The 57,671-nt window shown below is 25.8% G+C and carries 56 protein-coding genes (2 of these 56 running past the window's edge); 48 read left to right on the forward strand and 8 right to left on the reverse strand.

From position 1 onward, the window contains the following. The 28 genes from AC4FQ1_RS00890 to AC4FQ1_RS01025 form a co-directional block, all read left to right on the forward strand. Positions 1 to 335, forward strand: partial view of a phosphatidate cytidylyltransferase gene (locus AC4FQ1_RS00890; RefSeq protein WP_491168654.1) — the end only. Its footprint begins 460 nt before the window's first position; only the last 335 of its 795 coding nucleotides appear in the window; its start codon lies beyond the left edge, outside the window; it ends in the stop codon at positions 333 to 335. Between the two features lie 87 nt (positions 336 to 422). Further along, a complete protein-coding gene (locus AC4FQ1_RS00895; RefSeq protein WP_491168655.1) occupies positions 423 to 1,385 on the forward strand; it encodes an AI-2E family transporter in 963 nt (320 codons plus the stop codon). A gap of 21 nt (positions 1,386 to 1,406) precedes the next feature. Continuing rightward, the gene (gene dxr / locus AC4FQ1_RS00900) at positions 1,407 to 2,564 is read left to right on the forward strand and encodes a 1-deoxy-D-xylulose-5-phosphate reductoisomerase (protein ID WP_491168656.1); all 1,158 of its coding nucleotides are present in this window, start codon (positions 1,407 to 1,409) and stop codon (positions 2,562 to 2,564) included. Between the two features lie 11 nt (positions 2,565 to 2,575). Beyond that, a complete protein-coding gene (rseP, locus tag AC4FQ1_RS00905; RefSeq protein WP_303127097.1) occupies positions 2,576 to 3,589 on the forward strand; it encodes an RIP metalloprotease RseP in 1,014 nt (337 codons plus the stop codon). 11 nt (positions 3,590 to 3,600) lie between these two features. Continuing rightward, positions 3,601 to 4,650 (forward strand): flavodoxin-dependent (E)-4-hydroxy-3-methylbut-2-enyl-diphosphate synthase, encoded by a 1,050-nt coding sequence (gene ispG / locus AC4FQ1_RS00910; protein ID WP_491168657.1) that lies wholly within the window; start codon positions 3,601 to 3,603, stop codon positions 4,648 to 4,650. Between the two features lie 87 nt (positions 4,651 to 4,737). Then, the gene (locus tag AC4FQ1_RS00915; RefSeq protein ID WP_491168658.1) at positions 4,738 to 9,075 is read left to right on the forward strand and encodes a PolC-type DNA polymerase III; all 4,338 of its coding nucleotides are present in this window, start codon (positions 4,738 to 4,740) and stop codon (positions 9,073 to 9,075) included. 236 nt (positions 9,076 to 9,311) lie between these two features. After that, complete coding sequence (gene rimP / locus AC4FQ1_RS00920) at positions 9,312 to 9,770, forward strand: ribosome maturation factor RimP (RefSeq protein WP_303127103.1); 459 nt, start codon at positions 9,312 to 9,314, stop codon at positions 9,768 to 9,770. A gap of 15 nt (positions 9,771 to 9,785) precedes the next feature. Beyond that, entirely contained in the window at positions 9,786 to 10,892 is a 1,107-nt protein-coding gene (gene nusA, locus AC4FQ1_RS00925; RefSeq protein ID WP_303127105.1) for a transcription termination factor NusA, read from the forward strand. Between the two features lie 14 nt (positions 10,893 to 10,906). After that, positions 10,907 to 11,173: an RNase P modulator RnpM gene (gene rnpM, locus AC4FQ1_RS00930; RefSeq protein WP_303127107.1), complete on the forward strand. Its 267-nt coding sequence runs from the start codon at positions 10,907 to 10,909 to the stop codon at positions 11,171 to 11,173. Next, positions 11,166 to 11,483 carry a ribosomal L7Ae/L30e/S12e/Gadd45 family protein gene (locus AC4FQ1_RS00935; protein WP_303127109.1) on the forward strand — a complete coding sequence of 106 codons (318 nt, stop codon included), beginning with the start codon at positions 11,166 to 11,168 and terminating at the stop codon, positions 11,481 to 11,483. Before rnpM ends, AC4FQ1_RS00935 begins: the two co-directional genes overlap by 8 nt. 14 nt (positions 11,484 to 11,497) lie before the next feature. Further along, the gene (infB, locus tag AC4FQ1_RS00940; protein WP_303127111.1) at positions 11,498 to 13,540 is read left to right on the forward strand and encodes a translation initiation factor IF-2; all 2,043 of its coding nucleotides are present in this window, start codon (positions 11,498 to 11,500) and stop codon (positions 13,538 to 13,540) included. Positions 13,541 to 13,557: 17 nt separating this feature from the next. Beyond that, positions 13,558 to 13,908: a 30S ribosome-binding factor RbfA gene (rbfA, locus tag AC4FQ1_RS00945; protein ID WP_303127113.1), complete on the forward strand. Its 351-nt coding sequence runs from the start codon at positions 13,558 to 13,560 to the stop codon at positions 13,906 to 13,908. 3 nt (positions 13,909 to 13,911) lie between these two features. Further along, a complete protein-coding gene (locus AC4FQ1_RS00950) occupies positions 13,912 to 14,898 on the forward strand; it encodes a DHH family phosphoesterase (RefSeq protein WP_303127115.1) in 987 nt (328 codons plus the stop codon). After that, the gene (truB, locus tag AC4FQ1_RS00955; protein WP_491168659.1) at positions 14,886 to 15,761 is read left to right on the forward strand and encodes a tRNA pseudouridine(55) synthase TruB; all 876 of its coding nucleotides are present in this window, start codon (positions 14,886 to 14,888) and stop codon (positions 15,759 to 15,761) included. Before AC4FQ1_RS00950 ends, truB begins: the two co-directional genes overlap by 13 nt. Before the next feature lie 24 nt (positions 15,762 to 15,785). After that, positions 15,786 to 16,700, forward strand: a complete 915-nt coding sequence (locus AC4FQ1_RS00960; RefSeq protein WP_491168660.1) for a bifunctional riboflavin kinase/FAD synthetase — start codon at positions 15,786 to 15,788, stop codon at positions 16,698 to 16,700. Between the two features lie 116 nt (positions 16,701 to 16,816). After that, positions 16,817 to 17,080 carry a 30S ribosomal protein S15 gene (gene rpsO / locus AC4FQ1_RS00965; protein WP_491147163.1) on the forward strand — a complete coding sequence of 88 codons (264 nt, stop codon included), beginning with the start codon at positions 16,817 to 16,819 and terminating at the stop codon, positions 17,078 to 17,080. A gap of 81 nt (positions 17,081 to 17,161) precedes the next feature. Continuing rightward, positions 17,162 to 19,270 carry a polyribonucleotide nucleotidyltransferase gene (locus tag AC4FQ1_RS00970; RefSeq protein ID WP_303127123.1) on the forward strand — a complete coding sequence of 703 codons (2,109 nt, stop codon included), beginning with the start codon at positions 17,162 to 17,164 and terminating at the stop codon, positions 19,268 to 19,270. A gap of 45 nt (positions 19,271 to 19,315) precedes the next feature. Further along, positions 19,316 to 20,620 carry a M16 family metallopeptidase gene (locus AC4FQ1_RS00975; protein ID WP_491168661.1) on the forward strand — a complete coding sequence of 435 codons (1,305 nt, stop codon included), beginning with the start codon at positions 19,316 to 19,318 and terminating at the stop codon, positions 20,618 to 20,620. Between the two features lie 58 nt (positions 20,621 to 20,678). Further along, a complete protein-coding gene (locus AC4FQ1_RS00980; protein WP_303127127.1) occupies positions 20,679 to 20,969 on the forward strand; it encodes a YlmC/YmxH family sporulation protein in 291 nt (96 codons plus the stop codon). 18 nt (positions 20,970 to 20,987) lie between these two features. After that, positions 20,988 to 22,187 carry an aspartate kinase gene (gene dapG, locus AC4FQ1_RS00985; RefSeq protein WP_303127129.1) on the forward strand — a complete coding sequence of 400 codons (1,200 nt, stop codon included), beginning with the start codon at positions 20,988 to 20,990 and terminating at the stop codon, positions 22,185 to 22,187. 57 nt (positions 22,188 to 22,244) lie between these two features. Next, positions 22,245 to 22,937 (forward strand): ClpP family protease, encoded by a 693-nt coding sequence (locus AC4FQ1_RS00990; protein WP_491168662.1) that lies wholly within the window; start codon positions 22,245 to 22,247, stop codon positions 22,935 to 22,937. Between the two features lie 101 nt (positions 22,938 to 23,038). Then, entirely contained in the window at positions 23,039 to 25,420 is a 2,382-nt protein-coding gene (locus AC4FQ1_RS00995; RefSeq protein ID WP_491168663.1) for an FtsK/SpoIIIE family DNA translocase, read from the forward strand. Positions 25,421 to 25,518: 98 nt separating this feature from the next. Then, positions 25,519 to 26,865 carry a 30S ribosomal protein S12 methylthiotransferase RimO gene (gene rimO / locus AC4FQ1_RS01000; RefSeq protein ID WP_491168664.1) on the forward strand — a complete coding sequence of 449 codons (1,347 nt, stop codon included), beginning with the start codon at positions 25,519 to 25,521 and terminating at the stop codon, positions 26,863 to 26,865. After that, positions 26,849 to 27,439 (forward strand): CDP-diacylglycerol--glycerol-3-phosphate 3-phosphatidyltransferase, encoded by a 591-nt coding sequence (gene pgsA, locus AC4FQ1_RS01005; protein WP_491147154.1) that lies wholly within the window; start codon positions 26,849 to 26,851, stop codon positions 27,437 to 27,439. Before rimO ends, pgsA begins: the two co-directional genes overlap by 17 nt. Before the next feature lie 152 nt (positions 27,440 to 27,591). Continuing rightward, positions 27,592 to 28,638: a recombinase RecA gene (gene recA, locus AC4FQ1_RS01010; RefSeq protein ID WP_491168665.1), complete on the forward strand. Its 1,047-nt coding sequence runs from the start codon at positions 27,592 to 27,594 to the stop codon at positions 28,636 to 28,638. A gap of 295 nt (positions 28,639 to 28,933) precedes the next feature. Further along, on the forward strand, positions 28,934 to 30,478 hold the full coding sequence (rny, locus tag AC4FQ1_RS01015) for a ribonuclease Y (protein ID WP_303127141.1): 1,545 nt from the start codon (positions 28,934 to 28,936) through the stop codon (positions 30,476 to 30,478). 185 nt (positions 30,479 to 30,663) lie between these two features. Further along, positions 30,664 to 30,924, forward strand: coding sequence for a stage V sporulation protein S (locus tag AC4FQ1_RS01020; RefSeq protein ID WP_024614742.1), 261 nt, complete (start codon positions 30,664 to 30,666; stop codon positions 30,922 to 30,924). A 159-nt stretch (positions 30,925 to 31,083) separates the two neighbouring features. Further along, positions 31,084 to 31,344: an HPr family phosphocarrier protein gene (locus AC4FQ1_RS01025; RefSeq protein WP_024614743.1), complete on the forward strand. Its 261-nt coding sequence runs from the start codon at positions 31,084 to 31,086 to the stop codon at positions 31,342 to 31,344. Between the two features lie 70 nt (positions 31,345 to 31,414). Here AC4FQ1_RS01025 and AC4FQ1_RS01030 read toward each other — a convergent pair whose 3' ends face one another. Next, positions 31,415 to 31,627 carry a DUF378 domain-containing protein gene (locus tag AC4FQ1_RS01030; RefSeq protein WP_303127146.1) on the reverse strand — a complete coding sequence of 71 codons (213 nt, stop codon included), beginning with the start codon at positions 31,625 to 31,627 and terminating at the stop codon, positions 31,415 to 31,417. Positions 31,628 to 31,805: 178 nt separating this feature from the next. Here AC4FQ1_RS01030 and purB point away from each other — a divergent pair, with 178 nt between their 5' ends. The 9 genes from purB to AC4FQ1_RS01075 all read left to right on the forward strand — a co-directional run bounded on the left by purB (position 31,806) and on the right by AC4FQ1_RS01075 (position 40,285). Next, complete coding sequence (purB, locus tag AC4FQ1_RS01035; protein WP_491168666.1) at positions 31,806 to 33,236, forward strand: adenylosuccinate lyase; 1,431 nt, start codon at positions 31,806 to 31,808, stop codon at positions 33,234 to 33,236. 103 nt (positions 33,237 to 33,339) lie between these two features. Further along, positions 33,340 to 34,494, forward strand: coding sequence for an MFS transporter (locus AC4FQ1_RS01040; protein WP_303127150.1), 1,155 nt, complete (start codon positions 33,340 to 33,342; stop codon positions 34,492 to 34,494). Between the two features lie 58 nt (positions 34,495 to 34,552). Then, the gene (cobT, locus tag AC4FQ1_RS01045) at positions 34,553 to 35,653 is read left to right on the forward strand and encodes a nicotinate-nucleotide--dimethylbenzimidazole phosphoribosyltransferase (protein ID WP_303127152.1); all 1,101 of its coding nucleotides are present in this window, start codon (positions 34,553 to 34,555) and stop codon (positions 35,651 to 35,653) included. A gap of 23 nt (positions 35,654 to 35,676) precedes the next feature. Next, positions 35,677 to 36,237, forward strand: a complete 561-nt coding sequence (locus tag AC4FQ1_RS01050) for a bifunctional adenosylcobinamide kinase/adenosylcobinamide-phosphate guanylyltransferase (protein WP_491147145.1) — start codon at positions 35,677 to 35,679, stop codon at positions 36,235 to 36,237. A gap of 10 nt (positions 36,238 to 36,247) precedes the next feature. Then, entirely contained in the window at positions 36,248 to 36,976 is a 729-nt protein-coding gene (locus tag AC4FQ1_RS01055; RefSeq protein ID WP_491168667.1) for an adenosylcobinamide-GDP ribazoletransferase, read from the forward strand. Positions 36,977 to 36,987: 11 nt separating this feature from the next. After that, the gene (locus AC4FQ1_RS01060; RefSeq protein WP_303127158.1) at positions 36,988 to 37,365 is read left to right on the forward strand and encodes a bifunctional adenosylcobinamide kinase/adenosylcobinamide-phosphate guanylyltransferase; all 378 of its coding nucleotides are present in this window, start codon (positions 36,988 to 36,990) and stop codon (positions 37,363 to 37,365) included. Beyond that, on the forward strand, positions 37,358 to 37,972 hold the full coding sequence (locus AC4FQ1_RS01065) for a histidine phosphatase family protein (protein WP_491168668.1): 615 nt from the start codon (positions 37,358 to 37,360) through the stop codon (positions 37,970 to 37,972). Before AC4FQ1_RS01060 ends, AC4FQ1_RS01065 begins: the two co-directional genes overlap by 8 nt. A 104-nt stretch (positions 37,973 to 38,076) precedes the next feature. Continuing rightward, entirely contained in the window at positions 38,077 to 38,721 is a 645-nt protein-coding gene (locus tag AC4FQ1_RS01070) for a Dph6-related ATP pyrophosphatase (RefSeq protein WP_303127162.1), read from the forward strand. A 22-nt stretch (positions 38,722 to 38,743) separates the two neighbouring features. Further along, a complete protein-coding gene (locus tag AC4FQ1_RS01075) occupies positions 38,744 to 40,285 on the forward strand; it encodes a cobyric acid synthase (protein ID WP_491168669.1) in 1,542 nt (513 codons plus the stop codon). A 457-nt stretch (positions 40,286 to 40,742) separates the two neighbouring features. Here AC4FQ1_RS01075 and AC4FQ1_RS01080 read toward each other — a convergent pair whose 3' ends face one another. Both AC4FQ1_RS01080 and AC4FQ1_RS01085 read right to left on the reverse strand, forming a co-directional pair. Then, positions 40,743 to 41,768: a branched-chain amino acid aminotransferase gene (locus tag AC4FQ1_RS01080; protein WP_491168670.1), complete on the reverse strand. Its 1,026-nt coding sequence runs from the start codon at positions 41,766 to 41,768 to the stop codon at positions 40,743 to 40,745. A 182-nt stretch (positions 41,769 to 41,950) separates the two neighbouring features. Then, the gene (locus AC4FQ1_RS01085) at positions 41,951 to 42,760 is read right to left on the reverse strand and encodes a mechanosensitive ion channel family protein (RefSeq protein ID WP_303127169.1); all 810 of its coding nucleotides are present in this window, start codon (positions 42,758 to 42,760) and stop codon (positions 41,951 to 41,953) included. A gap of 656 nt (positions 42,761 to 43,416) precedes the next feature. On the opposite strand from AC4FQ1_RS01085, the gene AC4FQ1_RS01090 reads away from it, so the two are divergent. Together AC4FQ1_RS01090 and AC4FQ1_RS01095 are read left to right on the forward strand one after the other, a co-directional pair. Further along, a complete protein-coding gene (locus AC4FQ1_RS01090; RefSeq protein WP_491168671.1) occupies positions 43,417 to 44,118 on the forward strand; it encodes a radical SAM protein in 702 nt (233 codons plus the stop codon). After that, positions 44,111 to 44,593, forward strand: coding sequence for a QueT transporter family protein (locus AC4FQ1_RS01095; RefSeq protein WP_491168672.1), 483 nt, complete (start codon positions 44,111 to 44,113; stop codon positions 44,591 to 44,593). The genes AC4FQ1_RS01090 and AC4FQ1_RS01095 overlap by 8 nt, the downstream gene beginning before the upstream one ends. A 28-nt stretch (positions 44,594 to 44,621) precedes the next feature. Here the strand turns inward: AC4FQ1_RS01095 and AC4FQ1_RS01100 are convergent, their stop codons facing one another. Continuing rightward, on the reverse strand, positions 44,622 to 44,924 hold the full coding sequence (locus AC4FQ1_RS01100) for a rhodanese-like domain-containing protein (RefSeq protein WP_303127174.1): 303 nt from the start codon (positions 44,922 to 44,924) through the stop codon (positions 44,622 to 44,624). 345 nt (positions 44,925 to 45,269) lie between these two features. Here AC4FQ1_RS01100 and AC4FQ1_RS01105 point away from each other — a divergent pair, with 345 nt between their 5' ends. Both AC4FQ1_RS01105 and AC4FQ1_RS01110 read left to right on the forward strand, forming a co-directional pair. Then, positions 45,270 to 45,758, forward strand: a complete 489-nt coding sequence (locus AC4FQ1_RS01105; protein WP_303127176.1) for a QueT transporter family protein — start codon at positions 45,270 to 45,272, stop codon at positions 45,756 to 45,758. 294 nt (positions 45,759 to 46,052) lie between these two features. After that, positions 46,053 to 46,808: an exodeoxyribonuclease III gene (locus AC4FQ1_RS01110; RefSeq protein WP_303127178.1), complete on the forward strand. Its 756-nt coding sequence runs from the start codon at positions 46,053 to 46,055 to the stop codon at positions 46,806 to 46,808. 308 nt (positions 46,809 to 47,116) lie between these two features. Here the strand turns inward: AC4FQ1_RS01110 and AC4FQ1_RS01115 are convergent, their stop codons facing one another. Further along, entirely contained in the window at positions 47,117 to 47,401 is a 285-nt protein-coding gene (locus tag AC4FQ1_RS01115; RefSeq protein WP_303127180.1) for a hypothetical protein, read from the reverse strand. A gap of 145 nt (positions 47,402 to 47,546) precedes the next feature. Here AC4FQ1_RS01115 and AC4FQ1_RS01120 point away from each other — a divergent pair, with 145 nt between their 5' ends. From AC4FQ1_RS01120 to AC4FQ1_RS01130, 3 genes are all read left to right on the forward strand, one after another. Continuing rightward, the gene (locus AC4FQ1_RS01120) at positions 47,547 to 47,933 is read left to right on the forward strand and encodes an NUDIX domain-containing protein (protein ID WP_491147121.1); all 387 of its coding nucleotides are present in this window, start codon (positions 47,547 to 47,549) and stop codon (positions 47,931 to 47,933) included. Between the two features lie 62 nt (positions 47,934 to 47,995). Then, on the forward strand, positions 47,996 to 48,400 hold the full coding sequence (locus tag AC4FQ1_RS01125) for a hypothetical protein (RefSeq protein ID WP_491168673.1): 405 nt from the start codon (positions 47,996 to 47,998) through the stop codon (positions 48,398 to 48,400). A 17-nt stretch (positions 48,401 to 48,417) separates the two neighbouring features. Continuing rightward, positions 48,418 to 49,071: a cysteine hydrolase family protein gene (locus AC4FQ1_RS01130; RefSeq protein WP_491168674.1), complete on the forward strand. Its 654-nt coding sequence runs from the start codon at positions 48,418 to 48,420 to the stop codon at positions 49,069 to 49,071. A gap of 7 nt (positions 49,072 to 49,078) precedes the next feature. Here AC4FQ1_RS01130 and AC4FQ1_RS01135 read toward each other — a convergent pair whose 3' ends face one another. Continuing rightward, on the reverse strand, positions 49,079 to 49,933 hold the full coding sequence (locus AC4FQ1_RS01135; RefSeq protein WP_491168675.1) for an LD-carboxypeptidase: 855 nt from the start codon (positions 49,931 to 49,933) through the stop codon (positions 49,079 to 49,081). 102 nt (positions 49,934 to 50,035) lie between these two features. Here AC4FQ1_RS01135 and AC4FQ1_RS01140 point away from each other — a divergent pair, with 102 nt between their 5' ends. From AC4FQ1_RS01140 to AC4FQ1_RS01150, 3 genes are all read left to right on the forward strand, one after another. After that, on the forward strand, positions 50,036 to 51,958 hold the full coding sequence (locus AC4FQ1_RS01140; protein ID WP_491168676.1) for an ABC transporter ATP-binding protein: 1,923 nt from the start codon (positions 50,036 to 50,038) through the stop codon (positions 51,956 to 51,958). A 17-nt stretch (positions 51,959 to 51,975) separates the two neighbouring features. Then, positions 51,976 to 52,158 carry a hypothetical protein gene (locus tag AC4FQ1_RS01145; RefSeq protein WP_491168677.1) on the forward strand — a complete coding sequence of 61 codons (183 nt, stop codon included), beginning with the start codon at positions 51,976 to 51,978 and terminating at the stop codon, positions 52,156 to 52,158. A 476-nt stretch (positions 52,159 to 52,634) separates the two neighbouring features. Continuing rightward, complete coding sequence (locus AC4FQ1_RS01150) at positions 52,635 to 53,906, forward strand: RNA-guided endonuclease TnpB family protein (RefSeq protein ID WP_491168678.1); 1,272 nt, start codon at positions 52,635 to 52,637, stop codon at positions 53,904 to 53,906. A 948-nt stretch (positions 53,907 to 54,854) separates the two neighbouring features. Here the strand turns inward: AC4FQ1_RS01150 and AC4FQ1_RS01155 are convergent. Beyond that, the gene (locus AC4FQ1_RS01155) at positions 54,855 to 55,295 is read right to left on the reverse strand and encodes an MFS transporter (protein WP_491168679.1); all 441 of its coding nucleotides are present in this window, start codon (positions 55,293 to 55,295) and stop codon (positions 54,855 to 54,857) included. Between the two features lie 1,152 nt (positions 55,296 to 56,447). Here AC4FQ1_RS01155 and AC4FQ1_RS01160 point away from each other — a divergent pair. Continuing rightward, positions 56,448 to 57,440, forward strand: a complete 993-nt coding sequence (locus AC4FQ1_RS01160; RefSeq protein ID WP_491168680.1) for a tyrosine recombinase XerC — start codon at positions 56,448 to 56,450, stop codon at positions 57,438 to 57,440. Positions 57,441 to 57,500: 60 nt separating this feature from the next. Here the strand turns inward: AC4FQ1_RS01160 and AC4FQ1_RS01165 are convergent, their stop codons facing one another. Continuing rightward, positions 57,501 to 57,671 carry the final stretch of a hypothetical protein gene (locus AC4FQ1_RS01165; RefSeq protein WP_491147104.1) on the reverse strand. 387 nt of this gene lie beyond the right edge of the window, so the window shows 171 of its 558 coding nt (coding positions 388–558); its start codon lies beyond the right edge, outside the window; its stop codon occupies positions 57,501 to 57,503.

Genomic DNA, 57,671 nt, shown 5'->3' on the forward strand with positions numbered 1-57,671 from the left:
AACATAAATTATGTCCTAAAGTTAGCCCTAAAAAAACAATAGAAGGATCTATTGGAGGGATAATAGGAGCAACATTATTTTGTGGTTTATTTGGAATAGTTGTATCAAAATATATTTATATAATGCCAATTTATAATTATTTTATAATAGGTATTTTATGTGGAGTATTTAGTCAATTTGGAGATTTAGTTGCATCTTCAATAAAAAGATATGTTGGAATAAAAGATTATAGTAATTTAATACCAGGACATGGAGGTATATTAGATAGATTTGATAGCATATTATTTTCAGGACTTGTAGTATTTTATTATTTAACATTTATAGTATGTATATAAAGAGAGCTCTAATTTAAATTAGAGCTCTCTTTTTTAAATTCTAAGAGTTTTTTTTTTGCATATAAATAAAAACAAAGGGGGAGGGTTATGGAATTAAAAAGAGAACATAAGAAGGTTATAGAAGCTATTTTATTATTATTTTTCATTGTTTTTTTTGTGTTTTTTATAAAAATGTATTTTACTCCTTTTTTATGGATATGCATAACATTGTTACTGTCAAATCCCATATATAATTTATTGTTAAAGTTTAAAATTAGTAATAAATTATCAGCTCTTTTAAGTTTGCTTTTATTAAATTTAACATTAGCATTAACTTTATATTACTTAGGTAGAAATATATTTGAATTATTAATGGATATTTATAGAGAAAACATAAATATAATGAATTATTTAATATTAGAATTTAATGATTTTTTGGAAAATGTATTTGGAAATGTAAATATAAGCAATGAAGCGTTAAAACTAATTAGTCCTGATTTTATAACAAAAGGTGCTATAAATACAGGTGAAGGGATAGTTAGTTATTTTATAGGAAATATTTGTACTTTTTTTATACTTGTAGACAAAAAAAAGATAATAAATTATATATTTAAAGCTGTTCCAAATAATACTTTAGAAAGAATTGATAATAGCAGAAAAAATATAAAAAAAATAATAGTTATTCAATCTGTTCTTGTAATTACATCTAGTATTATAACTATAATAGGATTTAAAATATTAGGAATTAAGGAGTCTATAATTCTTGGAATAATATGCGGTATATTAGATTTACTTCCATATGTGGGAACAATAATTGTATTTATACCAATAATAATATACAATATTATTATAAAAAATTACCTAATATCTTTTGGATTAATATGCCTTTATATATTAATACAAATTTTAAGAGAACTTTTAGAAATGAAATTATTAAGTAATAAATTAAATATGCATCCTTTAATAATGTTTATTTCTGTTTATATAGGAATAAAAGTATTTGGTATAATAGGTATAATAATAGGTCCTATATATAGTATTATGGTAAAAGATATATTTTGTAATAGCTAAATTAAATATGGAGGAAAAGATATGAAAAACATTTCGATATTAGGAGCAACAGGTTCAATAGGAACACAAACTTTAGATGTAATTAGAAAATCTAATAATATAAATTTAATTGGAATTACAGCAAATACTTCAGTAGATAAGGTAAAAGATATAATTGATGAATTTAATCCCAAATATGTAGGAATGATGGATAAAAAATCAAAAGATGAAATAGAAAAGTATGTTAAAGAAAAAAAGTTAGCTATAAACGTATTTGAAGGTATAGAAGGATTAAATAAAATAGCATCCTTAGATGAAATAGATACAGTTGTAACATCAGTAGTTGGAATGATAGGCTTAGAACCAACTATTAATGCTATTAGAAGTAAAAAAGATATAGCTCTTGCTAATAAAGAAACTTTAGTTGTAGCAGGTGAGCTTGTTATGAAAGAAGCTAAAAAGTATGGTGTTAAAATTTTACCAGTAGACTCAGAACATAGTGCAATATTTCAAAGTCTTAGAGGAAATTCTATTAAAGAATTAAAAAAAATAATTCTTACTGCATCAGGAGGTCCATTTAGAGGTGAAAAGATTGAGGACTTAAAAAATATATCATTAGAAGAGGCCTTAAATCACCCTAATTGGAGTATGGGCAGAAAAATAACAATAGACTCATCAACTCTAATGAATAAAGGACTTGAAGTTATTGAAGCACATTGGTTATTTAATTGTGAATATGATAATATACAAGTTTTAGTACATCCACAAAGCATAATACATTCAATGGTGGAATATAAAGACAATAGTATAATAGCACAATTAGGATCAGCAGATATGAGGCTTCCTATTCAGTATGCGCTTAATTATCCAAGTAGAGAAAAATCTATTGCAAATGGAATAAATTTTTATGAAATATCAAATCTTACATTTGAAAAGCCTGATATAGAGACATTTAAATGTTTAAAATTAGCTTTTCAAGCTGGAAAGCATGGAAAATTAATGCCTACAATATTAAATGGAGCAAATGAAGAGGCAGTAGACTTGTATTTGAATAAAAAAATAAAATATCTTCAAATAGGAGATATAATAGAACACTGTATGGAGTATTTTAAGAAAGAAGGGGAAGGAGAAGTAACTTTAGAAAATGTTATTTCTCTAGATAAAAAAGTAAAGGAATATGTAAGGAAAAAATATAGCTAGGAGGAAATTAAATGTATATACTATATGCTATAATAGCATTTGGATTACTTATAATAGTTCATGAGTTTGGTCATTTTATCCTTGCCAAAATAAATGGGGTTAAGGTTGAAGAATTTTCAATAGGTATGGGACCTAAGATTTTTTCTGTAAATGGAAAAGAAACTAAGTATTCTTTAGGGTTATTACCTATAGGCGGTTATGTAAAAATGCTAGGGGAAGAAGAAGAAGTTAAAGATGAAAGAAGTTTTTCATCAAAATCTCCTTTAAGAAGAATTACTATTATATTAGCAGGAGCTATAATGAATTTAATACTGGCTATTGTTATATTTACTACAATTATTAGTAACTTTGGATATGCTTCTACAAAAGTTTACAAAGTTGCAGAAAATAGTCCAGCAGCAAAGGCTGGTATACAGTCAGGAGATAAATTTATAAAAGTTGATGGAGATAAAGTTCATTATTCAGATGATGTAACTTTTGCTATAGCTTTATCTAAAGGTAAGCCTTTAGATTTAGAGATTGAAAGAAATGGAGAACTTTTAAATTTAAAAGTTAAACCAGAATATAATAAGGAAGAAAAAAGAGATATGTTAGGATTTTACTTTGAAAAAATAAAAAATCCTACTATAATAGAAAGCATAAAAGCTGGTTTATATAAAACAGTGTCTGTTGTAGATCAAACTTTTAATGGACTTAAGATGATATTTACTGGGGAAGCTAATCTTAAGACTGATGTTGGTGGCCCTGTTACTATCATAAAATTATCAGGTGCAGCGGCAAAGGCTGGTATATGGAATTTATTAAACTTAACTGCATTTATCAGTGTAAATCTTGCAGTATTTAATTTATTACCACTTCCTGCGCTAGATGGTGGATGGACAGTAATTCTTTTAATTGAATTAATAACAAAAAGAAAGGTTCCAGATAAAGTTGTTGGAGCGTTAAATTTTGTTGGATTTGCATTTCTTATGGGGTTAATGCTTTTAGTAACTGTAAAAGATATACTGTTCCCAATAAATTTATAGGAGAATAAAAAATGAAAAGAAAATTAACTAGAGTAGTAAATATAAAAGATTTGAAAATAGGTGGGAATAATCCTGTTATAATACAATCAATGACTAATACTGATACAAGAGATGTAAAAAGTACACTAGAACAAATAAATAAATTAGCAAGTGCTGGATGTCAAATGGTAAGATGTGCTGTTCCTGACATGGAAGCTTGTGAAGCACTTAAAGAAATTACAGAAAAATCACCAGTTCCAATAGTAGCAGATATTCATTTTGATTATAGATTAGCACTTAAAGCAATTGAGAATGGAGTTTCAAAACTTAGAATAAATCCAGGAAATATAGGTGATTACGAGAGAATAAGAGCTGTTGTTTCTAAAGCCAAAGAAAATGGAATTCCTATAAGAATAGGAGTAAATTCAGGATCTTTAGAAAAAGATATATTACAAAGAGATGGAAAGCCAACTGCTAAAGGATTAGTTGAAAGTGCATTAAGACATGTTAAAATATTAGAAGATTTAAATTTTTATGATATAGTAGTATCAATTAAATCATCAAATGTTCCTATGATGATAGAAAGTTATAGATTAATGAGTGATAAATGTAATTATCCATTACACTTAGGTGTTACAGAATCAGGCACTACATTTAAAGGAACTATAAAGTCAAGTATAGGAATAGGAACATTACTTGCAGAAGGAATAGGAAGTACTATAAGAGTTTCATTAACATCTGATCCAATTGAAGAAATAAAAGTAGCAAAAGAAATATTGAGAGATTTAGAATATACAAAGGAAGGAATAGAACTTATTTCATGTCCTACTTGTGGAAGAACAGAAATAAACCTTATAGGTATAGCTGAAGAAGTTGAAAGACGATTAGAAGGAATAAATAAGAATATTAAAATTGCAGTAATGGGTTGTGTTGTTAATGGACCTGGAGAAGCTAGAGAAGCAGATATTGGAATAGCTGGTGGAAAGGGAGTTGGAATAATATTCAAAAAAGGTGAAATAGTAAAAAAAGTAAAAGAAGAGAATTTAGTTGATGAACTTATAAACGAGATAAAATCTTTATAAGGTTTATAAATTTAAATTATCCCCCAAAATTATAATTGTTTTGGGGGTAATATTTTGAAAAAGTAATTAAGGAAAGGAGGAAATCCTTTGAGTGAAGAGTTTATAAAAAATATTAATAAAGAGATTAAGAAAAATGATACTTTAGAAGAAAAAGAAATAAAATTAAGTAGATTTCAATTTTATAAAAAAAGTAATATATTAAAAGTTGTAATAAAATCAAAACATGATTTATCAAATAGAGAAGAAGATTGGATTAAAGGATTAATAACAAAAAACTTAGAAATAAATATTAATATAGAGCTTTTAATATATAAAGATGTAGATGATGCTACAGCTTATGAAATAATAAAAAAATATTGGTCGGATGTAGTTTTAGATATAGTTAAAAAAAATCCATTATCTAAAAACGTCCTTTATTCAAAAAATAAAGAAGTAGTAGATAATAACACTATAATTATAAGGTATGGTAGTGAAGCTATTATAAATCATCTAAAGAAAAAAGATATAGAAAAAAAAGTATCTTACCAAATACGTGATATATTTGGTAAAAAAATAAGATTAGAGTTGATATATGATAGTTCTTTAGAAGATGAAAACTATGAAGAAAATAAAGCTAAAGAAAATAAAAAAATAGTTGATGATGTTCTTCAAGGAAGAATAGTTCAAAAAAGTGAAGTTCCTAAGGAAAGTAAAAAAGAAAAGAAAGAACATCAAAAGAAACAACAAAATGAAGGTTATCAAAAGTTTAAAAAAGAACCTAAAGGTGAAAATACGATTCTTGGAAGAAATATAAGCCAAGAAGCTATAAATATAAGCGAAATTGATGAGACTTCTGGATATGTTGCAATTATAGGTGAAGTATTTAAAACAGAAATAATAGAAACAAGAACTGGAAAAATGATATTAACATTTTTTATAACTGATTATACAAGTTCAATTACAGTTAAATGTTTTTTAAGAGATAAGGATAAAGAAGAAGTTTTAGATAATGTAAAGAAGGGGCTTTACTGTAAAGTAAGAGGAGAAGCTATATATGATACATATGCAAGAGAAGTTGTAATAATGGGTAGAGATATAGTAAAAATGAAGAAAATAGAAAGAATGGATGGTTCAGAGGAAAAGAGAGTAGAATTACATCTTCATACTAATATGAGTACTATGGATGGAATGGTATCAGCAAGCAAAATGATAGAGAGAGCTTCTAAGTGGGGGCATGAGGCTATTGCTATAACAGATCATGGAGTTGTTCAGGCTTTTCCAGATGCTCAAAGTGCTTCTAAAAAATTTGGAGTTAAAGTTATATATGGAGTTGAAGGATATTTGGTTAATGATGGAATTCCTTTAGCTATAGGTGAAAATGGGGAATCTTTAGATGATTCTTATGTAGTATTTGATTTAGAAACTACAGGTTTTTCACCTAAAAATGATAAAATAATAGAAATAGGCGCTGTAAAAATCAGAGAAGGAAAAATAATTGATAGATTTAGTGAGTTTGTAAATCCAGAAAGAAATATACCATATAAAATAACTGAACTTACAGGAATTTCAGATAGTATGGTAGCTGAAGCAGAAACAATAGATACATTATTGCCTAAATTTTTGAAATTTTGTGAAGGAAGTGTATTAGTTGCACATAATGCAGCTTTTGATACTGGATTTATTAAATACAACTGTAGAAATAAATCACTTAAATTTTCTTTTACTATATTAGATACAGTTCCTCTTGCTAGATTTTTATATCCAGAATTAAAGAAGGTTAAGCTTAATATAGTTGCTAAACATTTAGGCATATCTTTAGAGAATCATCATAGAGCAGTAGATGATGCTGAAGCAACAGCGCAAATATTATTAAAATGTTTTGAAAAATTAAAAGAAGAAAAAGAGATATATGATTTAAAAAGTTTAAATAATCAGTTTTTATCTCATATTGATATAAAAAAGCAACCTACTAATCACATAATAATATTAGCTAAAACTCAAGAAGGACTTAAAAATTTATATAAATTAGTGTCTGAAGCACATCTAGATAACTTTTTTAAAAATGCTAGAACCAAAAAATCTAGACTTCAAGAAATGAGAGAAGGACTTATAATTGGTTCAGCTTGTGAAGCGGGTGAAGTATATAGGGCTATTTTAGATGGTAAAAGTGATGAGGAAATTATTGAAATATGTAGATTTTATGATTATCTAGAAATACAACCAATTGCAAATAATAATTTCTTAATTCAAAAAGGGAATGTAAATGATGAAGAAGAATTAAGAGATATTAATAAGAAAATATATAATATAGGTAAAAAGTTAAATAAATTAGTTGTAGCGACTGGAGATGTTCATTTTTTAGATCCACAGGATGAGGCGTTTAGAAGAATTATAATGGCTGGTAAGGGATTTAAAGATGCTGATAATCAACCTCCTCTTTATTTAAAAACAACGGACGAGATGCTTAAAGAATTTTCTTACTTAGGTGAAGAAGAAGCAAAAGAAGTTGTTATTTTAAATCCTAAGAAAATAGCATCTGAAGTTGAAAATATAAAGCCAATACCAGAAGAAACTTTTCCCCCTAAAATAGAAGGGGCAGAAGATGAAATAAGAAATATGGTTAATAATAAAGTTCATAGTATATATGGTGAAAATTTACCAGATGTAATACAAAAAAGATTAGATAAAGAACTTAATTCAATAATAAATAACGGTTATGCAGTTCTTTACCTTATAGCACAAAAACTTGTTGCAAAATCTTTAGAAGATGGATATTTAGTTGGATCTAGAGGATCTGTTGGATCTTCTTTTGTTGCAACAATGTCTGATATTACTGAAGTTAATGGATTACCACCACATTATGTTTGTCCAAATTGTAAAAAATCCGAGTTTTTCCTAGATGGATCTATAAGTTCAGGAGCTGATTTGCCTGAAAAAAATTGTCCAAATTGTGGAACACCTTACAAAAGGGATGGGCATGATATTCCATTTGAAACATTTTTAGGTTTTGAAGGAGATAAAGAGCCTGATATAGATTTAAATTTCTCAGGAGAATATCAGGGAGTAGTTCATAAATATTGTGAAGTTTTATTTGGAAAGGGTTATGTTTTTAAAGCTGGAACAATAGGTACAGTGGCAGAAAAAACTGCTTATGGATATGTAAGAAAATATTTAGATGAAAGAGGCATAAGAGCAACTAGTGCTGAAATTGAAAGATTAACAATAGGATGTACTGGTATAAAGAGAACTACTGGTCAGCACCCGGGTGGTATTATGGTTGTACCTAGCGATAATGAAATATATAATTTTTGTCCAATTCAACATCCTGCAGATGATAATGATACAGATATAATAACAACACATTTTGATTATCATTCAATAAGTGGTAGACTTTTAAAACTTGATATATTAGGTCATGATGATCCGACAGTTCTTAGAATGTTACAAGATTTAACTGGGCTTGATCCTAAAACTATTCCTTTAAATGATGAAAAAGTTCTTAGTTTATTTACTAAACCAGATGCTCTTGGAGTTACCAAAGAAGAGTTAAAATGTGAAGTTGGAAGTTATGGATTGCCGGAGTTTGGTACAAAATTTGTAAGACAAATGCTTGTTGATACCCAGCCAAAATCATTTGCAGATTTAGTTAGAATATCAGGGCTCTCACATGGTACAGATGTTTGGCTTAATAATGCTCAATATTTTATTAAAGAAGGCTATACAACTTTAAAAGATTGTATAGCAACAAGAGATGATATTATGGTTTACTTAATGTACCAAGGTGTTCCACCAAAGGCGTCATTTACCATAATGGAAAAGGTAAGAAAAGGAAAAGGGCTAACTGAGGATGATGAAAAATTAATGAGAGAAAACAATGTACCAGATTGGTATATAGAATCTTGTAAAAGAATAAAATATATGTTCCCAAAAGGACACGCTGTTGCATATGTTATGATGGCTGTAAGAATAGCTTATTATAAAGTTTATTATCCTGAAGCTTATTATGCTACATATTTTACAGTAAGAGCTGATGATTTTGATGCTGACCTTATATGTAAAGGTGAAGGAGCAATTGATGATAAACTACAAGAATTATATAGTTTAGGGAATGCAGTTACAGCAAAAGATAAGGGAATGATAACATCTTTAGAAATGGCATTTGAAATGTATAAAAGAGGATTTAAATTTTTAAGAGTAGATTTATATAAATCAGAAGCAACTAAGTTTATAATAGAAAAAGATGGATTAAGACCTCCTATAAATGCACTTCAGGGAGTTGGAGATAATGCAGCAAAAGCTATAGTTGAGGCTAGAAAAGATGGAGAATTTATATCAAAAGAAGATTTAAGACTTAGAGCAAAAATAACAAAAACTGCTGTAGAAACATTAGATAATCATGGATGCTTAGAAGGAATGTCTGAAACTAACCAGTTATCTTTATTTTAAAAGTTCATTATATTGACAATTTATTTAAAGATACTTGAAAAAAGATAGCTTATATGATAGACTTTATATGAAGAAGATTATTACTAATAGCTAGATTAAAGGAGTGGGAAGTAATTACCCGCTCTTTCTGTTTAGAACGCAACTTAATAATAGGTTGCGTTTTTACTTAGAAATAGAATTTTAGTGTATTGGGAATAATAAGAGCAAAAAATTGAATATGGAAAAGGAGGACAAATATGAAAAAAGATGCTTTAATCGAAAGAATAGAAGAATTAGTTATTCCAATAACTGATGATTTAGGATATGAATTATATCATGTTGAATTCGTAAAAGAAAATGGAGAAAATTATTTAAGAATATATATAGATAATGAAGATGGCATAACACTTACTGATTGTGAAAATGTTTCAAGAAGAGTTAGTGAAATGTTAGATATAGAAGATCCAATAAGTACTTCATATTATCTTGAAGTTTCTTCACCAGGAATAAATAGAAACTTATATAAAGAAGATCACTTTAATAGATTTATAGGTAAAGAAATATTTGTAAGATTTACAAAGACAACAAATGGACGTAAAAATATAAAAGGTATATTAAAATCATGTAAAGATGGTTTTATAGAAATAGATGGAGAAGAAACAGTAAGGATTGAACTTGAAAAGGTTAAATCAGCAAATTTAGAAGGAGAATTATAAAAGGAGGATAAACAGATGAACGAAGAGTTTATAGGTGCTCTTAAAGAGATAGTAAAAGAAAAAGGAATAAGTGAAGATTTAATATTTACAACAATTGAGGATGCAATGGTTGCAGCATATAAAAAAAATTATGCAAATCAATATACATCAGCTCAAAATGTCAAAGTTTCAATAAATAGAAATAATGGAGAAATAGGAGTTTATGCTCAAAAAGTTGTTGTTGATGAAGTTTATGATGAAGTAACTGAAATCAGTTTAGAAGAAGCAAAAGAAATAAATCCTAAATATGAAGTTGATGATGTTGTTGATATAGAAGTTACTCCAAGAAACTTTGGTAGAGTTGCAGCTCAATTAGCTAAACAAGTTGTTACACAAAGAATAAAAGAAGCAGAAAGAAATATAGTTTATAGTGAATATAAAGATCAAGAGTTTGACATAATAACAGGTACTGTTCTTAGAAAAGATAAAGGATTAGTATTTGTAAGCATAGGAAAACTTGAAGGAGTTATAGGACCTAATGAGCAAATGAAAGGTGAAGAATACAATTTCAACGAAAAGTTAAAACTATATATAGTTGAAGTTAAAAACACTTCAAAAGGAGCTCAAATAAATGTTTCAAGAACTCATCCAGGATTAGTTAAGAGATTATTTGAACTTGAAGTTCCAGAAATTTATGAAGGAATAGTTGAAATTAAGAGTATATCAAGAGAAGCAGGATCAAGAAGTAAAATTGCTGTATATTCAAATGATGAATCTGTAGATGCTATGGGAGCGTGTGTTGGCCCTAAAGGAGTAAGAGTTCAAAATATAGTAAATGAACTTAAAAATGAAAAGATAGATATAATAAAATGGAGTAAAGACCCAGCAGAATTTATAGCTAATTCTTTAAGTCCAGCAAAAGTTTTAAGTGTTACAGTTAATGAAGATGAAAAATCAGCAAAAGTTGTTGTAGATGATAATCAACTTTCTTTAGCAATTGGAAAAGAAGGTCAAAATGTTAGATTAGCAGCTAAATTAACTAATTGGAAAATAGACATAAAGAGTAAGACACAAGCTTTAAAAGAAGAGGAAGCAAATAAAGAAGAAGTTATTAATATGGATTCAGAAGAAATATCAGAATAGGAGAGATGTTTTTTATGAAGACTAAAAAAATACCTTTAAGAATGTGCACTGGATGTATGGAAATGAAGCCGAAAGTTGAACTTATAAGAGTTGTAAAATCAAAAGATGGTGAAGTTTCTGTAGATTTAACAGGAAAAAAGTCAGGTAGAGGAGCTTATATTTGTAGATCTACTGAATGTTTAAAAAATGCAGTAAAAACAAGAAGACTTAGTAGAAATTTAGACATTCAAATAGATGAGGCAATTTATGATAGGCTAAGGGAAGAGATGAAAGATGAATAAATTTTTGAATTTTCTAGGATTAGCTAAAAGATCAGGTAGCCTGATAGAAGGATATAGCAGATGCAATGAACTTAGAAATAAGACAAAAATATATCTTTTTGTAATTTCAAAAGATGCATCTGAATCAACTAAGAAAAAATTTAAAAAGCATTGTAATGAAAATGAAATAACATATATTGAAGACTTCTCTAAAGAAGATTTAGGGATTGGCATAGGAAAAGAAGAAATTAAAATTTTAGCAATTAAAGATCAAAATATGGCTAAAAAGTTATTATCTCTTTACGAGGAGGAAAATGTATGTAGAAATTAACCGGGGGTGACTGTATGTCAAAAATTAGAGTGTATGAATTAGCAAAGGAACTTAATATAAGTTCAAAAGATTTAATTGAATTATTAATGGATGAATTTAATATAGAAGTCAAGAATCATATGAGTGTAATAGAAGATGAGGATGCAGAACTTATAAAAGAACTTTTAGGAAACTCATCAGAAGGAACAGCAGAAATCGTAGAAGAATACGAGAAAATTGTTGACGAAGAAGTAAACAAAGGACCTAAGAAAAAGAAAAAAGGTAAGAGAAATTCAAATTCAAATGAAGATAATGATGGTGATGAAGCTAAAATTATTGAAGTTGGTGAAACTATTCTTGTAAAAGAATTAGCAGAAAAATTAAATAAACCATCAGCAGATGTTATAAAAACACTTATATTTACTGGTGTTATGGCTGGAATAAATCAAGAAATAGATTTTGCTACAGCAGAAAAAGTTTGTGAAAAGTACGAAGTTTTAATAGAGAAAAAAGAAGAATCAGCAGAGCTTGATAAATTAGAAATAGAAGATGAAAAAGAAGAAAATCTTCAAAAGAGACCTCCTATAATAACTGTAATGGGACACGTTGACCATGGTAAGACATCACTTTTAGATGCTATAAGAAAAGCTAAGGTTACTGCAACAGAAGCAGGTGGTATAACACAACACATAGGAGCATATACAGTAACAGTAAATGGAGAAGAAATAACATTTTTAGATACTCCAGGACATGAAGCTTTTACAGCAATGAGAGCAAGAGGGGCACAAATTACAGATGTAGTTATATTAGTTGTTGCAGCAGATGATGGAATAATGCCACAAACAAAAGAAGCTATAAGCCACTGTAAAGCAGCAGGGGTTCCTATGGTAGTTGCTATAAATAAAATAGATAGACCAGGAGCTAATATAGATAGAGTAAAACAAGAATTAACTGAGTATGGATTAGTTGCAGAAGACTGGGGTGGAGATACAATATGTGTTCCAGTTTCAGCTAAAGAAGGTCAAGGAATAGGTACATTACTTGAAATGGTTCTTTTAACAGCAGAAATGTTAGAATTAAAAGCTAATCCAAATAGAAAAGCTAAAGGAACTGTAATTGAAGCTAAACTTGATAAAGGTAGAGGAGCAGTTGCTAGTTTACTTGTTCAAAATGGTACTTTACATGTTGGAGATTCAATATTAGTTGGATCAACTTATGGAAGAATAAGAGCTATGTTTGACGATACAGGAAAGAAAATAAAATCAGCTGGTCCATCAATTCCAGTAGAAATTTTAGGACTTTCAGAAGTTCCAGCAGCAGGAGACAGATTTAATCAAGTAAAAGATGAGAAAACTGCTAGAAATATGGCTGAAAACAGAAAAGAAAAAATGAAAGCTGAAAGTCAAAATAGACATAGAGTTTCTCTTGAAGATTTATATAGTCAAATAAAAGAAGGTACTGTAAAAGAATTAAGTATTATAGTAAAAGCTGATGTTCAAGGTTCAGTTGAAGCTATAAGACAATCTTTAGAAAAATTATCAACAGAAGATGTTAAAGTAAGAGTTATACATGGAGGTGTTGGTGCTATAACTGAAACAGATATAACATTAGCAACTGCTTCTAATGCAATAGTAATAGGATTTAATGTAAGACCGGATAATAATGCTGTTTCAGCGGCTGAAAAAGATGGTGTAGATATTAAAACTTATAGAATTATATATGATGCAATAGATGATGTTAAATCAGCTATGATTGGAATGCTTGAGCCAGAATATAAAGAAGTTGTATTAGGTAAAGCAGAAATAAGAGAAACTTATAAAATATCAAATGTTGGTACAATAGCTGGATGTTATGTTACAGATGGAAAAATAACAAGAAATTCAGATATAAGAGTTATAAGAGATGGTATAGTAATATTTGAATCAACTTTAGCATCTTTAAAAAGATTTAAAGATGACGTAAAAGAAGTTAAGAGCGGATATGAATGTGGATTAAGTGTTGAAAAATTCAATGACATTAAAGAAGGAGACATTATTGAAGCATATACTATGGAAGCCATCGAAAGAAAAGAACTGTAATTAAGAGGTGAATTAACATGGCTAATTATAGAGGTGGAAGAATAAACGAAGAAGTTAAGAAAGTTGTAAGTAGTTTAATTCAAAATGAAATAAAAGATCCTAGATTAACAGCTATGATTTCAGTAACAGGCGTTGAAGTAACTAGAGACTTAAGTTATGCAAAAGTATTTGTAAGCATATTTGCAAATAGTGAAGAAGAAAAAGAAAGCAATCTAAAGGCTTTAAAAAGTGCAAGTGGATTTATAAGAAGAGAAGTTGGGCGTAAGGTTAAATTAAGAGTTACCCCACAAATAATTTTTGAATTAGACGAATCAATCGATTATGGAATGAAAATTGATGGATTAATAAGAAAAGCTAAGGAGCAATAATATATGGCACTTAAGGATATTAAGAAAATTATCATTGAGGCTAATAAAATTGGAATAACATATCATACATCACCAGATGGAGATGCTATAGGTAGTGCCTTAGGTCTTCTTAATGGGTTAAGAGAACTTGGTAAGGAAGTGTATATAATATCTAAGGATACACTTCCTGAAGATTTCTCTTATCTTCATTACTCAGAAGAAATTAATGGTACAATTACAGAGCCAACAGAAGGAACGGACTTGGTAATTGTTTTAGATTGTGGGAATTTAGAAAGAATATCTGCAGATTTATCGCAATTTAAAGGAATGATAATTAATATAGATCATCATATGTCGAATGATAATTATGGGTTTATAAATTATGTTGATACTGAGGCGGCTGCTACAGCAGAAATAGTATTTTTATTATTAAAAGAAATGGGATATGACTTTTCAGTTAAAGAAGATATATTGCAAAAAATAGGAAATTGTATATATACATCTTTAGTTACGGATACAGGTTCTTTTAGACATTCTAATGTTACTAAAAGAACACATAATATAGCTGGGGATTTAATTGAAGTAGGAGTTAATAATTCAAGTATATACAATAATTTGTTTGATAATAGAAGTATAAATAAACTTAATTTGATGGGATATGTTTTTCAAAGAGCTAAACTTTATTTTGATGGTAAAGTTGTTTGTGCATCTATAGATGATAATATAATAAAAAAATTTGATGCTGAAAAAGAAGATACTTCAGATATAATAGGAACTCTTTTAAGTATAAAATCAGTTGAAATTGCTATTCTTTTAAAGGAAGTTGAAGAAGGTGTAAAAGCAAGTCTTAGATCAAAAAATGATTTTGATGTTAGAAAAATAGCAGAACAATTTGGAGGCGGTGGACATATAAAAGCTTCTGGACTAATGCAAAGAGGGGTTTTACTTAATGTAGCTAAAGATAATCTTTTAAAGTCTATTGAAAGAGAGTTAATGTCATGCAAGGAGTAATTAATATATTTAAAAAACCTGGAATGACATCTTTTGATGTTGTAAGAATTATAAAGAAGATTTCAAAAGAAAAGAAAGTAGGACATACAGGCACTCTAGATCCTGAAGCATGTGGTGTTTTACCAATTTGTCTTGGAAAAGCAACAAAAATAATAGATTATATAATGATAGCACCTAAAAGATATGAAGTTGAATTTTCTTTAGGATTTAAGACTACAACATATGATTTAGAAGGTGAGGTTCTAGATAAAAAGGATATTTCTCATCTTGAGGAAAATATTATATATAATGTCATAAAATCTTTTGAAGGAACTTATAGTCAAATTCCACCAATGTATTCGGCTATTAAAAAAAATGGTGTAAGATTATATGATTTAGCAAGACAGGGAATAGAAATCGAAAGAGAAGGTAGAGAAGTTACTATATATAACATAGATAATATAAAGATAGATTTACCTAAAATTACAATGTCTGTTAGGTGTTCTAAGGGAACATACATAAGAAGTTTATGCTATGATATAGGTGAAAAATTAGGTGTTTATGGAACTATGTGTAAGTTAAAAAGAACTGAAACATCAGTATTTAAAGAACAAGATAGTATAAATATAGATTTACTAAATGAAGATAATATTAGTGAATATTTAATACCTATAGAAAAAGCATTAAATGCATACCCTTCTGTAACTATAAATAATAAATTTAGAAATCTTCTTGTAAATGGAGCAAATGTATACGATAAGAGGATTTTTAAAAGTGATGTTGAGATAAATACTTTATATAGAGTTTTTGATGAAGATAATATGTTTTTAGGGCTTGGAAAAAAATATAAAGATGGATTTAAGTTAGAAAAATTATTAATATAACTTAATAGGAGAGAATGCTAAAAGATGAAAGTAATTGATAAAAAAGATACTGGATATTATATTGCATTAGGAAGTTTTGATGGATTGCACAAAGGACATTTGTCATTAATAGAAAAGTGTATAGAGCTTTCTAAAATAAACAATTGCAATAGCATGGTATTTTCATTTAGTAATCATCCAAGAACTGTTATTAATCCAGATAAAAAAATAGAATATTTAATGAACAATGATGAAAAAATTAATATTCTAAAAAATGAGGGTATAGATAAGGTTGTTCTTAGAGAATTTAATAAAGAATTTATGGAATTATCAGCAGAAGGATTTATAGAGAAACTTTGCAATGAATATAATGTTAAAGGTATAGTAGTAGGTTTTAATTATAAGTTTGGACATAAAAATCTAGGAGATACAAAACTTTTAGAAAAACTATCTAAAATTTATAATTATGATTTAAAAATTATGGAACCACTTTTATTTGATGGATATCCTATAAGTAGTACTAGAATAAGAAAAGCAATAAGAGATGGTGAAATTGAATGTGCAAATAAGATGTTAACTAGACCTTATAATATTACAGGAAAGATAATACATGGTAGACAGTTAGGTCGAACTATTGGATTTCCTACTGCAAATTTAAAAATGAATTTCAATAAAATTATTCCTTGCATTGGTGTATATTATAGCAATGTAAAGTGGAATAATAAAATATATAAGGGAATAACATCAGTTGGTAAAAATCCTACTGTTGAAGGTAAGAGTTTAACAATAGAAACATATATATTAGATTTTGATAAAGAAATTTATGGAGATGAAATAACTTTGTATTTTCTTGAAAGAATTAGAGGGGAAATAAAATTTAACTCTATATATGAATTAAAGAATCAATTAAAAAATGATGAAAAGTTTGCACAATTAAGAAGAATAAATCATATTATATAAATTTTATTTACAATAATAGATTGTTCTGCTATAATAAATAGCGGAAACCTAGTCCTACGTTATAAGGTGCCATCTTATTACGTGGAACTAAGGGGATATTTTACGGAGGTGTAATTATGGATAAGGCAAGAAAGCAAGAAATAATTAAAGAATTTGGAAGAAGTGAACACGATACAGGATCAGCAGAAGTTCAAATAGCTTTATTAAGCGAAAGAATTAACGAATTAACTGAACACTTAAAAGTTCACAAGAAAGACCACCACTCAAGAAGAGGATTATTAATGATGGTTGGACAAAGAAGAGGTCTTTTAAATTACTTAGCAAAGCAAGATATCGAAAGATATAGAGCTATAATTAAAAAATTAGGTTTAAGAAGATAGCTTAGAGCGGTTAAAACCGCTCTATTATTTTAAAATAATTAGAAAAATTTGTAAGAAAACAAGTCGAAAGGAGGGTTCCTTATGAGAAATACAATAGGTACAGTAATAGCTGGAAGAGAAATGAAAGTTGAATTTGGTGATTTAGGTATGTTATCAAATGCTGCTGTGTTAGTAAGCTATGGAGATACTGTAATATTAACTAATGTAAATAAGTCAGAAGAACCGAGAGAAGGTATAGATTTCTTTCCATTAAGTGTAGAATATGAAGAAAGATTATATGCTGTTGGAAAAATACCTGGAGGATTTATAAAGAGAGAAGGAAGGCCATCAGACAAAGCTATTCTTCATGGAAGAGCTGTTGATAGAACTATAAGACCTTTATTTCCAAAGGGATATAGAAATGATGTTCAAGTTGTATGTACTGTAGTTTCAGTTGAAAAAGATAATTTGCCTGAAATATTAGCTATAAATGCAGCTTCAATAGCTTTATGTTTATCAAGTATACCATATAATATTCCAGTAGCTGGAGTACAAGTTGGTTTAGTTGATGGCGAATTCATACTTAATCCTACATCAGAACAAAGAGAAAAAAGCATATTAGATCTTACTGTATGTGCTACTAAAGAAAAGGTTATGATGATAGAGGCTGGTGGAGATGAAATACCAGAAGATACAATGATAGAAGCAATAAACTTTGGATTTGAATCATGTCAACCAATAATAGCCTTTCAAGAAGAAGCTATGGCTAAGTTAGGAAAAGCTAAAGAAGAAGCCGTTCTTTATAGAGTAGATGAAGAAGTAGAAAGAGATGTTAAAGATTTTGCTTCAGATATGGTAAAAGATGCTATGTATATCATGGATAAAGATGAAAGAAATGAAGCTATGAGCAAAGTAAACGAAGCGGTTTATGCAGAGTTTTCTGAAAAGCATGAAGGTAAAGAAGGAGACATAAAAGAAGTTCTTTATACAATGCAAAAAGCAGTAGTTAGAAATATGCTTTTAAAGGATAAAAGAAGACCAGATGGTAGAGCTTTTGATGAAATAAGACCACTTGATTGTGAAGTTTCAATTTTACCAAGAACTCATGGTACTGGATTATTTACAAGAGGATTAACTCAAGTAATGACAGTTGCTACATTAGGATCAATTGGTGATATACAAATATTAGATGGAATAGACGAGGCAGAGTCTAAAAGATATATGCATCATTACAACTTCCCAGCATATAGTGTTGGAGAAGTAAGACCGCTTAGAGGTCCAGGAAGAAGAGAAATAGGTCATGGAGCTTTAGCAGAAAGAGCACTTGAACCTTTAATACCTTCTGAAGATGAATTCCCATATACTATAAGATTAGTTTCAGAAGTTTTAAGTTCAAATGGTTCAACATCACAAGCTTCTGTTTGTGGATCTACTTTAGCATTATTAGATGCAGGAGTTCCTATAAAAAGACCAGCGGCAGGTATTGCTATGGGACTTATAACATCAGAAGATTTAACTGAAGAAGAAGTATTAACTGATATCCAAGGAATAGAAGACTTCTTTGGTGATATGGATTTTAAAGTTGCAGGTACAGAAAAAGGTATAACATCAATACAAGTTGATACTAAGCTTAAAGGGTTAAGTTTTAATGTTGTAAATACTGCAATAAAAAATGCTAGAAAAGCTAGAATGACAATTTTAGAAAAAATACAAGAATGTATACCAGAGCCAAGAAAAGATGTTTCAATATATGCACCAAAAACATCAATTATAAAAATTGATCCAGAAAAAATCAGAGATGTAATTGGAGCCGGTGGAAAGGTAATTAACAAAATTATCGAAGATACTGGTGTAAAAATAGATATAAAAGAAGATGGAACAGTATTTGTATCATCAGTAGATCATGATGGAGTTAAAAAGGCTATTAGCATAATAGAAGGTTTAACTAAAGAGGTTAAAGCTGGAGAAATTTACTTAGGTAAAGTAACTAAGATAACAACATTCGGAGCTTTTGTAGAAATTCTTCCTAATAAAGAAGGGCTAGTGCATATTTCAAAATTAGATAAAAGTAGAGTAAATAAAGTTGAAGATATAGTTTCGGTTGGTGATGAAATCCTTGTTAAAGTTACAGAGATTGATAACCAAGGAAGAATAAATCTTTCAAGAAAAGATGCATTAGAAGATAATGAAGAAAAAGAAGATAAGGAATAATAAAAGGGCAATATAATTGCCTTTTTTTTACTAGAGGAGGCTTTTATGCATAAAATTTTTACACTAGAAAATGGGCTAAAAATTGTTACAGAAAAAATAGATGGGGTTAATTCGGTTAGTGTAGGAGTAATGATTCAAAATGGATCAAGAAATGAAGAATTAGAGGTAAATGGTATTTCTCATTTTATAGAACACATGTTTTTTAAAGGTACGAAAAATAGAACTGCAAAACAAATTGCAGAAGAAATCGAAAATGTAGGTGGGCAAATAAATGCTTTTACAAGTAAAGAGGTAACTTGTTATTATATAAAAACATTGCATACACATATAGATATTTCTTTAGATGTATTATCGGATATGATTTTAAATTCAAAGTTTGATGAAGAAGAAATTGAAAAAGAAAAAGGTGTAGTAATAGAAGAAATAAATATGAGTGAAGATAGTCCAGAAGATGTCTTAGATAATCTTCATTCAAAGGCAGCATTTGAAGGAAATACATTATCTTACCCTATATTAGGCAGTATAGAAAAGGTTAAGGATTTAACAAGAGATGAAATTATAAAATTTATAGATGAAAAATATACACCAAATAATTCTGTTATATCTATTTGTGGTAAATTTGATGAAGATCAAATATTAAGGCTAGTAAAAAAGTTTTTTGGAGAATGGGAAAATAAAAGTAATTATTCTCCTAAATATGAACCTTTTCAAATAAAACAAAATTCATATTTTTTAAAAAAAGAAATCGAGCAACTTCATATAAATTTAGGTTTAAAGGGCTTATCAGCAAATGATGATAAAGGATATGCATTAGTATTATTAAATAATATATTAGGTGGTGGAGCATCATCTATATTATTTCAAAAAGTTCGTGAAGAACTTGGACTTTGTTATTCTGTATATTCATATATTCAAGCTTTTCAAGAAACTGGATTAATAAGTATATATATAGGTCTTAGTAAAGAATATGCTTCAAAAGCTTTACAAGTCATAAGAAGAGAAATAGAGAATTTGGTTGAAAATGGTATAACAGAAGAACAATTAAAAATAAATAAAGAAAAGATTAAAGCTAATTATATATTAGGTTTAGAAAGCACTAGTTCTAAAATGTTTGCTAATGCAAAATCATTGCTTTTAAGAAAAAATATTAGAACTGAAGAAGAAGTTATAGAAAAAATAGATAAAATAAGTAAAAATGATATAGATTATGTTATTAATAAGTGTTTTAAAGATGGAGTTATAAACACTGCTTATGTTGGTAGTGACATAGATAAGGACTACTTAGATTCATTTATATATAAATCAACAATAGCTTATAATTATAAAAATGAAGACAAATGTAAAATATAGTAATAAAAATAAATTATACTTCATATATTTATGTATAAATATATAGGAGGTCTTACTTATGTATGTTCAAGGAGATAAAAATATAAAATATCTTAGTGAACTTGAAAAATATGAGCTTATAAATATAAATGATGGTGAAAAATACGATTATCTTCAAAATAATGATTTAGTAATTGATGAAGAAGGAAATATAAGATATTTAATAGTTGATACTACAACTTCTAAGTTTAGTATTTTTGGTGGGGCGAGAGAAGTATTAGAAATAAATTGGAATGCAGTTCAAAAGGTTGGAGCAAAAACAATAATATTAGATGCTGATGAAAGAAGTATAAAACGAGCTAAAGTATAAATTTAAGGGGGAAACGTTATGAAAATTGTAGTACAAAAATTTGGTGGAACATCTGTATCTACAAAAGAAAGAAGACAGAAAGTAATAGAAAAAGTAAAGCAAGCTATTAATAAAGGATTTTCACCCGTTGTGGTAGTTTCGGCTATGGGAAGAAAGGGAGATCCTTATGCTACTGATACATTATTATCATTAATAGAAAAAGATTTTAAAGCAACAAATAAATTAGCTACAGATCTTTTAATGTGTTGTGGAGAAATAATAAGTTCAGTAGTTATGAGTAATGAGTTATTTAAATCAGGAATAGATGCAATTCCTTTAACTGGAGGTCAGGCTGGTATAAAAACTGATAATATTTATACAAATGCTAATCATATAGATGTTAAGCCAGATCAGATATTAGATGCAGTTTCAAAAGGAAGAGTTCCTGTAATAACAGGATTCCAAGGTATGACAGAAGATGGATTTTTCACAACTCTTGGAAGAGGAGGTAGTGATACGAGTGCAGCTATTATTGGAGCAGCATTAAATGCAAATCAAATAGAGATTTATACTGATGTAGATGGAATAATGACAGCTGATCCAAGAATAGTTCAAAATGCTTCAGTTATAAATGTTATAAGTTATAATGAAGTATTCCAATTAGCAGAACAAGGTGCAAAAGTAATACATCCAAGGGCTGTAGATATTGCAATGAAGAGTAATGTTCCTCTTTTAATAAAAAATACAATGAGTGATGCAGAAGGTACTCTTATAAATAATAATGGTGATATAAATAATGATAAAATAATAACTGGTATAACTCATAGAAATAATAGAATACAAGTAAATATAAAATTAAACGAAAATAAAGATAATCAAAAATATAGAGAGGTATTAAGTTTATTAGCAGCAAATAAAATAAGCTTAGATCTTATAAATATATTCCCAGATCAACAAATTTTTACTATAGATAATGAAAGCAAAAACAATTTAGAAAATATATTAAATTCAATTAATATAAAATATTCATTAAATGAAGGATGTAGTCAAATAGCTGTAATAGGATCAAGAATGGCTGGAATACCTGGAGTTATAGCTAAGATTGTTCAAACTTTAACTGATAATAATATTGAAGTTTTACAAACAGCAGATTCACATATGACTATATGGTGTTTAATAAAAACAGAAAAAGTATCTGAAGCTATTAATGCATTACATAAATCATTTGAATTATCATAAACTAAATAAATAGTATAAAATATTTACTCTTGTACAAAATAAAAATGTATAGGAGGAATGGTTATGAGTAATGATAATGAAAAAGATAAAGAAAAGTTAGATAAAAATATTGAGGCTATAAAAGAATTTGGAAATACTGGAATAGTAAATCCTAATGAAAGAATAAGGGTATTACCAATAATAGGACAGATAGAAGGACATATTGTTTCACCAGCCCAAAATAAGGCTACGAAATATGAACATGTAATTCCACAACTTATAGAAATGGAACAAAATGAAAATGTTAAAGGCGTTCTTATAGTTCTAAATACAGTAGGTGGAGATGTAGAGGCTGGGCTTGGAATTTCTGAAATGATTAATTCAATTTCAAAACCAACTGTTTCAATAGTAATAGGTGGAGGACATTCTATAGGAGTTCCACTTGCAACTTCAGCAAGTTATTCATTTATAACTCCATCAGCCACTATGATTGTACATCCAATAAGAATGAATGGATTTATAATCGGAGTATCTCAAACTTTTGAATACTTTAAGAAAATGCAAGAAAGAATAAATGATTTTATAGTCAGAACATCTAACATAAGCAAAGAACATTTAGAAAAACTTTTAAAACAGCAAGGCGATTTATTAAATGATGTTGGAACTATATTAATAGGTAATCAGGCTGTAGAATGTGGACTTATAAATGAAGTCGGTGGTTTGAAAGAAGCGATTGCAAAATTAAATTCATTAATAGATGATAATGAGTAATTTTAAAAAATCAGCTATAATATCTTATGGCTGATTTTCTTATGTATTCATAAAGGGATTTTAGTATATTTGTAGAAAATAATAAAGTGAGGTGAGTAAATTTGGGGAAGACTAATAAAAAGAGAAATAGTAAAAAAATTAGTAAGAATACAGATATAATTGGACTTATATATATATCTTTAGGAATTCTTCTATCAGTAGCAATATATACAGATTTTGTAGGAATATTATCAAGTATTTCACAAAGAATATTTCACTTTCTAGTTGGTATTGGTATATATGTGTTACCATTATATATATTATATCTAGGTTATCAATACATAAAAAATAAGGGAGTTTTAATATTAAGCAGAAAATTTTATGGAATTACTATATATTGTTTAATACTTATATTAATTTGTTCAACTATATATATTCAAATAAGTGATGATATAGTTTCATTTAGCGATGGAATAAAAAATATAGCATCTATGAATAGTATACTTAATGGAGGAATAATAGGGTATATTTTTGCTTATCCATTATTTAAATTTTTAGGAGCTATTGGTTCTTATATAGTATATATATCATTGTTAATAATAGCTACAATGTTAACTTTTGATATTACATTACATGATTTATGTAAAGAAGTTAAAAATAAGAGTAAAAAAATTAAGCCTATAGTAGAGAAGAAAAAAGATGATAATGATTATATAGATGATACATTTATAAAAGTTGTAGAAAAAAATAATAATAAAAACAAAAATAAAGATGAATTTTTAAATGGTGTAAATAATAAAATAAAAATATTAGATTTTATGAAAAATCCAGAAGTTGATGATTTAGATGAACAAACATGCATATTTGATAATGATTATATAAGTAATGATAAAAGTAAAGAACCTTATAATTCAAAAAATTCAAAGATTCAAAAAGTTTCTTTGAATGATGAAAATAATAATAAATATAAAAATGAAAATACGGATAATTTATTTAATGAAAAAGTAAATAAAGAAATAGAAAACAATATAGAAAAAGCAACTAATAGTGAAAATAAGACATATGTATATCCAGGATTAGAATTATTAAAGATAAATAGTTCTATAAATTTAAATAATGATGACAAGCAAGAACTCATGGAAAGTGCTGATAAGCTTGAAAGTACATTAGAGAGTTTTGGAGTTGATGCAAGTGTTACTAGAGTTACAAAAGGTCCATCAGTAACTAGGTTTGAATTGCAACCAAGTCCAGGTGTTAAGGTAAGTAAAATAGTTAATTTATCAGATGATATAGCATTAGGTCTTGCAGCAACAGGAGTAAGAATTGAAGCACCAATACCAGGTAAAGCTGCAGTTGGAATAGAAGTACCAAATAGAGAGCAAACTCCAGTATTTTTAAGAGAAGTATTAGAGTCTGATGAATTTTTAAATACAAATAAAAAATTAGCTTTCTCATTGGGAAAAGATATAGGTGGAAAATGTGTTGTTGGAGATTTAAGTAAAATGCCTCATACATTAATTGCAGGGGCAACAGGATCAGGTAAAAGTGTTTGTATAAATACTTTAATTGTTAGTTTATTATACAAATATTCTCCAGATGAAGTGAAGCTTTTAATGGTTGATCCAAAAGTAGTAGAACTTAGTGTTTATAATGGAATACCACATTTATTAGTTCCAGTAGTTACAGATCCTAAAAAAGCAGCTGGAGCTTTAAATTGGGCAGTTAATGAAATGACTAGAAGATACAAATTATTTGCTGACTCAGGGGCTAGAAATATAGATTCTTATAATACTTTATTTGAAAAAGGAATAATAGAAGAGAAATTACCTTATATAGTAATTATAGTTGATGAGCTTGCTGACCTTATGATGGTATGTCCTAATGATGTGGAAGACTATATAGGAAGATTAGCTCAAATGGCAAGAGCTGCAGGTATGCATTTAGTTATAGCTACTCAAAGACCTTCAGTAGATGTTATAACAGGTGTAATAAAAGCAAATATTCCATCTAGAATATCCTTTGCTGTTTCATCACAAATAGATTCAAGAACAATATTAGACAGTGGTGGGGCAGAAAAGCTTTTAGGAAAAGGAGATATGTTATATTATCCAGTTGGATCTAGTAAACCTCTTAGAGTTCAAGGTTGTTTTATTTCAGAAGATGAAGTTGAGAGAGTTGTTGAATTTGTTAAAAATGAAGTAGAAAAAGTTGAGTATAAGGAAGAAATAATAGAACATATAAATAATGAATCAGATTCTTCCTTAAATAATATTAAAGATGAAGATAGTGATGAACTTATTGATGATGCAATAAATATTGTTGTAGAATATGGACAAGCATCCACATCTTTTTTACAAAGAAGATTAAGAATAGGTTTTAATAGAGCATCTAGAATAATGGATGAATTAGAAGAAAGAGGAGTAATATCTAAAAAGGATGGCAGTAGACCTAGACAGGTATTAGTTAAAAAAGAAGATTTAATTGCTACTGATAATTTAGAGTAACTTATTTAGAATATAGTTTTAATTAAAACTTGTAATAGGATAAAAACAGTTATAAAATAGTTAAGTAAAAGTATTTAAAAACGTAGGAGGAATAAGTTTTGGCAAAATATAAAGTAGGAATGGTTAGCCTAGGCTGCGATAAAAATAGAGTAGATTCTGAAATAATGTTAGGAATAATGAATAAAGAATATGAAATAACAAATAATCCTAAAGATGCAGATATAATAATTGTTAATACATGTGGTTTTATTGATAAAGCAAAACAAGAATCAATAGATACAATATTAGAGATGGCAAAATACAAAAAAGACTATAAATGTAAGATGTTAATTGCTACTGGTTGTTTAACTCAAAGATATGGAAATGAATTAAAAGAATTAATGCCTGAAATTGATATAATGCTTGGGGTTAATGATTATATAAAAATAGCTAAATTAATAAAGCAGTTTATGAATGAAAATGATACTAATTTAGGATTTACTGAAGTTGAGTATTCAGATGATAATATAAATGAAGGAGAAAGAATACTTACTACTAATAAAAGTACAGCATATATAAGAATAGCAGAAGGGTGTAACAATTTCTGTACTTATTGTATAATACCTAAAATAAGAGGAAAATTTAGAAGTAGAAGTATGGAAAATATACTAGAAGAGGCTAAAGCTTTAGTTAATAAAGGTGTTAAAGAATTAATTTTGATAGCTCAAGATACAACTCTTTACGGTAGCGATATATATGGAAAAAAGAGTCTTCATACACTTTTAAGTGAGCTTTCAAAAATAGAAGATTTAAAATGGATAAGAGTGTTGTATTGTTATCCAGAAGAAATATATGATGAATTAATAGAAGAAATTTCTGTTAATGAAAAGGTAGTAAATTACTTAGATTTACCTATACAACATATAAGTGATCACATATTAAAACTTATGGGCAGAAAAACTACAAAACTTGATATAACTAATAAAATAAATAAATTAAGAGAAAAAATACCTAACATAGCAATTAGAACATCTTTAATTGTCGGGTTCCCTAATGAAACAGAAGAAGATTTTAATGAACTTAAAGATTTCTTAATTGAATACAAATTGGATAAGGTTGGAGTATTTAAATATTCAAGAGAAGAAGGTACACCAGCTGCAATTATGGAAGGTCAAATAGAAGAAGATGTTAAAGAAGCACGTGAAAAAGAACTTATGATTTTACAAAGTAAAATATCAAAAGAAATAAATAGTTTGAAAATAGGTAATGTGTATGATATTCTTGTTGAAGGAAAAAATGAAGAATATTACTATGGAAGAAACTTTGAAATGGCACCAGATATTGATGGAAATGTATTCTTTACAAAACATTGTCCTGTAAGTATAGGAGAATTTGTAGAAGTAAAAATTGAGAAGAATACAGAGTATGATTTAATAGGAGTTGGTATGTGTGAATCTTGCAAATAAATTAACAGTTCTTAGAATGATATTAGTACCTGTATTTTTGATATTTATAGCTGTTAAAGGAATACCTTATGGTACATTTATTGCTACTTTTATATTTATTATAGCTTCAATTACTGATAAACTTGATGGATATATTGCAAGAAGTAGAAATCAGATAACTAATTTTGGAAAATTTATGGATCCATTAGCGGATAAATTATTAGTTACAGCAGCATTAATATCTTTGGTAGAGTATGGGGTCGTACCTAGTTGGGCAGCAGTTATAATAATAGCTAGAGAATTTGCTGTTTCTGGACTTAGAACTATAGCAGCTGCTGAAGGAAAAGTAATAGCAGCTAGTTGGTGGGGAAAAATAAAAACAGTAATACAAATAATTGCTTTAATATTACTATTAATTGAAGTTAATATAGCTCAAAGTACAGTTATGTATGAGTTTGTAGTAAAAAGCAATTTCTTAGTAAGCTTTTTTAAATATGTTCCTGATTTAGCTTTAGATTTAGCAGTATTAATAACAATAATTTCAGGATATGATTATTTTAGAAAAAACAAAAAAGTTATATCAACAAAAAAATAAGTTGATTTAAAAAAATAATATATGTCAATAATTATAAAAGTTCCTTCTATGTTAGTTGGAACTTTTATTTGCAGTTTTAGTTGACTATATAAAATATGTTATATATAATTATTTATAGAACATAAGTTCGATGAGAGGATGGTGTATTATTAATGAATATAGATGCAAATAAATTAAAAGCAATAGAAGCTGCTATGGGTCAGATAGAGAAACAATTTGGAAAAGGTTCAGTAATGAAACTTGGTGAGGAATCAACTCTAAATGTAGATTCAATATCAACAGGATGTCTAGACTTAGATATTGGACTTGGAATTGGTGGTGTTCCTAGAGGAAGAATAATAGAAATATATGGACCAGAAAGTTCAGGAAAAACTACTGTTGCACTTCATATAGTTGCAGAAGCACAAAAAAAAGGTGGAGCAGTTGCATTTATAGATGCAGAACATGCTTTAGATCCTGCATATGCAAGAAAAATAGGTGTAGATACAGAAAATCTTATAGTATCACAACCAGATACTGGTGAGCAAGCTTTAGAAATAGCAGAAGCTTTAGTACGTTCAGGAGCTATAGATGCTATAGTAGTAGATTCAGTTGCTGCACTTGTACCAAGAGCTGAAATTGAAGGAGAAATGGGAGATTCTCACGTTGGACTTCAAGCAAGGTTAATGTCACAAGCATTAAGAAAACTTGCAGGAACTATAAATAAAACAAATTGTGTTGCAGTATTTATAAACCAATTAAGAGAAAAGGTTGGTGTTATGTTTGGAAATCCTGAAACAACACCTGGTGGTAGAGCATTAAAATTCTATGCTTCAGTAAGAATGGATGTTAGAAGAATAGATTCAATAAAACAAGGTGAAAATATAGTAGGAAATAGAACAAGAGTTAAAATAATAAAAAATAAAGTAGCTCCTCCATTTAGACAAGCGGAATTTGATATTATGTATAATGAAGGTATATCAAAAGAAGGTAATATAATAGATGTGGGTGTTAAGGAAGAAATAGTTCAAAAAAGTGGTGCATGGTTCTCATATGGAGATATAAGATTAGGTCAAGGTAGAGAAAATGCTAAATCTTACCTAAAAGAAAATTCAGAAGTTGCATTAGAGATAGAAAATAAAATAAGAGAAAAACATAATTTACCATTATCTAGTCCTATTATAGAAAAAAATAATGAGATTGAAAATGAAAAAAAGTAAATATAAAAAACAAGATATATTAAAATATATCTTGTTTTTTTACTGTTAAATCTAAAAGTTAAAAGGTTTACTTAAGTTTTGAAAATTATATTATAAAAAGAGAAAAAAAGAGTATTTTAAAGAAAAATGAAAAAAATAAAAATAAAGTAATTAATATTGCTTAACTTGACATAAATTTATTTTTACTATACAATAATAACAAATACTGGTTTATCATATTCCAAAGATAACAGTGAGAAACAGTATGACACCTACTACGCTTTCTTTAAAGAAAAATAAGCTAGGGGGTGTTAATATGCAACAAATTATGCCGATAATTTTAATTGATATAATTGTGCTGTTAATATTAGGAATAGTACTTTATAAAACTATACAAAGTACATCAAGAAACAAAATAGAATCTCTTGAAAGAGATGCTGAAAAGTTAGTAGAAGATGCTAAAAAAGAAGCTGAAGCTATGAAAAAGGAAGCTATTCTTGAAGCAAAAGAAGAGGTTCATAGATTAAGAAGTGATTTGGAAAAAGATTCTCGTGAGAGAAGAAATGAAATTCAAAGGCTTGAAAGAAGAGTTTTACAAAGAGAGGAAGCTCTAGATAAAAAGAGCGATTTTCTTGAGAAAAAAGAAGAAATTATCAATGGTAGAGTTAATGAAATTAAACAGTTAGAAAAAGAAGCTAATGATCTTCACGAAAAGAGAAGAGAGGAACTTGAAAGAGTTGCTAATCTTTCAAGTGAAGAAGCACGTCAAATTTTACTAGATGAAGTAAAGAAAGAAGTTTCTCATGAATCTGCTTTACTTATAAAAGAAATTGAAAGTAAAGCTAAAGAAGAGGCTGATAAGAAGGCTAGAGAAATTATTACTACAGCTATACAAAGATGTGCAGCAGATCATGTTTCTGAATCAACTGTTCACGTTGTAGCATTACCAAATGATGAAATGAAGGGTAGAATAATAGGTAGAGAAGGAAGAAACATTAGAACCCTTGAAACTTTAACAGGAGTTGACTTAATAATTGATGACACTCCAGAAGCTGTAATTCTATCAAGCTTTGATCCTATTAGGAGAGAAGTTGCTAGAATGGCACTAGAAAAGTTAATAGTGGATGGTAGAATACATCCAGCAAGAATCGAAGAGATGGTAGAAAGAGCTCAAAAAGATGTTGAAAACGACATAAAAGAAGAAGGAGAACAAGCAACACTTGAAACTGCAGTTCACGGACTTCATCCAGAGCTTACAAGATTACTTGGTAGATTAAAGTATAGAACAAGTTATGGTCAAAATGTATTAAAACATTCCATAGAAGTTTCATACTTAGCTGGTTTGATGGCTTCGGAGTTAGGTTTAGATGTTACTCTAGCTAGAAGAGCAGGATTACTACATGATATAGGAAAGGCTGTAGATCAAGAACAAGAAGGACCACATGCTATTATTGGTTCAGACCTTGCTAAGAAATATGGAGAATCTAAATTAGTAGTAAATGCTATAGGAGCCCATCATGGGGATGTTGAAATGCAATCTTTAGAAGCAGTATTGGTTCAGGCGGCAGATGCTATATCAGCAGCTAGACCAGGTGCAAGAAGAGAAACATTGGAGGCATATATAAAGAGATTGGAGAAATTAGAAGAAATTTCAAACTCATATGAAGGTGTAGAAAAGTCATATGCCATTCAAGCTGGTAGAGAGATTAGAATTATGGTTAAACCAGAACAAATTGATGATGCTGGAGCAGTTGAGTTAGCTAGAAATCTTGCGAAAAGTGTAGAAGAACAATTAGAATATCCAGGTCAAATAAAAATCAACGTAATTAGAGAAACAAGGGCGGTTGATTTTGCTAAATAAATAATAAAGATAATTAAAATACATTTTGTTTTAAACAAAGTGTATTTTTTAATTTACTAAAAAATATAAAAAATTACAAGAAAATAAAAGGATTTTCAAAAAAAAAGTAGAATATTATACTTATACGAAAGTATATAAATTTAAAATGTAAACGATTAGTAATATATGTAGGAGGAATAATAAAAATGGAAGTATTAAAGGTTTCAACAAAATCAAATCCAAATTCAGTTGCAGGAGCATTAGCTGCAATAATAAAAGAGAAAAATATAGTAGAAATACAAGCTGTAGGAGCAGGAGCTATAAATCAAGCTATTAAAGCTATTGCTATTGCTAGAGGTTTTGTAGCTCCAAGTGGAAAGGATATAATATGTATACCTGCATTTACGGATATAGTTATAGATGGAGAAGAAAGAACAGCTATTAAATTAATAGTACAACCTAGATAAAATATTATTTTATCTAATATAAATATATTATTTAAAAATAATAATAATTTAAATTATTTAAAATAAAAGTATTGAATAGTTGAAATTTTACTAAAAAACATTTATAATGAAATGGTTAATAGGATATTAACTTAAAAAATAGTAAAGAGGTGTATTTACATGGTATCTAAAGAGGTTTTAGTTAAAAATGCTACTGGCTTACATGCTAGACCAGCAACTTTATTAGTAAAGAAAGCTTCTTCATTTAAATCAGACATAAGCTTAGAGTTTAATGGAAAGAAGGCAAATGTTAAGAGTTTAATCGGAGTTCTTTCATTAGCTGTTACTGCTAACTCAGTAGTAAACGTTATTGCTTCAGGAGATGATGAAGCTTTAGCTGCAGAAGAGATTGCAAAATTAATTGAAAACTTAGAAGATTAATTTTAAAGATTAAGGTTCCTAATTTAATTAGGAACCTTTTCTTTTATAATAAATTATGTATTATAATTTATTACTTCTGTACAAAATTACATCTAAATAATAAAGAAATTAGGTTTATTCCTGAAATGGCAACTAATACATATATTATTCTAGATATAATAGGTACACCTAAAGTTAAAAAAGTTACTAAGTTAAAATTAAGTAGTCCAACAAGTCCCCAGTTTAAAGCTCCTATTAACACAAGTAAGAAGGAAAGTTTGTCTAACCAAGTTATTTTACACATAAAAACTCCTTTAAATAAATATTATTTAAAATATATATATGAGGATATAATAAGAATAATTACTTAACTTAATGAGATTTATATAAAAATAAATAAAATGATGAAAATAAATAAAATTTATGTTATAATACGAACTATGTTAAAGTTTAATTATAATATATTCGTGTGGAGGAAAGATATGAGAAACTTATATAGTACACCTTTAAATTCAAGATATGCATCAAAAGAAATGAGTTATATTTTTTCTGATGATATGAAATTTATAACTTGGAGAAAGTTATGGGTAGCACTTGCGGAAAGTGAAAAAGAATTAGGATTAAATATAACAGAAGAACAAATTAATGAATTAAAAAAATATGTTAATGATATAAATTATGATGAAGCTATAAAAAGAGAAAAAGAAGTTAGACATGATGTAATGAGTCATGTGTATGCTTATGGACTTCAATGTGAATGTGCAAAAGGAATAATACATTTAGGGGCGACTAGCTGTTATGTTGGTGATAATACTGATGTAATAATAATGAGAGATGCGCTACTTTTAGTAAAGAAAAAAATAATAACAGTATTAGATAGATTAAGTAAGTTTGCACTTAAATATAAAGATATGCCAACATTAGGATTTACTCATTTTCAACCAGCTCAACTTACTACAGTAGGAAAGAGAGCGACACTTTGGATGCAAGATTTAGTTATGGATTTAGAAAATATAGATTTTGTATTAAGCACATTAAAATTAAGAGGGGTAAAAGGTACTACAGGAACTCAAGCAAGTTTTATGAACTTATTTAATAATGATGAAGAAAAGGTTAAGTTATTAGATAAAAAAGTTGCTGAAAAAATGGGATTTGAAAAAAGTTATGCTGTAACAGGTCAAACTTATCCAAGAAAATTAGATTCAATAGTTTTAAACACATTATCAGAGGTTGCTCAAAGTTGCTACAAGTTTAGTAATGATTTAAGATTACTACAAAGTATGAAAGAAATAGAAGAACCATTTGAAAAGCATCAAATAGGATCATCAGCTATGGCATATAAAAGAAATCCAATGAGAAGTGAAAGAATGGGTGCTTTAGCAAGATTTGTAATAGTAGATTCATTAAATCCAGCAATTACAGCATCTACTCAATGGTTTGAAAGAACTTTAGATGATTCAGCTAATAAAAGACTATCTATAGCTGAAGGCTTTTTAACTTTAGATGGAGTTCTTAATTTATATATAAACATAGCTGAAAATATGGTTGTTTATGAAAAAGTTATAAAAGCTCATGTTAATAATGAATTACCATTTATGGCTACTGAAAATATAATGATGGAAGCTGTTAAATTAGGTGGAGACAGACAAGAACTTCATGAGAGAATTAGAATTCATTCAATGGATGCTGCAAAAAGAGTTAAAGCAGAAGGTCTTGATAATGATTTAATAAAAAGAATTATTAATGATGAAAAGATAAAGCTTTCAAAAGAGCAAATAGAAAATATTATAGATCCTACTAAATTTATAGGTAGAGCGCCAAGTCAAGTTGTAGAATTTATAGATGAGTATGTAAATCCTATAATAGAAAAAAATAAAGATGCAGTTGATATAAAGAGTGAAATTACTGTTTAAAATAAAAAACTAGAAGTGTTTTGCTTCTAGTTTTTTCCTTTAATTATAATTAACTAATATGATATAATAATATTCGGTTTATTATAATTGGAAGGAGAAAAAAATGGATAAAAAAAATAAAATAATAGCTACAACTCTTATATATTTAGTTATGGTAATAGCAGCTATTGCAGAAGGTTTAATAAATATTTTTACTGTTCCAATAAAAAGTGAATTTAATATAACAGATACTAATTTATCAGTTATGTTTATGTTTGGAACATTGGCTTATTTAATATTTAATTATGTAGGTGGAGCTTTATGTGATAGAATAGGACAAAAAAGAATTATATTAGTAGGTTTGTTAGGAGCAATAATAACTAATTTAATTCAAGCTTGGTCTCCTAATTTTATAGTATTTACAATTTCTTTTGCACTTATACAAGCATTTTTAGCTTTAATGTCAATAGCTACTAATACTATAATTCCTGTAATATGGATAACAGGACAAGCTATAGCTATGAATTTGACACACTTTGCATATGGAGTAGGGCTTTCAGCCTCACAAAAACTATCAGGTATTTTAATGGTTGATGGGTTTTCATGGAGAAAAATATATATTGGATCTGCTATATTAACTTTAATAGTTTTTATAATATTTATGTTCATAAAACTTCCAATATATAAACAAGAAAAAGAAGATAAATTACCAATTACTATTATATTAAAAGATAAGTTAGTTTGGTTTTTCTTTGTAGGTCTTGGATTTTACATATTAGCAGAACAAGGAACTGGAAGATGGCTACCAACTTTTATAGAAAGTAGTTATAACAATATAAATGAATCAAAAATAGCATCATATGTTTCAATGTTCTTCTTATTATTAACTATAGGTAGACTTATAGGCGGATTTATAGTAGAAAAGATAGGGTCTATGACGGCTGTTAAATCTTTTTCTCTTATTGGTTCAATTATATTTATTATAGGATTATTTTTAGGGGAAAGTGGATTATACATTATATCAATAGCTGGATTTTTCTTTTCAATAATGTTTCCAACTGTTGTAGTAATAGTTAGTAATACATTTAAAAGAAGTACAGCTTATATTACAGGAATAATAATAGCTCTTGCAAGTGTAGTAAATATGATTGTTAATTTGTTTTTAGGGGTAGTATCAGACTTAATTGGAATAAAATTTGCAATATTTATAGTACCAATATCTATATTTATTACATTTATATTTTTATGCTTAGCTAGTAAAACAATAAAAGAAAGATAATTTATAGAGCTGAATATATTATATATTCAGCTAATTTTATTAAAAGGAGATAAATTCAATGAGTTTAAATGAAAAGAATTTTTATAATATAGTTAATAATATTAGTGAGATAGATGAAAATATAAAACATAAAACTAAAGAAAGGTTAGATTCTTTAGCTAAGCCTTTAGGCAGTTTGGGAAAATTAGAGAAAATAGGAATTAAAATATCGGGAATTACTGGTAATATAAAAAATAAATTTAATAAAAAATGTGTATTAATCTTTTGTGCGGATAATGGATTATTTGAAGAAGGAATTGCAAGTACACCTCAGTATGTAACAGTAGCGCAAACAATAAATTTTACAAAAGGGTTATCAGGAGTAGGTGTTATAGCAAAACAAAATGGTAGTGATATAGTTCCAATCGATGTTGGTATTAATAGTAATTTAAAAATAGATGGTGTAATAGATAGGAAAATAAGAAAAGGCACAAGTAATATAGCGAAAGGTCCTGCGATGAATAGAGATGAGTGTATTAAGGCACTTTTAGTAGGAATAGAAGCTGTAAAAAATGCTGTGGATAATGGATATGAATTAATTGGTGTTGGTGAAATGGGAATAGGAAATACAACAACAAGTAGTTCTATTTTAATAGCACTTACAAATTGTGATATGAATTTAGCAATAGGTAAGGGTTCTGGTCTTACAGATAGTGCATTTAAAAAGAAAAAGGAGGTTATAAAAAAAGCCTTAAATATAAATAAGCCAAATGGTTTAGATCCAGTTGATGTTTTACAAAAAGTTGGTGGTTTTGATATTGCAGCAATGACAGGAGCATTCATTGGAGCTGCTTATTATAAAGTTCCAATAGTAATTGATGGATTTATTTCAGCAGTTGCAGCAGTTACAGCTACAAAGTTAAATGATAAAGTAAGAGAATATACATTTGCATCTCATATAAGTAAAGAATTAGGATATATGAAAGCTATAGAGGAACTTGAATTAGAGCCTATGATTAATTTGGATATGAGACTTGGCGAAGGAAGTGGCTGTCCAATAGCATTTACAATTATAGATACAGCAAATGCTATTGTTAGTAATATGGCTACATTTGAAGAGTCTGGTATAGATTGCGAATACTTAGAGTCAATAAGAGATGAAAAGTGTTATAATATATAATTACTTATTAAAGGAGATAATTTATGAAAATCATTGTAATTGGAGGAACAAGGAGTGGAAAGTCATTTATAGCAGAAGAATTAAGTAAATTATTAAATGAAGAAAATAATATTTTATATTTAGCTACAATGAAACCATTTTGTTCTGAAGATAAAGAAAGAATAAGTATTCATGTAGAAAGAAGAAGAGGAAGTAAATTTAAAACAATAGAAGTGTTTAAAGATATTTCTAGTATAAAAAATAAAATAAAGTATAATGATACTATTTTGTTAGATAGCATTACTACATTACTTAATAATGAAATGTTTGGTGAAGAAAAAATTAAAGAAAAAATCCATAAAAAAATATCTAAAGAAATATTGGAAATAAGTAAATTATGTAAAAACATTATAATAGTTAGTGATTATTTATTTAGTGATTCAATAATTTATGATGACTTAGTTATAAAATATACAAAAGAGCTTGCTTATATAAATAGAGAAATAGTTAAAGAGTTTGATTTAGTATTAGAATGTATTAGTAATAATTATATAATTCATAAAGGAAAAGAAGAAGGGAAGAAATTATTAAATGAAATATATTAGAAGTTTTTTTATGTCATTATCAATGTTCTCTGTAATTCCAGCACCTAAATATAAATGGGATGATAAAAATGTAAGACATATATTGAAGTTTTATCCACTTGTTGGTGTCATAATAGGAGTTCTTTGGTATTTGATTTATATGATATTAAATTATTTTTCTATAAACTATATATTAATGTCAGCTATACTCGTTGCATTTCCAGTATATATAACAGGTATGCTACATTTAGATGGCTTTATGGATGTTAGTGATGCTATTTTATCAAGAAGAGATAGGGAAACAAAGATTAAAATTTTAAAGGATTCTTGTACTGGTGCATTTTCTGTAATAAGTTTAGTTATTTTAATAATGTTTGAGTATGCATCTGTGAATACAATTTTATTAGAAAAAAAAGAGATTATATTTATTATATTCATTCCTATAATATCTAGGAGTTTTTCTGCACTTATGATTTTAATAAATAAAGATCTTAAGGCAAGTACTCTAACTAAATTTTTTAAAGAAAATACAAATAAGTTTGACAGAATATTGCAAATAATAATTATTTCAATATTAATTATTATAATTTATTTATTATTAGGAATTAAATATGATCTTATTTTAGTTATTATGTGCATTTGTATGTTTTACAAGACATATAAAAATGTAAAAGATTTAGACGGTATAAATGGAGATGTTGCAGGATATTGTCTTATAACTGGAGAGTTAGTTGGGTTAATAACATTAGCATTAATTTAGGAGGGTATTATATGTTAGTTTTAGGTGGTGCTTTTAACGGAAAGTTAAAATATGTGAAAGATAAATATAGTTTAAAAGATGAAGAAATTTATTACTGTAAATCAGATGAAATAAATCTTGAAAAAAAAGTTATTTCAGGTTTTCATATATTTATTAGAGAAATGCTAATAAATAATAAAGATGCAATAAAATATATTGAAGAGAATAAAGAATTACTTAAAGAAAAAATTTTAATAGCAGATGATATTAATTCAGGAATTGTTCCTATAGATAAATTTGATAGAAAATGGAGAGATGTAAACGGAAAAGCTCTACAAATATTATCAAAAGAAAATACTAAGGTTATAAGAGTATTTTTTGGTTTAGAGATGGTGTTAAAAGATGAATAATTTAGAGTTGTACATTATAAGACATGGAAAAACATATGGAAATGAAAAAAGATTGTATTGTGGAAAGACAGATTTAGATTTGTCTAAAAATGGAATAGAGGATTTATATATAAATAAGAAAATATATGATAATATTAAAAAACAAATTAAATTTGACGGATATTATACTACTGGATTAAGAAGAACAAACAAAACTATGAGTATACTTTTTAGTGATAACTATAATGTTGAAGAAAATTTCAGAGAATATAATTTTGGATCTTTTGAAATGAAAGGTTATGATGAATTAAAAGAAGATAATAATTATATATCATGGATAACAGATGAAATTGGAGATTTTGTAGTACCAAATGGAGAAAGTAAAAATGAGTATAGAGAAAGAATTAAAAAGGCATTTAATAATTTTATAAATAAAATATCATATGAAAATAAAAAAAGAGTTGTATTAGTATGTCATGGTGGTACAATAGGAACAATTTTAGAAGTATTTTATGATAATAGAAAAAGTTTTTATGAGTGGCAACCAGAATGCGGAAAAGGATATATATTAAGTATTAAATTTACTGAAAAAGGATTTAAAATAAATAATATAAAAGATATATACTAAATATGTATCTTTAGTAAATAAATAATAATAAACTTTTACTACTTTAAAATAACATGATAAAATAATTTATGAAATAATTAAAAATTAAGGAGAACAGTTTTAAGATGAATTTTGTATTATCATATAGTTGCGGTAAAGATAGCACATTAGCATTATATAGATTAATTAAAGAAGGTCACAATCCAGTAGGATTAATCGTTACAGTAAATAAAGATGAGAATAAATCTTGGTTTCATGGAATACCAAATGAAATTTTAGAAGAAGTTTCCAAATCACTAGAAATACCTCTAATAAAGGTAGAATGTATAGGCGATAATTATGAGGATGAATTTGAAATGGCTTTGAAAAAAGCTAAAAGTTTAGGGGCTACTAAATGTGCATTTGGAGATATAGACATAGAAGCTCATAAAAAATGGTGTACTGATAGATGTGATAATGTAGATATAGGTTATTTATTTCCCCTTTGGAATGAAGGTAGGGAAGATCTAACAAATGAATTTATAGATAGTGGATTTGAAGCTATTATAAAATGCTGCAATAATAAAGAACTAGATAGCAGTTTTTTAGGAAAAACTTTAACAAAAGATCTTGTATCACAAATAAAAAAAAGAGGTGCTGATCCTTGTGGAGAAAATGGAGAATATCACACTTTTGTTTGTAGTGGACCTATTTTTAAAAATTCAATAGAGTTTAAAATAGTAGATAGAGTTATAGGTAAAAATTATAATCATATATTAATTAGTAAATAGTTTATGAAAGGAGATTATAGCTTTGAAGAGAAATTTAATGATTTTAGGTACAGAATCAGGAGTTGGTAAAACAACTGTTTCAATAGCATTATGTAGGTATTTAAAAAATCAAGGTTATAATATAGCTCCATTTAAAAGTATAAGCATATGTAGAGAAGTTAAAAAAAATGATTTAGGAGAATATATATCAGTAGAAGAATTTGTACAAGCTGAAGCATGTGAAATAAATCCTAGAGGTATATTAAATCCTATATGTATAAAAGAAGATAGCAATAAAATACTTATAAATGGTAAGTTTTATAGAAATAAGGAAAACTTTAAATCAGACGAGCTAATAGAAGATTTTAAAGCCTTTATAACTGAAGATTTTGAAAAAGTATGTAAAAATTATGAATATAGAATAATAGAAGGAAATGGTTCAATATCACAAAAAGGATATGAATATAATTTTATATCTAATGACTTTACAAAAGAAATATCAGATTCTGATATTATATTATTATCTGATAATGAGAGAGGCGCAGCAATACCTTCATTATATGGAACTTTAATGATTATCGATGAGAATATTAAAAAATCTATAAAAGGTATTATAATAAATAAAAATAAAGATAATAGCGATTCTTTTAAAGAACAATTAAAAAAATTTGAGGAATATTTCAACATACCGATTTTAGGTACTATACCATATGAAAATATAGAATTAGATAAAGAAAAAACAGTTATTAAAAAGATAAGAAGCACTAAAAGAAGTGGACTTAACATAGCAATAGTTAAATTAGATAATATATCTAATTTAACAGATTTTTATCCATTAGAGTTAGAGAAAAATATAAATATTAGATATGTTAGTTCAGAGAATGAAATAGAAGGTGCTCATTTAATAATAATACCAAGTACAAAAGATATACTAGGTGATTTAAATAAATTAAAAGAAAATGGAATGTATAATAAAATACTAGAATTACATAAAAATGGAGCAACTGTAATGGGAATTTGTAGTGGATTTCAAATGCTTGGAAAACATTTAATTGCTACAGAAGAGAAAATGCCAATAGAAGGTTTTGAAATGTTACCATTTAATACTAAGCTTTCATTAAATAAAAAAACTGCTATAGCACGAGGCATTGTTTGCCAAATGGAAAACGAATTAAAATCTTTATCTAATATAAAAATATATGGATATGAAATTCAAAATGGATATAGTGAGATGTTAGATGGTGGGGAAGTTTTTATTATAGATAAAAACAATAATATAGTTGGTTTATCTAATGAAACTGGAGATGTTTTTGGAACATATATTCATGGTATCTTTGAGGTGGAAGAATTTAGAAAAAAACTTTTAAATAGCCTTAAAGAAAAATATAATGTTGTTATTGAAAATAGTGTAGAAGAAAAAGAAAAATATAAAATTTATAGATTAAAACAATATGATAAATTAGCTAAATTAATTGAAGAAAATGTTGATTTACTTAAAGTAAAAGAATTTTTAGAAGACTCAGAAAATATTATAAATAAAGAGATAGAATTAGAAAATACAAAAGATAATAAGGAAGTAAGATAAATGAATTATGCGTTAAATGTTATATATATAGCTTTGATTTTTTATTTATTAGATTATATTTGGAGAAATAGTAAGGCTTTTAAAAAAATCTCATCTATAAAAGTATTAAACAAAAAATTAATAAAAGTATTATTAATAATTTTATCAATAATACTTATTATTGCCTGTATATATTTAAATAATATTTTAAGTACTTATTTATTAGAACAAAATATAATATCATTAATAATAAAGGGAATTAGTTTAATAATATTATATTTTGTTACATCTTTAATTTTTATTAATAAAACAAATAATAAAAAAGAAGTGGTATAAAGTGCCGCTTCTTTTTTTATTTTAATTATAAAATTATTTTATAATTAAAATATATAATATCCTAAAAAGATTTCCTCGTAAATGATAATTAGAAATAATAAAAAAGACAATACTAAAATAAATTTAATATTGTCTAAAAATATTATTTAATCTTATATATCCAATCACTATGAATTGGATCAATATCACCAAATTGAATACCAATTAAAGTATCATATAATTTTTTAGTTATTGGACCAACTTCCGTTTCACTATAAAAAATATGTAAATTATCCTTGTAATATATACCACCTATTGGAGTTATTACTGCAGCTGTTCCACATGCACCAGCTTCTTTAAATATATTTAGATTATCAATAAATACATCTTCCTCTGAAGTTTCCATATTAAAATAATCTCTAGCAAGTTCTAAAAGAGAGTATTTTGTAATACTTGGAAGTATTGAAGGTGAAAGAGGAGTTATAAATTTATTATCTTTAGTAATTCCAAAAAAATTAGCTGATCCAACTTCTTCAATTTTTGTGTGAGTAGCCGGATCTAAGAATATTGCATCAGCAAATCCTAAGCTTTTAGCTTTTTTTTGTGCAATTAAACTACCGGCATAATTTCCTCCTACTTTTTGTGCTCCAGTACCATTTGGAGCAGCTCTATCATAATCAGATACCATAAAGTTTACTGGTTTCATTCCACCTTTAAAATAAGGCCCTACAGGTATACAAAATACTGAAAATATAAATTTATTTGCAGGTTTAAGGCCTATATTATCACCTACACCTATTAAAAAAGGTCTTAAATATAATGTAGCACCTGTTCCATATGGAGGAACAAAATGTTCATTAGCTTTAACAACTTGTATACATGCATCAATAAATTTTTCAACAGGCACTTCTGGCATTAACAATCTTTTGCAACTATTATTTAATCTTTCTGCATTTTTATTAGGTCTAAATAATTGTATATCTCCATTTTTTGTTCTATAGGCTTTTAAACCTTCAAAACATTGTTGACCATAATGTAAAGCTGGTGCTCCTTCTTCAATTAAAAGTTTATTATCTTCTATTAACTTACCATCATCCCAGTTACCATTTTCCCATACAGATATATATCTATAATCTGTTTTAATATATTCAAAACCTAAGTTATTCCAATCTATATTAAATTTTTTCATAAAACTTATTATTTTAAGATGAAACTTAAAATAATTTCCTCCCTTCAAATTTTCAATATATTAAACATTATATTATAAATAAAATTTCAAATAAAGATAGAATATAATAATTTTAATTTGAATTTATAATACTATAAATAAAATTATAAATAAAAAGAGATAGAAAAAAATTCTATCTCTTTTTATTTATACATATGTATGTCCATTTGTGGAAAAGGAATTGAAATATTATTTTCATCAAATTTTAGTTTAACTTCTTCTAATAAATAAAAATGAACATTCCAATAGTCTTCTGTTTTACACCAAGCTCTAACTATAAAATCTATAGAACTTGCAGCTTGAGCACTTATAGCAACAAATGGCTCAGGGTCATTTAGTATTAAATTATTTTTAAGTGTTATATTATTTAATATATTTTTTACAGATTGTAAATCGCTTTCATATGCTACACTAAATGTTAAATCAACTCTTCTAATTGGTTTAGAAGAATAATTTATTAAACTTCCATTAGCTAATGCCCCATTTGGTATAAGTATTTCTTTATTATCTGAAGTAACTAAATGAGAATAAAAAATACTTATTTTTTCAACTTTACCTTGATAAGAAGCTGTTTCTATATAGTCTCCAACTTTAAATGGTCTTATAAGTAAAATTATTACTCCACCTGCAAAGTTTGATAAACTTCCTTGAAGTGCGAGACCTATGGCAAGTCCAGCAGATGCTAAAATGGCAGTAAAACTTGCAGTTGGTACACCTAAAAATCCAACGAAAGCTATTATTAATAATATTTTAAGAGCTACATCAGCAAATGCATTAAAGAAGGAAACTAATGTTAAATCAATATTTTGCTTTTTGAATAAAATGTTTAACCAAGCAATTAATTTATTAACAAGTTTCCATCCAATCCAAAGACCAATAAGGCCTATAATTAATTTTATTCCGTTTCTAGAAATCCAATTAAGTACTGAATCAAAAATTAATTCTAAGTTCAAAATACGTCCTCCTTAGTTAAATACATACCAAGCTATTATAATTGCCATTAGGATTTTTAACAATATTTTAAATGTAAAATGAATATTAATTTTATAGTAATAAATAGTTTACATACAATATAAGTACATATGGTAAAATATTCACATAATAAATATGGGGGTATAAGCGTATATGAAGGAGACTAAATTAATTCAAAAAATTGCATTAGTTGTATGTGTAATAATAGTAATAGCTTTTGTTATTATGTCATTTAGAGGAGTATTATTTTAAATATACAATTATGAAAACTAAATTATATTGATTATAAAAAGCTCGTAAAATAATGTATTTTACGAGCTTTTTAGCTTTAATATTCTGATATATTAAATTATATATAAAAGAGAAAAATATTAATTGATTATAAATCTAATAAGATATACTCGTAAATGATTATTTAAAATAAAAAAATAAATAAAAACAAAAACTTTTAAATATTGAAATTTATAATATTAATATATATAATAAAAAATATAAATAAATAAATGACAGTTCGTAAGCCTCCTGTCAAAAAACAAAACTAAGGCATCTTATAATATATCATAGATGGCTTTTTGCTGTCTTTTTTTATTGTTATTTTTGCCTTTTAATAACTAAAAATTAAGGAGAGTAATTTTAAATGCAAAGGTATAGTAAAATATTTGGAAAAAATAGTAGGGAAATGGTTATGTTAAAAGCATTTCCTTGTAAATGGGGAAGATGTAAATTTTGTGATTATATAGATGATAATTCTACAAAAACATCAGAAATTATAAAATTTAATCATAATATTTTAAAAAATATAACAGGTGAATTTGGAGTTCTTGATGTAATAAATTCTGGAAGTATATTTGAAGTTCCAGGTGAAACATTAGAAGAAATAAGAAATATTATAAATGAAAAGAAAATAAAATTATTATTTGTAGAATGTCATTGGTTGTATAAAGATAGATTAGAAGAAATTAGAGAGTTTTTTAATATTCCTATTGTGTTTAGATGTGGTGTAGAAACTTTTGATAATAATTTTAGAAATAATATATTAAATAAAGGAGCAAATTTTAGAAGCTATGATGAAGTAAATAAATATTTTGATTCAATATGTTTATTAGTTGGGATAAAAGGACAAACTAAAGAAATGATTGAGAAGGATATATATATATTAGAAAATTATTTTAAAAGAGGATGTGTAAATGTATATATTGAAAATTCAACTAATATAAAAAGAGATGAAGAGTTAGTTAAATGGTTTATTAAAAAATATGATTATTTAAAAAATAATGAAAATATAGAAGTATTAATTCATAATACTGATTTAGGGGTTGGGAGCAAAGAGAATGAATAGGTACTATAATCTAAATGTATTTATTAAATTATCATTAGTAGCTGCTGTTTACGTTGTATTAACTGTAGCAATTTCACCTTTAAGTTATGGTCCGATTCAAATTAGATTTTCTGAAATTTTGGTTTTGCTAGCATTTTATGATAAAAGATATATATCAAGTTTAACAATTGGTTGTTTAATAGCAAATTTATTAAGTCCTTTAGGTATAGTTGATATTATAGTAGGTACACTTGGAACTTTAATATCTACATATTTTATAAGCAAAAGTAAAAGTTTATTTATATCTACATTATGGCCAACAATATTTTGTATTCCAGTGGTGTTTTTATTACATATATTACTTGGATTACCTTTTTGGTTTTATTTATTTGGATTTATGATTGGTGAATTTATTTCAGTTACATTAATTGGATATACTATTGCTTTAATATTAAGTAAGAAAGTTGATATATTTAATAAAATTAAATTAAATTAAAAATAGTATAGATGCAAAAGCACCTATACTATTTTTCTATTTTACCATCCCAACAAAGCATTCCACCTTGTATATTTATTACATTTTCTATATTTAAATTATTTAGCAATGTAACAGCTCTAGCACTTTTATTTCCATGAGTACAAATAAAATAAACATCTTTATTTAATGGTATTTCATCGCTAAAATCTTCTATATCACATAATGGAATATTTTTTGCTGTTGGTATATGTCCAGAATTGAATTCACTTTTATCTCTAACGTCAATTAATAATAAGTCTTTTCCACTTTCAAAAATTTTTCTAAATTTATATGTTGAAATTTGTTTCATAATTCATCTCCTAAAAATAATATAATGATTTTATATTATAACATAATATATGTTAAGTTATTAATAATTTATATCAAATAATATTTAATTGCAATAGTTTTGTAAAAAATAATATAGCAAGAAAAGTTTTCTTTAAAGTAAAGAAGTTAATTAAAATAATATGTTTTTAAATATATTATATATTTATATTAAAGTTGAAATTAAATAATGTAAATTGTATAATAGCTTTATAAATAAATAAGATGACAGTTCGTAAGCCTCCTGTCAAAAAACAAAACTAAGGCAAATTTTGTTTTTTTATTTGGAATTTGAACTGAAATCTGACTTGAAAAAGGAGAAGATTTCATGAATAAAACACTACAAAGAGTAATTTTATCAGGTATTATTGCAGCTATGTATGCAGTATTAACTCTAGTTTTAGCACCTATAAGCTATGGGCCAATACAATTTAGAATTTCGGAGATAATGGTATTATTAGCATATTTCGATCCATTTTATATAATTGGATTAACATTAGGTTGCTTTATTGCAAATATTTTAGGTCCTAATGGATTATTAGATATTATATTTGGTACATTTGCAACATTTTTAAGTGTACTAGCAATATATTTAACTAGTAGATTGAAAATTAAGGATAAGTTTAATATTTTTATTGCTTCATTATGGCCAACAATATTTAATGGATTAATAATAGGCTTAATGCTTAGTTATTTATTAAATTTACCTAAGGGTTTAACTATACTTCAAGTAGGAATAGGTGAATTTGTAGTAGTATCAATAATAGGAGTTCCTATTTTTTATAAGTTAAGAAATGTTATAAGAAATAATATTTAATTAAAAAGAGTATTTTTTGTTGAGAAGAGAATATTAAAAATCTCTTCTTTATTAATATAACTTTAAATATATTAGATTTTTTATAATTAATAAGTTTGTCAAAAATAACTTGCTTTAAGCTAATTATTTTTGACAAACTTTTTTATTTAAAAAGAAATATTTTTTATTATAATATTAACAAATTAAAAATTATTTTACTGTTAAAGTTAAATAATAAACTAATTTTTTTATGAATTTAAAAATACTATAATTAAATGATATAATTATAGTATTATAATTTGTGGAGGTAATTTTATGAAAAAATTTATTTCTTGGAATGTAAATGGAATAAGAGCTTGTGTTAAAAAGGGATTTTTAGATTTCTTTAAAGAAGTTGATGCTGATATATTTTGTATTCAAGAAACTAAGTTGCAAAAAGGTCAAATTGATATAGAACTTGAAGGATATTATCAATATTGGAATTATGCAGAAAGAAAAGGTTATTCAGGAACTGCTTTATTTACAAAGGAAAAGCCTTTAAGTGTATCTTATGGAGTAGGTATAGAAGAACATGATAAGGAAGGTAGAGTAATTACCGCTGAGTTTGAAAACTATTATGTAATTACAGTTTATACACCTAATTCTCAAGATAAATTAGCTAGATTAGATTATAGAATGAATTGGGATAATATATTTAGAGAATATATAAAAACTTTAGAATTAACAAAACCTGTTATTATATGTGGAGATTTTAATGTAGCACATATGGAAATAGATTTAAAAAATCCAAAAACTAATAGAAAAAATGCTGGTTTTACAGATGAAGAAAGGAATAAATTCAGTTTATTACTAGAAAATGGCTTAATAGATACATTTAGATATTTAAATCCATCAACAGAAGGGGCATATACATGGTGGTCTTATAGATTTAATGCAAGAAAAAACAATGCTGGGTGGAGAATAGATTATTTTATTATTTCAGAGTCTTTAAAAGATAAATTGATAGATTCAAAAATACATACAGATATTTTAGGTTCAGATCATTGTCCTATTGAGATAAGAATAGATTAAGTTATTTTTTTAGTAACTTAACTTATACAAAAACTATATTATATTATAAGCTATAATTATAGGGAATGATTATTGTGAAAAAAGTTAAAATTATAGTTTATAAATATATAATAATATTTACAATTATTTTTATAGGATTTATAATTGCACCTTTTTTATTTAGTGGATTTTCATTTAATTATTTTAAGAGTTTAGTATTTTGGCTAGGGATATTTCCACTTATATTGATATTATCTATAATAATAATTGCTTTATTTGATAATAAAAATTAAGCTAAATGAATGCTAAAATAGCATTCATTTAGCTTTTTATAAATCTTTAAGTATAATATTTAAGTTATTATGAATTTCTTCATGCAGTACATTAAGAGAATTTAATTCATAACTATATTTATCTAACATAAGTTTTGAAAAATTTACACAATTAGTTATAAGCTTATAATATGATTCTAATGGCATAGCATCTAGTTTTTTAGAAATACCTATTGGAAAGTTATACTCATCCTCTATATTTTGGCCAAGCAATTCCTCTTCTTTTAATGAAAGCATAATTTCTTTTATTATAATTATTATTTCATTTTCAGTTAAATTCATATTAGAAAATCTCCTTTTTAATATTTAGCTTAAAGATATTATACCAAATTTAATATGCAAAAGAAGGATATTATATATTTTTGTAGAATTATATTAATGAAAACAGTTTTATATACAAAAGTTAAATATAGGAGGGTATTTAATAATGAGTAATACTATTGGTTGCTATATTATTTTAAAAGATGATTTTAATAATATATTAATAGAAAGAAAAGGTAAAAAATCAGATAAAACGTGGAAATGTATTGGTAGATTAAAAAAAGGAAGAGAAACAGATGAAAAATGTATTTCTAATTCAGTTAAAGAAGATTTAAATACATTAGTATTTGATTTAGAAAACTTAGGTGAAATTCAAATTGATACTAATAGTGATGATATAATAAAATTATACTCTGGTAAAATAAAAGAATATATTAACCTTGGTAAAAATGTTAATGAAATAAGTTGGATAAATGAGAGAACATTTGAAAATTATTTATTTTCAGATATTGATAAAAAAATACTTTTAAAGTATTTTAAAAATATAAAATAGAAAATTTTAAAAGCTAAGTGAATTGTTTCATTTAGCTTTTGTAGTTGTGTGAGGATTAATAAATGATAAAAATACGATTAGAAAAAAATAGACTAGGAGAGCCAGAATTTAAAATCCGATTAGATGAAAATATTATTAAAAAAAATAGAATTTTATATAGAGGTATTTTAGAAGGTAAAAAGATTCCAGGAATATATAATTATAAATTACCAATGAAGTACTTTTTGCCAATTTACAACAATTTAAATAAAGAAAAAATAGTATTAGATACAAGAAGTATTTTAAGTTATCTAGAATTTTCAGACGAAATTGAAGAAAATTATTATTACTCTATAATTGCAACACCTAATTATATGAAAAAGTGGAGAAATTTAAATTGTCAAACTATATATAAAATTACTATTGATAATACTACAAAAGAGCTAAAAAAAGAAGTTGCATTTAAAAAGTTAAAAATTAATTTATAAAGTAAAGGGGATAAGGTATGAGGGTTTTTATAGAAAAATTAATAGGAGAAAATGAAAATTTAAAAGAGATTAATTTATCAAGTATAAGTAATGATATAGCTAAAGATACTGTTATAATAGTAATTGATATGGTAAAGGGTTTTTGTACTGAAGGTATTCTTTCAAGCAATAGAGCTAATAGTATAGTAGATCCTATATTAAATTTATTAAATAATATGAAAGATAGTAATAAAATATTTTTCTTAGATAGTCATACAAAAGATTCTGTAGAATTAAATTCTTATCCAAATCATTGTATTGTAGGAACTATTCAAGAAGAGTTAATAGAAGAATTAAAAGATTTTTGTAAATATGATAATAAATCTGTGTTTATAAAGAAAAATTCTATAAATGGGTTTCATACAGATGAATTTAAGAATTGGTTAAAAAATAACAATAATATTAAAAATTTTATTGTAGTTGGTGTATGTACTGATATTTGTGTTGAAACATTTGTTATATCACTTAAAACATATTTTAATGAATATAATATAAATAAAAATATATATGTTCCTGTAAATTGTATTGAAACATTTGATTCTGAGAATCATAATGCAAACATTATGAATATAATATCAATTAATAAAATGAAATCTAATGGTATAAATGTAGTAAAAAAAATAGAGGGTTAAAATTCCTCTATTTTTTTATGTCTAAATATTTGCCTATAGCTATTCCTTTAGAATCATTACTGTGTCCTATATTATCAGTTACAACTAATGAAATATTATTTTCATTACAAATTTTTTTCATAATATTTATTAGTTCATTATATTGATTTTTCATAGATAACTCTGTAAATTGACCAAGTATAATACCATTTATATTAGAAAATACATTCATAAGTTTATATTGAGCTAAAAATGTACGTATTTTAGTTAAATCACCACTATAGCTTTCAAGAAATAGTACTGAATTATTAAAATCAGGAAAATATTCTGTACCAGCTAATTTTAATGTGCAGCGTATATTACCACCTATAACTATACCATTTAAAGAACTACCTTCTATAAAGGTATAATTGGAGATATTAAATAAGGAATTAGAATCATTTACTATAAATGTATTATAAAAATCTTTAAAAGCATTTTCGTTAGTTATATTCTTTAAGTTATAATAATATGAAATTTTATTAGTTTTTTTATATATTGAATTAAGTAAAACTGATAAATCACTATAACCAAAATATATAGCCTTTGAATTTTTTATACAATTAAAATCTATATAAGGAAGTATTTCATTACATAAATCACCACCTGAAATATCAAATATATATTTTATAGAGTCGTCTTTAAAGAACTTATTTAATTCTTTTCCACGTACCTCACCAGATGAATATTGTATATTTGTTTTAAAAATATTTTTTGAAACTAAAACTTCTATATTAAAGAAATTAAAGATTTTTATTATTTCTTTTATTTTATCCTTAGAAGAAATGTTTAGTTGATTTGAACATGCAACTAATGCAATTTTATCATTAAGTTTTAAATTCATATAAATCACCTCTTATTAATTTGATTATATACTAAAACTTTAATAATAGTCTTAAATTTGATAAAATTAGATTACTTAAAGATAAAAGGAGATAATAAAATAATGAATTTAGTTACATTAGAGAACATAAGTAAAAGTTATAGTGAAAAAACACTATTAAATAATGTATCATTAGGAATAAATGAAGGGGATAAGATTGGTTTAATAGGTATAAATGGAGCTGGTAAATCTACATTTTTAAAAATAATAGCAGGAAGAGATGACTTTTTTGATGGAAATAGAATTCAAGGTAAAAATGTAAGAATAGAGTATTTATCTCAAGATACTAATTTTGATAGTGAATCTACGGTGATTGAACAAGTATTTAAAGGTGATACTAAGGAAATGAAATTGCTTATAGAATATGAAGATATATTAAATAAAATAGAAAATGGGGAAAGTTCTCTTGATAATAAATTAATAGATATTCAATCAAAAATAGATAATTTAAATTTATGGGCATTAGAAAGTGAAGCTAAAATAATATTAAATAAGCTTGGAATAAATAATTATCAAGAAAAAATGGGTAATTTATCAGGTGGACAAAAAAAGAGAGTATTTCTGGCATCAGCTCTTATAACTCCTTGCGAGTTACTTATTTTAGATGAACCTACAAACTACTTAGATTCAGATTCAATTGAATGGTTAGAAGAGTATCTAAATGCTAAAAATATCGCTTTAGTAATGATTACTCATGATAGATATTTTTTAGATAGAGTAGCAAATAAGATAGTTGAACTTGATAGAGGGAATATATACTTATATGAAGGAAATTATACAAAATATTTAGAAAAAAAAATAGAGCGTATTGAGATTGAAAAAAAGCAAGAATCAAAACGTCAATCATTAATAAGAAATGAGTTAAAATGGGTTAAGAGAGGAGCAAAAGCGAGAACAACAAAGCAGAAAGCAAGACTTCAACGTTTTGAGGAGCTTGTAAATAAAGAATATATTGAAGTAAAGTCTGATATAGAAATAAATTATGTTGGAAGAAGAATAGGCAAAAAGATTTTAGAAATTGATGGATTAAGTAAATCCTTTGGAGATAGAAAGTTAATTGATAAATTTTCATATAAAGTACTTAAAGAAGATAGAATAGGAATAGTTGGAAAAAATGGAGCAGGTAAAACAACCTTACTTAATATATTATTAGGAAAATTAGAACCAGAACAAGGAAAATTCGAATTTGGAGAGACAATAAAGGTTGGATATTTTTCTCAAGATTGTAGTGAATTAAATGATAGTGATAGAGTAATTGACTTTGTAAGAGAGGGAGGAGAATATATACCAACATTTGATGGAAATACTATTACTGCATCTACATTATGTGAAATGTTTTTATTTGACGGAACAATGCAATATTCTAAAATAGAAAAACTATCAGGAGGAGAAAAGAGGAGATTACAACTTCTTAGAGTTTTAATGGAATCACCTAATTTTCTTATATTCGATGAACCAACAAATGATTTAGATATAGAAACTTTAAAAATTTTAGAAGATTTTTTAGATAATTATTCAGGAATAGTTATGGTTGTATCCCATGATAGATATTTTTTAGATAGAATCTGCAATAAGATATTATCTTATGAGAGCAATGGTAAATTAAAGATTTATCATGGAAATTATAGTGATTATTTAATACAAAAAGATATAGAAAATCAAAATAAATGTAATGAAAAAGACAATAAAGATAATATAAATGAAAAAATAAAAAAAGAAAAACCTAAGAGTTTAAATAAAGTTCCTAAATTTTCATTTAAAGAGCAAAAAGAATTTAAAGAAATAGATGATATAATATTAAATCTAGAAAATAAATTAGAAAAAATACAAAAAGATATAGAGGAAAATTCAACTAATTATTCTAAACTTCAAGAATTAATAGAAGAGAAAGAAGAATTAGAAATGATTTTATTAGAAAAATATGAAAGACAAGAATATTTATATAACCTAAACATTCAAATTGAGGAATATAGAAATAAAAAATAAGGAGAAAAATATATTATATGAAAGTTAAAATTTCTATTAAAGGACAACGTGAATTTTTAAGAATAGAAGCAGAAAGAATTGATATTTTAGATATCCAATTAAATGGAGTAGAATATAAGCAAATAAGAGTATTTGATAATAAGGGATCTAAATCTCAATATATTGAAAGCAATTTAATAAATTGGATAAAAGAAGAATAATAATGAATAAAAAAACAAGTAGATATATTTTACTTGTTTTTTATTTTTAATTTAAAATATATAAATTTGTATTAAAAATCAATATATTTATTAATAGTAAAATATTTATTTAAAACATATGCAGAACATATGTTCTGAAAGCGGAAAAATAGCACTTGCCTATAAAACTAGAAAAAATAAATTTATTTAAATTTAATTATTAAAAAATAATATAAATATATCTATAAAGATATGAAATAAAGGGAAAATTATTAAACCAAGAACATACATTCGTATCATTATGTATATAAATATAATCTTTTATGGCAAGATAAAGCCTAGTTAATGTTATCCTAATTTGTAAACTATTACTGTTAAAATAGAGTAGCATAATAGTAAATAAACTATTTGTAAATTTATTCAAATAATTTATTAATCTACTAAAATATAGAAATAAATGTTGTATAATATATTTAAAAATAACTTTGGAGAAAATTATGAATATAGTAAAAAAGATAAAGTTAAGAATAATAGATAATGATAAAGAATTATCTAAAAAGAATTTTTTAGGATTTACAGAAGAACAAAAAAAGGACTTAATAAATAAACAATATAAATTTATAAGAGATTCACAATATGCACAATATTTAGGATTTAATAGAGCTATGGATTTTTTAATGGCTGGATATTATGCTAATAATATGGATGTTAAATCAGAAGGGTTTAAAGAATATCAAAAAAATCTAACTAATAGTCTTTATATATTTGACAATATTACATTTGGGGTTGGAATATATAGTAAAAGTTTAATTGTACAAAGGGTAAAAAAGGATTTTTCTACAGCTTTAAAAAATGGATTAGCTAAGGGAGAAAGGTCTGTAACTAACTATAAAAGAACATATCCATTACTTACAAGGCATAGAAATATAAAGTTTTTATATGCTGAAAATGAATTAGATGTATATATAGACTGGGTTAATAAAATAAGATTTAGATGTGAGTTAGGAGATCATAAAAATTCTCTAGAATTACAGCATACTTTAAGAAAAGTTATAACAGGTGAATATAAAGTTTCTGATAGCTCTATAGAATTTAATAAAAAGAATGAATTAATATTAAATCTAAATTTAAATATTCCAGAAACAAAAACAGAATTTATTAAAGATAGAACATTAGGTGTAGACTTAGGTATGGCTATACCAGCATATGTTAGTATTTCAGATTCACCATATATAAGAAAAGGATTTGGAAGTTATGAGGAATTTTCAAAGGTGAGAAATCAATTTAAAGCTAGAAGAAAAAGAATTCAAAGACAATTAGCTTTAGCTAATGGTGGAAGAGGAAGGCGTAAAAAACTTCATAGTATGGAATTCTTAAAAGATAAAGAAAAGCAATTTGCTAAAACATACAATCATAATTTATCAAAAAGAATAATAGATTTTGCTTTAAAAAATAAGTGTGAGTATATAAATTTAGAAGATATTAAATCAAATAGTTTAGAAGATAGAATATTAGGACAATGGGGATATTATCAACTTCAAGAACAAATTGAATATAAATCAAAATTAGTTGGTATTAAAGTAAGAAAAGTAAAATCAGCATATACTTCGCAAATGTGTAGTGAATGTGGTAATATAGATAAAGAAAATAGAAAAAATCAATCTACATTTAAATGTACTAATGAAAAATGTAGATTAAATAAAAAAGCAATAAATGCTGATTGGAATGCAAGTATAAATATTGCAAGAAGTAAGGAGTTTGTAAAATAATTAAAATATTTAACGGTATATTCAAATGCCGAAGAAGGAGAGATGTTTGAATATAAATTAGTTAGGCTTAAAACCAAAAACTATAAATATCTACTGGTTAAAGGTTAATCCAGATGTTGTGTTACTGTCTGGCATCATATAAAAATAAACTATATAATTTGCAGTAAGTCTATATTTTAAATGAATTACCCTTAAAGCAGTTATAATCATGCTTTTCAGGATATTTTTATTTTATTAAAAAATATTACTGTAGGTTTACTGCAAATTATATAGTTTCAATAGAGAGCAAATGGCTTGGTTACTTTGTTTTGATACGGGGTTATAACTTAACTATAATTGATGTGAATCATCTTTTCCTTATTTGGTCACTTCTCTCAAACTCATGTTATAACTTAACTATAATTGATGTGAATAGGTTATTAGTTTCTATATCTAAACAAGGTAATACATGTTATAAGTTAACTATAATTGATGTGAATTTATATTATGTGTGTACTATGTAATAGTACGTGATTGTTATAAGTTAACTGTAATTTTATTAAATGAAAAAAGAATGATAAATTAATATAATTTATTTACAAAGGATTATATATACATAAGAAAATAATAAGTTAAATATATTTGTAGAAATATAGAGACGTATTATAGTGTTATTTTTGAAACTTTTATCAGTAAATAGGCATTTAAAATTATATATTTAAAGGAAAGTCTTTTATGACTTTCCTTTATTTTATTGATAAAACTATTTAATTAAAAATAATTATTTCTAAAAATATTATATGAATTTATATATTTAAGTGTATAGTTTTATTTCTCAGTTACATTTGATTTTATTAAACAATCAAATTTATAGAAATTATGACGAGTAAATATACTAATTAATAACATTAAAAATGATGCTAAATAAAATAGAAGATATATTTTACTTCCAATTTTATCAAATATAATTCAATATATGAACTGACATAAAGGGGTTGTACACATATTAACGCATACAAAGCATGATACTACTTTCCCAATTAAATCTTTAGGAGTTAAAATTTGTAGATATGACATTAGTTTAATTTGAAATATTGTTGATAATGCTATTAATAAACCGCAAACAATTAATAATATAATATAAATTTGTATTGCTCCTATTAAAACTTGTAGTGCAATTCCAACTAAAAGAATAGATAATTCAAATCCAATTAATATGAAGATACTTGACTTTGGTTTCAATTTCTTTGATAGTACTCCTGCTATTATACCTCCTAATATTGCATCGGCAGCAATTACACCTTGTGCATATCCATATACACGATTAGCGGTATTAGTTGTAAATCCTAAGTATTTTGTAATTAGGACTGGAACTGCAATGAAGAAGAATAAATTAATGATGATTTCCACAGAATTGGACGCTCTTTAAATATAAAAATAAAGATTTCTTTAATATCCAAAAAAAGATATTTTCTTTTACTTTCTTATTTTCAAATGGAATATTAAGAAAAGTTTCCACATATTCAATTATAAGGAATATTAAAATATAAATTCTAAAAAACTAAGCAAAAGATGAGTTGTATAGGGAAAATAATTTGTAAATAGAATAAAATTATATATATAATTTTAATTCATTAATAAGGAAAATTTAATTATAACCATAGGCGCTGGTATATATGTGATTTTTAAATAGCTATAAAGTATAGGATTTTTTATTATTCTATTAATGAATACCATACAAATAAATTTAAAATAGGGTATATAGTAGCCATAGTGGAGTAGTAAATGGTAAAGAATAAAATTAGTAAAGGATAATATTAAATATGTTAGTTCGAGTATATATAGAAAAGTGGGATAACAAGTAAGATAAAAGAATACAAATGGTATATATATAAAGATTTAAGAAAAAGAATGGGGAAGAAATGCTAGTTTCAAGTTCAAAAAACTCTAAATTATATGTAAATAATTTGATATGTTTATATCTAAATCATCACATAATGTACTTAGTATAATGTTTAGATTATAAATAATTTTGAAAAAGATTATTTTTATTTTATAATAATATTTAATAATCTTTTTATACTGACTTTTACTGACTATTAATAAATTTTTCGTGAAAAATATTACAAATTTTATTAATTTTGTAATTTGAATTTATACAAAAAAATTATTTTCAAAATTAATCAGATTATGGTTTGTAATGTAAATGAAATTTTAAAAATAATTTAATTTAATAAATTGAAATATAAGTTTTAGACAAATAATATATTAAAAAAATAATAGTTTTAAAATATTGGATTTATATATAAATTTATAATAATTTATTTTAAATAAATTATTATTTTATAAATGAATTAAATATGTAATTAAAAAATCAAATTATTTCGCTAAATGATTATTTAGCGAAATAATTTAAGTAGATTTCTATATAATTTCAAGAATCTTAAATAAAATATTCATTTAAAAAGAATCTTAAATAAAATATTCATTTAAAATTTAACTTTTAAATAAAATATAATTATGTTAGAATGAACTATAAAATATATTTAAGTAGGTGTAATTATGATTTACGATTTTACTGAGCTTAGGAAAACAAATGAACTCCCGCCTATTGTTATAGACTTTTTAAATTATTTAGAAACTATAAAGGGAAAATCAGAAAATACTATTGAAGCATATAAAATAGATCTTACTATGTTTTTTAGATTCTTGAAATTATATAGAAATGAGATTGAAAATAAAAATATAGAATTTGAAGATATTAAAATAAATGATATTAATGAAATTTCTATAAAAAATATAAAGCTATCGGAATTATATGCATTTATGAGTTTTTTAGAAAAATATCGAAATAATAGCTCATATGCTAGAGCTAGAAAAGTTGCTAGTTTAAAGTCTTTTTTTAAGTTTTTGCAAACAAAATTAAAAATAATAGATGAAAATCCAACTTTAGAATTAGAATCACCTAAAATTAATAAAAGACATCCTATTTATTTAAATTTAAATGAAAGTATTCAATTATTAAAGTCTATAGATAAGAAAAATAAAAATTATTATAGAGATTATTGTATAATAACTTTATTTTTAAATTGTGGAATGAGATTATCAGAACTTTGTAATATAAAGTTAGAAAAAATATCAGGGGATATATTAACTATCATTGGTAAAGGTAATAAGGAAAGAACAGTTTATTTAAACGATGCTTGTATTAAAGCTATTGATAATTATATAAAAAACAGAGATATTTCTAAAGCTTCAGAAGAAAATAAAAAATATTTATTTTTATCTAATAGGGGAACCCCAATAAATAAAAGAACTGTAGAAATCATGGTTAAAAATTATACAAAAAGAGCTGGTCTTAGAGATGAAAAGTATACTCCGCATAAATTAAGACATACAGCCGCTACTCTGATGTATAAATATGGAAATGTAGATATAAGAGCTCTTCAAAATATACTAGGTCATGAAAATATTTCTACTACTCAAATATATACTCATGTAGATGATGATACATTAAGAGATGCTGTTAAATCTAATCCTTTAGCTAATATTTAGTTGTTTAAAATAAAAATGATATTCTATGAATATAGAATATCATTTTTATTTTATTTTAAACTATCCTATTACAGGCATTCCCATAATTTCATTTAAAACATTAATAATTTCTTTATTATCTCCATCATATACTACAACTACTCTGCCTTTACTATAAAAATGTGGTGATTTATTCCACTTTATATCTTCTCCACTTATTGTAGTTCCATTATTTTGAATTGAATTAAGATC

Source organism: Clostridium sp. TJA020, assembly GCF_058310295.1.

What these genes read in the sequence shown, in the direction of transcription:
- AC4FQ1_RS00895 (WP_491168655.1), top strand. Translation starts at nt 423, where the DNA reads ATGGAATTAAAAAGAGAACATAAGAAGGTTATAGAAGCTATTTTATTA.
- dxr (WP_491168656.1), top strand. Translation starts at nt 1,407, where the DNA reads ATGAAAAACATTTCGATATTAGGAGCAACAGGTTCAATAGGAACACAA.
- rseP (WP_303127097.1), top strand. Translation starts at nt 2,576, where the DNA reads ATGTATATACTATATGCTATAATAGCATTTGGATTACTTATAATAGTT.
- ispG (WP_491168657.1), top strand. Translation starts at nt 3,601, where the DNA reads ATGAAAAGAAAATTAACTAGAGTAGTAAATATAAAAGATTTGAAAATA.
- rimP (WP_303127103.1), top strand. Translation starts at nt 9,312, where the DNA reads ATGAAAAAAGATGCTTTAATCGAAAGAATAGAAGAATTAGTTATTCCA.
- nusA (WP_303127105.1), top strand. Translation starts at nt 9,786, where the DNA reads ATGAACGAAGAGTTTATAGGTGCTCTTAAAGAGATAGTAAAAGAAAAA.
- rnpM (WP_303127107.1), top strand. Translation starts at nt 10,907, where the DNA reads ATGAAGACTAAAAAAATACCTTTAAGAATGTGCACTGGATGTATGGAA.
- AC4FQ1_RS00935 (WP_303127109.1), top strand. Translation starts at nt 11,166, where the DNA reads ATGAATAAATTTTTGAATTTTCTAGGATTAGCTAAAAGATCAGGTAGC.
- infB (WP_303127111.1), top strand. Translation starts at nt 11,498, where the DNA reads ATGTCAAAAATTAGAGTGTATGAATTAGCAAAGGAACTTAATATAAGT.
- rbfA (WP_303127113.1), top strand. Translation starts at nt 13,558, where the DNA reads ATGGCTAATTATAGAGGTGGAAGAATAAACGAAGAAGTTAAGAAAGTT.
- AC4FQ1_RS00950 (WP_303127115.1), top strand. Translation starts at nt 13,912, where the DNA reads ATGGCACTTAAGGATATTAAGAAAATTATCATTGAGGCTAATAAAATT.
- truB (WP_491168659.1), top strand. Translation starts at nt 14,886, where the DNA reads ATGCAAGGAGTAATTAATATATTTAAAAAACCTGGAATGACATCTTTT.
- AC4FQ1_RS00960 (WP_491168660.1), top strand. Translation starts at nt 15,786, where the DNA reads ATGAAAGTAATTGATAAAAAAGATACTGGATATTATATTGCATTAGGA.
- rpsO (WP_491147163.1), top strand. Translation starts at nt 16,817, where the DNA reads ATGGATAAGGCAAGAAAGCAAGAAATAATTAAAGAATTTGGAAGAAGT.
- AC4FQ1_RS00970 (WP_303127123.1), top strand. Translation starts at nt 17,162, where the DNA reads ATGAGAAATACAATAGGTACAGTAATAGCTGGAAGAGAAATGAAAGTT.
- AC4FQ1_RS00975 (WP_491168661.1), top strand. Translation starts at nt 19,316, where the DNA reads ATGCATAAAATTTTTACACTAGAAAATGGGCTAAAAATTGTTACAGAA.
- AC4FQ1_RS00980 (WP_303127127.1), top strand. Translation starts at nt 20,679, where the DNA reads ATGTATGTTCAAGGAGATAAAAATATAAAATATCTTAGTGAACTTGAA.
- dapG (WP_303127129.1), top strand. Translation starts at nt 20,988, where the DNA reads ATGAAAATTGTAGTACAAAAATTTGGTGGAACATCTGTATCTACAAAA.
- AC4FQ1_RS00990 (WP_491168662.1), top strand. Translation starts at nt 22,245, where the DNA reads ATGGTTATGAGTAATGATAATGAAAAAGATAAAGAAAAGTTAGATAAA.
- recA (WP_491168665.1), top strand. Translation starts at nt 27,592, where the DNA reads ATGAATATAGATGCAAATAAATTAAAAGCAATAGAAGCTGCTATGGGT.
- rny (WP_303127141.1), top strand. Translation starts at nt 28,934, where the DNA reads ATGCAACAAATTATGCCGATAATTTTAATTGATATAATTGTGCTGTTA.
- AC4FQ1_RS01020 (WP_024614742.1), top strand. Translation starts at nt 30,664, where the DNA reads ATGGAAGTATTAAAGGTTTCAACAAAATCAAATCCAAATTCAGTTGCA.
- AC4FQ1_RS01025 (WP_024614743.1), top strand. Translation starts at nt 31,084, where the DNA reads ATGGTATCTAAAGAGGTTTTAGTTAAAAATGCTACTGGCTTACATGCT.
- AC4FQ1_RS01030 (WP_303127146.1), bottom strand. Translation starts at nt 31,627, where the DNA reads ATGTGTAAAATAACTTGGTTAGACAAACTTTCCTTCTTACTTGTGTTA.
- purB (WP_491168666.1), top strand. Translation starts at nt 31,806, where the DNA reads ATGAGAAACTTATATAGTACACCTTTAAATTCAAGATATGCATCAAAA.
- AC4FQ1_RS01040 (WP_303127150.1), top strand. Translation starts at nt 33,340, where the DNA reads ATGGATAAAAAAAATAAAATAATAGCTACAACTCTTATATATTTAGTT.
- cobT (WP_303127152.1), top strand. Translation starts at nt 34,553, where the DNA reads ATGAGTTTAAATGAAAAGAATTTTTATAATATAGTTAATAATATTAGT.
- AC4FQ1_RS01050 (WP_491147145.1), top strand. Translation starts at nt 35,677, where the DNA reads ATGAAAATCATTGTAATTGGAGGAACAAGGAGTGGAAAGTCATTTATA.
- AC4FQ1_RS01055 (WP_491168667.1), top strand. Translation starts at nt 36,248, where the DNA reads ATGTCATTATCAATGTTCTCTGTAATTCCAGCACCTAAATATAAATGG.
- AC4FQ1_RS01060 (WP_303127158.1), top strand. Translation starts at nt 36,988, where the DNA reads ATGTTAGTTTTAGGTGGTGCTTTTAACGGAAAGTTAAAATATGTGAAA.
- AC4FQ1_RS01065 (WP_491168668.1), top strand. Translation starts at nt 37,358, where the DNA reads ATGAATAATTTAGAGTTGTACATTATAAGACATGGAAAAACATATGGA.
- AC4FQ1_RS01070 (WP_303127162.1), top strand. Translation starts at nt 38,077, where the DNA reads ATGAATTTTGTATTATCATATAGTTGCGGTAAAGATAGCACATTAGCA.
- AC4FQ1_RS01080 (WP_491168670.1), bottom strand. Translation starts at nt 41,768, where the DNA reads ATGAAAAAATTTAATATAGATTGGAATAACTTAGGTTTTGAATATATT.
- AC4FQ1_RS01090 (WP_491168671.1), top strand. Translation starts at nt 43,417, where the DNA reads ATGCAAAGGTATAGTAAAATATTTGGAAAAAATAGTAGGGAAATGGTT.
- AC4FQ1_RS01095 (WP_491168672.1), top strand. Translation starts at nt 44,111, where the DNA reads ATGAATAGGTACTATAATCTAAATGTATTTATTAAATTATCATTAGTA.
- AC4FQ1_RS01100 (WP_303127174.1), bottom strand. Translation starts at nt 44,924, where the DNA reads ATGAAACAAATTTCAACATATAAATTTAGAAAAATTTTTGAAAGTGGA.
- AC4FQ1_RS01105 (WP_303127176.1), top strand. Translation starts at nt 45,270, where the DNA reads ATGAATAAAACACTACAAAGAGTAATTTTATCAGGTATTATTGCAGCT.
- AC4FQ1_RS01110 (WP_303127178.1), top strand. Translation starts at nt 46,053, where the DNA reads ATGAAAAAATTTATTTCTTGGAATGTAAATGGAATAAGAGCTTGTGTT.
- AC4FQ1_RS01115 (WP_303127180.1), bottom strand. Translation starts at nt 47,401, where the DNA reads ATGAATTTAACTGAAAATGAAATAATAATTATAATAAAAGAAATTATG.
- AC4FQ1_RS01120 (WP_491147121.1), top strand. Translation starts at nt 47,547, where the DNA reads ATGAGTAATACTATTGGTTGCTATATTATTTTAAAAGATGATTTTAAT.
- AC4FQ1_RS01125 (WP_491168673.1), top strand. Translation starts at nt 47,996, where the DNA reads ATGATAAAAATACGATTAGAAAAAAATAGACTAGGAGAGCCAGAATTT.
- AC4FQ1_RS01130 (WP_491168674.1), top strand. Translation starts at nt 48,418, where the DNA reads ATGAGGGTTTTTATAGAAAAATTAATAGGAGAAAATGAAAATTTAAAA.
- AC4FQ1_RS01135 (WP_491168675.1), bottom strand. Translation starts at nt 49,933, where the DNA reads ATGAATTTAAAACTTAATGATAAAATTGCATTAGTTGCATGTTCAAAT.
- AC4FQ1_RS01140 (WP_491168676.1), top strand. Translation starts at nt 50,036, where the DNA reads ATGAATTTAGTTACATTAGAGAACATAAGTAAAAGTTATAGTGAAAAA.
- AC4FQ1_RS01145 (WP_491168677.1), top strand. Translation starts at nt 51,976, where the DNA reads ATGAAAGTTAAAATTTCTATTAAAGGACAACGTGAATTTTTAAGAATA.
- AC4FQ1_RS01150 (WP_491168678.1), top strand. Translation starts at nt 52,635, where the DNA reads ATGAATATAGTAAAAAAGATAAAGTTAAGAATAATAGATAATGATAAA.
- AC4FQ1_RS01160 (WP_491168680.1), top strand. Translation starts at nt 56,448, where the DNA reads ATGATTTACGATTTTACTGAGCTTAGGAAAACAAATGAACTCCCGCCT.